This is a genomic window from Oceanibaculum nanhaiense (genome assembly GCF_002148795.1).
Lineage (GTDB): Bacteria > Pseudomonadota > Alphaproteobacteria > Oceanibaculales > Oceanibaculaceae > Oceanibaculum > Oceanibaculum nanhaiense.
On the sequence record NZ_MPOB01000004.1, the window covers coordinates 168,896 to 224,882 of the forward strand.

Annotated in this window: 55 protein-coding genes, 1 tRNA gene and 1 pseudogene (2 of these 57 cut by a window edge); 35 read left to right on the top strand and 22 right to left on the bottom strand. The window is 65.2% G+C overall.

The genetic code is table 11. The features are described 5' to 3' along the window. The 3 genes from BKM74_RS08290 to BKM74_RS08300 form a co-directional block, all read right to left on the bottom strand. On the bottom strand, positions 1-1,731 hold the 5' portion of the coding sequence (locus BKM74_RS08290) for a PP2C family protein-serine/threonine phosphatase (protein WP_086465237.1). The gene continues 237 nt to the left of window position 1, outside the view; the window shows 1,731 of its 1,968 coding nt (coding positions 1-1,731); it begins with the start codon at positions 1,729-1,731; its stop codon lies beyond the left edge, outside the window. Between the two features lie 49 nt (positions 1,732-1,780). Beyond that, positions 1,781-2,116, bottom strand: a complete 336-nt coding sequence (locus BKM74_RS08295) for an STAS domain-containing protein (protein WP_086465238.1) — start codon at positions 2,114-2,116, stop codon at positions 1,781-1,783. A gap of 278 nt (positions 2,117-2,394) precedes the next feature. Next, a complete protein-coding gene (locus BKM74_RS08300) occupies positions 2,395-3,483 on the bottom strand; it encodes a hypothetical protein (protein ID WP_140056046.1) in 1,089 nt (362 codons plus the stop codon). 399 nt (positions 3,484-3,882) lie between these two features. On the opposite strand from BKM74_RS08300, the gene BKM74_RS08305 reads away from it, so the two are divergent. Both BKM74_RS08305 and ggt read left to right on the top strand, forming a co-directional pair. Further along, complete coding sequence (locus tag BKM74_RS08305; protein ID WP_086465240.1) at positions 3,883-5,502, top strand: Na/Pi cotransporter family protein; 1,620 nt, start codon at positions 3,883-3,885, stop codon at positions 5,500-5,502. 127 nt (positions 5,503-5,629) lie between these two features. Continuing rightward, on the top strand, positions 5,630-7,333 hold the full coding sequence (ggt, locus tag BKM74_RS08310; RefSeq protein WP_086465241.1) for a gamma-glutamyltransferase: 1,704 nt from the start codon (positions 5,630-5,632) through the stop codon (positions 7,331-7,333). 6 nt (positions 7,334-7,339) lie between these two features. Here ggt and BKM74_RS08315 read toward each other — a convergent pair whose 3' ends face one another. Then, positions 7,340-8,296, bottom strand: a complete 957-nt coding sequence (locus BKM74_RS08315; RefSeq protein WP_245825872.1) for an HNH endonuclease — start codon at positions 8,294-8,296, stop codon at positions 7,340-7,342. Positions 8,297-8,504: 208 nt separating this feature from the next. Here BKM74_RS08315 and puuE point away from each other — a divergent pair, with 208 nt between their 5' ends. Further along, positions 8,505-9,464, top strand: a complete 960-nt coding sequence (puuE, locus tag BKM74_RS08320; RefSeq protein WP_086465243.1) for an allantoinase PuuE — start codon at positions 8,505-8,507, stop codon at positions 9,462-9,464. On the opposite strand, the gene BKM74_RS08325 is transcribed toward puuE, so the two are convergent. From BKM74_RS08325 to BKM74_RS08335, 3 genes are all read right to left on the bottom strand, one after another. Further along, complete coding sequence (locus BKM74_RS08325) at positions 9,461-9,922, bottom strand: ureidoglycolate lyase (protein WP_086465244.1); 462 nt, start codon at positions 9,920-9,922, stop codon at positions 9,461-9,463. The two genes, puuE and BKM74_RS08325, sit on opposite strands and share 4 nt — an antisense overlap. A gap of 73 nt (positions 9,923-9,995) precedes the next feature. Beyond that, positions 9,996-11,072 carry an ACR3 family arsenite efflux transporter gene (gene arsB, locus BKM74_RS08330; protein WP_086465245.1) on the bottom strand — a complete coding sequence of 359 codons (1,077 nt, stop codon included), beginning with the start codon at positions 11,070-11,072 and terminating at the stop codon, positions 9,996-9,998. Between the two features lie 242 nt (positions 11,073-11,314). Then, positions 11,315-11,404 (bottom strand) — tRNA-Ser (locus tag BKM74_RS08335). A gap of 343 nt (positions 11,405-11,747) precedes the next feature. Here BKM74_RS08335 and rplU point away from each other — a divergent pair. The 13 genes from rplU (at position 11,748) to BKM74_RS08400 (ending at position 24,054) form a co-directional block, all read left to right on the top strand. After that, positions 11,748-12,068, top strand: coding sequence for a 50S ribosomal protein L21 (gene rplU / locus BKM74_RS08340; RefSeq protein WP_086465246.1), 321 nt, complete (start codon positions 11,748-11,750; stop codon positions 12,066-12,068). Between the two features lie 15 nt (positions 12,069-12,083). Then, positions 12,084-12,353: a 50S ribosomal protein L27 gene (gene rpmA / locus BKM74_RS08345; protein WP_086465247.1), complete on the top strand. Its 270-nt coding sequence runs from the start codon at positions 12,084-12,086 to the stop codon at positions 12,351-12,353. Between the two features lie 85 nt (positions 12,354-12,438). Beyond that, positions 12,439-13,497 (top strand): GTPase ObgE, encoded by a 1,059-nt coding sequence (gene obgE, locus BKM74_RS08350; RefSeq protein ID WP_086465248.1) that lies wholly within the window; start codon positions 12,439-12,441, stop codon positions 13,495-13,497. After that, positions 13,494-14,654 carry a glutamate 5-kinase gene (gene proB, locus BKM74_RS08355; RefSeq protein WP_407668675.1) on the top strand — a complete coding sequence of 387 codons (1,161 nt, stop codon included), beginning with the start codon at positions 13,494-13,496 and terminating at the stop codon, positions 14,652-14,654. The genes obgE and proB overlap by 4 nt, the downstream gene beginning before the upstream one ends. A 64-nt stretch (positions 14,655-14,718) precedes the next feature. Further along, the gene (locus BKM74_RS08360) at positions 14,719-16,008 is read left to right on the top strand and encodes a glutamate-5-semialdehyde dehydrogenase (RefSeq protein WP_407668676.1); all 1,290 of its coding nucleotides are present in this window, start codon (positions 14,719-14,721) and stop codon (positions 16,006-16,008) included. After that, positions 16,008-16,712, top strand: a complete 705-nt coding sequence (locus BKM74_RS08365) for a nicotinate-nucleotide adenylyltransferase (RefSeq protein WP_086465249.1) — start codon at positions 16,008-16,010, stop codon at positions 16,710-16,712. The genes BKM74_RS08360 and BKM74_RS08365 overlap by 1 nt, the downstream gene beginning before the upstream one ends. Before the next feature lie 11 nt (positions 16,713-16,723). Continuing rightward, positions 16,724-17,140, top strand: coding sequence for a ribosome silencing factor (gene rsfS, locus BKM74_RS08370; protein WP_086465506.1), 417 nt, complete (start codon positions 16,724-16,726; stop codon positions 17,138-17,140). Positions 17,141-17,148: 8 nt separating this feature from the next. Then, positions 17,149-17,607 (top strand): 23S rRNA (pseudouridine(1915)-N(3))-methyltransferase RlmH, encoded by a 459-nt coding sequence (gene rlmH, locus BKM74_RS08375; RefSeq protein ID WP_086465250.1) that lies wholly within the window; start codon positions 17,149-17,151, stop codon positions 17,605-17,607. A 103-nt stretch (positions 17,608-17,710) separates the two neighbouring features. Further along, positions 17,711-19,336, top strand: a complete 1,626-nt coding sequence (gene gpmI, locus BKM74_RS08380; protein ID WP_086465251.1) for a 2,3-bisphosphoglycerate-independent phosphoglycerate mutase — start codon at positions 17,711-17,713, stop codon at positions 19,334-19,336. A gap of 82 nt (positions 19,337-19,418) precedes the next feature. Continuing rightward, on the top strand, positions 19,419-20,771 hold the full coding sequence (locus BKM74_RS08385; protein ID WP_140056047.1) for a murein hydrolase activator EnvC family protein: 1,353 nt from the start codon (positions 19,419-19,421) through the stop codon (positions 20,769-20,771). Continuing rightward, on the top strand, positions 20,768-22,108 hold the full coding sequence (locus BKM74_RS08390) for a S41 family peptidase (RefSeq protein WP_086465253.1): 1,341 nt from the start codon (positions 20,768-20,770) through the stop codon (positions 22,106-22,108). Before BKM74_RS08385 ends, BKM74_RS08390 begins: the two co-directional genes overlap by 4 nt. A gap of 232 nt (positions 22,109-22,340) precedes the next feature. Next, complete coding sequence (locus BKM74_RS19080) at positions 22,341-23,522, top strand: divergent polysaccharide deacetylase family protein (RefSeq protein WP_140056048.1); 1,182 nt, start codon at positions 22,341-22,343, stop codon at positions 23,520-23,522. A gap of 46 nt (positions 23,523-23,568) precedes the next feature. Beyond that, positions 23,569-24,054 carry an RNA pyrophosphohydrolase gene (locus BKM74_RS08400; RefSeq protein WP_086465255.1) on the top strand — a complete coding sequence of 162 codons (486 nt, stop codon included), beginning with the start codon at positions 23,569-23,571 and terminating at the stop codon, positions 24,052-24,054. Between the two features lie 27 nt (positions 24,055-24,081). On the opposite strand, the gene BKM74_RS08405 is transcribed toward BKM74_RS08400, so the two are convergent. The 3 genes and pseudogenes from BKM74_RS08405 to BKM74_RS18960 form a co-directional block, all read right to left on the bottom strand. After that, positions 24,082-25,062, bottom strand: a complete 981-nt coding sequence (locus tag BKM74_RS08405) for an SMP-30/gluconolactonase/LRE family protein (RefSeq protein ID WP_086465507.1) — start codon at positions 25,060-25,062, stop codon at positions 24,082-24,084. Between the two features lie 90 nt (positions 25,063-25,152). Beyond that, entirely contained in the window at positions 25,153-25,740 is a 588-nt protein-coding gene (locus tag BKM74_RS18955; protein ID WP_407668683.1) for a helix-turn-helix domain-containing protein, read from the bottom strand. Further along, positions 25,637-26,044 (bottom strand): annotated as a pseudogene (locus BKM74_RS18960) (AraC family ligand binding domain-containing protein); the annotation flags it as partial. The gene BKM74_RS18955 and the pseudogene BKM74_RS18960, both read right to left, overlap by 104 nt. A 111-nt stretch (positions 26,045-26,155) precedes the next feature. Between BKM74_RS18960 and BKM74_RS08415 the strand changes: the two are divergent. Together BKM74_RS08415 and BKM74_RS08420 are read left to right on the top strand one after the other, a co-directional pair. Continuing rightward, positions 26,156-26,716 carry a LysE family translocator gene (locus tag BKM74_RS08415; protein ID WP_245825889.1) on the top strand — a complete coding sequence of 187 codons (561 nt, stop codon included), beginning with the start codon at positions 26,156-26,158 and terminating at the stop codon, positions 26,714-26,716. A gap of 62 nt (positions 26,717-26,778) precedes the next feature. Beyond that, complete coding sequence (locus BKM74_RS08420) at positions 26,779-27,366, top strand: hypothetical protein (RefSeq protein ID WP_086465257.1); 588 nt, start codon at positions 26,779-26,781, stop codon at positions 27,364-27,366. 12 nt (positions 27,367-27,378) lie between these two features. On the opposite strand, the gene BKM74_RS08425 is transcribed toward BKM74_RS08420, so the two are convergent. After that, positions 27,379-28,011, bottom strand: coding sequence for a TetR family transcriptional regulator (locus BKM74_RS08425; protein ID WP_086465258.1), 633 nt, complete (start codon positions 28,009-28,011; stop codon positions 27,379-27,381). Positions 28,012-28,219: 208 nt separating this feature from the next. Between BKM74_RS08425 and BKM74_RS08430 the strand changes: the two genes are divergently transcribed. The 4 genes from BKM74_RS08430 (at position 28,220) to BKM74_RS08445 (ending at position 35,082) form a co-directional block, all read left to right on the top strand. Continuing rightward, positions 28,220-29,386 (top strand): efflux RND transporter periplasmic adaptor subunit, encoded by a 1,167-nt coding sequence (locus BKM74_RS08430; protein WP_086465259.1) that lies wholly within the window; start codon positions 28,220-28,222, stop codon positions 29,384-29,386. Between the two features lie 24 nt (positions 29,387-29,410). After that, positions 29,411-32,569 carry an efflux RND transporter permease subunit gene (locus BKM74_RS08435; RefSeq protein WP_086465260.1) on the top strand — a complete coding sequence of 1,053 codons (3,159 nt, stop codon included), beginning with the start codon at positions 29,411-29,413 and terminating at the stop codon, positions 32,567-32,569. After that, positions 32,562-33,974: an efflux transporter outer membrane subunit gene (locus BKM74_RS08440; RefSeq protein ID WP_086465261.1), complete on the top strand. Its 1,413-nt coding sequence runs from the start codon at positions 32,562-32,564 to the stop codon at positions 33,972-33,974. The genes BKM74_RS08435 and BKM74_RS08440 overlap by 8 nt, the downstream gene beginning before the upstream one ends. A 208-nt stretch (positions 33,975-34,182) precedes the next feature. After that, positions 34,183-35,082 (top strand): NAD(P)-dependent oxidoreductase, encoded by a 900-nt coding sequence (locus BKM74_RS08445; protein WP_086465262.1) that lies wholly within the window; start codon positions 34,183-34,185, stop codon positions 35,080-35,082. Here the strand turns inward: BKM74_RS08445 and BKM74_RS08450 are convergent, their stop codons facing one another. Continuing rightward, positions 35,083-35,847 (bottom strand): SDR family NAD(P)-dependent oxidoreductase, encoded by a 765-nt coding sequence (locus BKM74_RS08450; protein WP_086465263.1) that lies wholly within the window; start codon positions 35,845-35,847, stop codon positions 35,083-35,085. It abuts the gene before it with no gap. A gap of 139 nt (positions 35,848-35,986) precedes the next feature. Here BKM74_RS08450 and BKM74_RS08455 point away from each other — a divergent pair, with 139 nt between their 5' ends. From BKM74_RS08455 to BKM74_RS08485, 7 genes are all read left to right on the top strand, one after another. Continuing rightward, entirely contained in the window at positions 35,987-36,487 is a 501-nt protein-coding gene (locus tag BKM74_RS08455; RefSeq protein ID WP_086465264.1) for a host attachment protein, read from the top strand. 253 nt (positions 36,488-36,740) lie between these two features. Continuing rightward, complete coding sequence (locus BKM74_RS08460; protein WP_086465265.1) at positions 36,741-37,817, top strand: phosphotransferase family protein; 1,077 nt, start codon at positions 36,741-36,743, stop codon at positions 37,815-37,817. 11 nt (positions 37,818-37,828) lie between these two features. Then, on the top strand, positions 37,829-39,010 hold the full coding sequence (locus tag BKM74_RS08465) for an acyl-CoA dehydrogenase family protein (RefSeq protein ID WP_086465266.1): 1,182 nt from the start codon (positions 37,829-37,831) through the stop codon (positions 39,008-39,010). Then, positions 39,007-39,777, top strand: coding sequence for an SDR family NAD(P)-dependent oxidoreductase (locus BKM74_RS08470; RefSeq protein ID WP_086465267.1), 771 nt, complete (start codon positions 39,007-39,009; stop codon positions 39,775-39,777). The genes BKM74_RS08465 and BKM74_RS08470 overlap by 4 nt, the downstream gene beginning before the upstream one ends. 4 nt (positions 39,778-39,781) lie before the next feature. Then, positions 39,782-40,528, top strand: coding sequence for a FadR/GntR family transcriptional regulator (locus BKM74_RS08475; protein WP_086465268.1), 747 nt, complete (start codon positions 39,782-39,784; stop codon positions 40,526-40,528). Beyond that, positions 40,525-41,241 (top strand): nitroreductase, encoded by a 717-nt coding sequence (locus BKM74_RS08480; RefSeq protein ID WP_086465269.1) that lies wholly within the window; start codon positions 40,525-40,527, stop codon positions 41,239-41,241. Before BKM74_RS08475 ends, BKM74_RS08480 begins: the two co-directional genes overlap by 4 nt. A 103-nt stretch (positions 41,242-41,344) precedes the next feature. Next, a complete protein-coding gene (locus tag BKM74_RS08485; RefSeq protein WP_086465270.1) occupies positions 41,345-42,457 on the top strand; it encodes an NADH:flavin oxidoreductase/NADH oxidase in 1,113 nt (370 codons plus the stop codon). Positions 42,458-42,624: 167 nt separating this feature from the next. On the opposite strand, the gene BKM74_RS08490 is transcribed toward BKM74_RS08485, so the two are convergent. After that, positions 42,625-43,728, bottom strand: coding sequence for a M14 family metallopeptidase (locus tag BKM74_RS08490; RefSeq protein WP_086465271.1), 1,104 nt, complete (start codon positions 43,726-43,728; stop codon positions 42,625-42,627). Positions 43,729-43,917: 189 nt separating this feature from the next. Here BKM74_RS08490 and BKM74_RS08495 point away from each other — a divergent pair, with 189 nt between their 5' ends. Together BKM74_RS08495 and phnN are read left to right on the top strand one after the other, a co-directional pair. Next, entirely contained in the window at positions 43,918-45,174 is a 1,257-nt protein-coding gene (locus BKM74_RS08495; RefSeq protein WP_245825874.1) for an MFS transporter, read from the top strand. Beyond that, positions 45,167-45,718: a phosphonate metabolism protein/1,5-bisphosphokinase (PRPP-forming) PhnN gene (gene phnN / locus BKM74_RS08500; protein ID WP_086465273.1), complete on the top strand. Its 552-nt coding sequence runs from the start codon at positions 45,167-45,169 to the stop codon at positions 45,716-45,718. Before BKM74_RS08495 ends, phnN begins: the two co-directional genes overlap by 8 nt. Positions 45,719-45,727: 9 nt before the next feature. On the opposite strand, the gene BKM74_RS08505 is transcribed toward phnN, so the two are convergent. Genes BKM74_RS08505 through phnG form a run of 8 tightly spaced genes read right to left on the bottom strand, consistent with a single transcriptional unit; the run spans position 45,728 to position 52,030 of the window. Further along, positions 45,728-46,297: a phosphonate degradation HD-domain oxygenase gene (locus BKM74_RS08505; RefSeq protein ID WP_217895456.1), complete on the bottom strand. Its 570-nt coding sequence runs from the start codon at positions 46,295-46,297 to the stop codon at positions 45,728-45,730. A gap of 23 nt (positions 46,298-46,320) precedes the next feature. Continuing rightward, positions 46,321-47,466, bottom strand: a complete 1,146-nt coding sequence (locus BKM74_RS08510) for an alpha-D-ribose 1-methylphosphonate 5-triphosphate diphosphatase (protein WP_086465275.1) — start codon at positions 47,464-47,466, stop codon at positions 46,321-46,323. Next, entirely contained in the window at positions 47,466-48,179 is a 714-nt protein-coding gene (phnL, locus tag BKM74_RS08515) for a phosphonate C-P lyase system protein PhnL (RefSeq protein WP_086465276.1), read from the bottom strand. Before phnL ends, BKM74_RS08510 begins: the two co-directional genes overlap by 1 nt. Before the next feature lie 3 nt (positions 48,180-48,182). Next, on the bottom strand, positions 48,183-48,953 hold the full coding sequence (gene phnK, locus BKM74_RS08520) for a phosphonate C-P lyase system protein PhnK (RefSeq protein ID WP_086465277.1): 771 nt from the start codon (positions 48,951-48,953) through the stop codon (positions 48,183-48,185). Beyond that, positions 48,950-49,819 (bottom strand): alpha-D-ribose 1-methylphosphonate 5-phosphate C-P-lyase PhnJ, encoded by an 870-nt coding sequence (locus BKM74_RS08525; protein WP_086465278.1) that lies wholly within the window; start codon positions 49,817-49,819, stop codon positions 48,950-48,952. Before BKM74_RS08525 ends, phnK begins: the two co-directional genes overlap by 4 nt. Before the next feature lies 1 nt (position 49,820). After that, positions 49,821-50,930, bottom strand: a complete 1,110-nt coding sequence (locus BKM74_RS08530) for a carbon-phosphorus lyase complex subunit PhnI (protein ID WP_086465279.1) — start codon at positions 50,928-50,930, stop codon at positions 49,821-49,823. A 3-nt stretch (positions 50,931-50,933) separates the two neighbouring features. After that, a complete protein-coding gene (gene phnH, locus BKM74_RS08535; protein ID WP_086465280.1) occupies positions 50,934-51,533 on the bottom strand; it encodes a phosphonate C-P lyase system protein PhnH in 600 nt (199 codons plus the stop codon). 2 nt (positions 51,534-51,535) lie between these two features. After that, a complete protein-coding gene (phnG, locus tag BKM74_RS08540) occupies positions 51,536-52,030 on the bottom strand; it encodes a phosphonate C-P lyase system protein PhnG (RefSeq protein ID WP_281251452.1) in 495 nt (164 codons plus the stop codon). Between the two features lie 143 nt (positions 52,031-52,173). On the opposite strand from phnG, the gene phnF reads away from it, so the two are divergent. Continuing rightward, entirely contained in the window at positions 52,174-52,911 is a 738-nt protein-coding gene (gene phnF / locus BKM74_RS08545; RefSeq protein WP_086465282.1) for a phosphonate metabolism transcriptional regulator PhnF, read from the top strand. Between the two features lie 3 nt (positions 52,912-52,914). Here phnF and mscL read toward each other — a convergent pair whose 3' ends face one another. Beyond that, complete coding sequence (gene mscL / locus BKM74_RS08550; RefSeq protein ID WP_086465283.1) at positions 52,915-53,358, bottom strand: large conductance mechanosensitive channel protein MscL; 444 nt, start codon at positions 53,356-53,358, stop codon at positions 52,915-52,917. Between the two features lie 233 nt (positions 53,359-53,591). Between mscL and phnC the strand changes: the two genes are divergently transcribed. The 3 genes from phnC to phnE all read left to right on the top strand — a co-directional run. Then, positions 53,592-54,437 (top strand): phosphonate ABC transporter ATP-binding protein, encoded by an 846-nt coding sequence (gene phnC / locus BKM74_RS08555; RefSeq protein WP_086465508.1) that lies wholly within the window; start codon positions 53,592-53,594, stop codon positions 54,435-54,437. 79 nt (positions 54,438-54,516) lie between these two features. Further along, positions 54,517-55,500 carry a phosphonate ABC transporter substrate-binding protein gene (gene phnD / locus BKM74_RS08560; protein ID WP_086465284.1) on the top strand — a complete coding sequence of 328 codons (984 nt, stop codon included), beginning with the start codon at positions 54,517-54,519 and terminating at the stop codon, positions 55,498-55,500. Positions 55,501-55,624: 124 nt separating this feature from the next. Then, positions 55,625-55,987, top strand: partial view of a phosphonate ABC transporter, permease protein PhnE gene (gene phnE / locus BKM74_RS08565; RefSeq protein ID WP_099045573.1) — the 5' portion only. 441 nt of this gene lie beyond the right edge of the window; the window shows 363 of its 804 coding nt (coding positions 1-363); its start codon is at positions 55,625-55,627; its stop codon lies off the right edge, out of view.

Here is a 55,987-nt window from a genome sequence, read left to right on the forward strand (position 1 = left end):
GCCGGGGCGCAGGGTCACGCTCTTTTCCGCGTAGGGCAGCTCGTCCAGGATACCCAGCGCCATGCCGCCGGTGGTTTCCAGCGCCGTCACCATGCCGTCGGCGCCGATCAGATAGGGCGGGTTGTGCCCGCCATTGGCAAAGCGGAATTCGCCGGTGCGGGCATCCAGAATGCCGTAGAACACGGTGACGAACAGTTCCAGCGGGTTTTCCTGGCACACCAGATCGTTGGCGCGGGCGAGGCAGTCGCCCGGTCCGTCCGCTTCCCGCGCGACGCTCTGGATGACGGTGCGCGACACCGCCATGAAGAAGGCCGCCGGCACGCCCTTGCCGGACACGTCGGCCATGACCACGGCGATCCGGTCCTCGTCCAGCATGAAATAATCGTAGAAATCGCCGCCGACATGGCGTGCCGCCTGCATCATCGCATAGCCGGTGAAGCGCGGATCCTGCGGGAAGGCCGCCGGCAGGATGGCGGTCTGCATCGCCTGGGCGAGGGTGAGTTCCTGATTGATCTGCGCGTTCGCGGCCTCCAGCTGCTCGTTCTTCTGTTCCAGCTGAAGGGTGCGTTCCTTCACCAGCGCGTCCAGCTCATCCTGGCGGGCGAAGACCTGCTTGGCCATCGCCTCGAACACGCGGGCGAGGTTGCCGAACTCGTCACGCCGGGCCGCCACGGCCTGCAGCTGGCCGCGGACATAGCGCTGCTGCTCCACCGCCTGGGCCGCCTCGCCGATACTGTAGAGCGGGCGGGTCAGCCGGTGCGAGAACCAGGTTGCCGTCAGCAGGCTGGCGGCCAGCACCAGCCCGGCGACGATAGCGGTATAGATCAGGCTGGACTGCATCAGCTTCTGCAACCCGTCAGTCGGCAGGCGCAGCAGAGTGGCGCCGATCGGGCCGCCATCGGGCCCGGGAATCGGGGTCACGACAACCATGTCGCGCCCGGCCAGCCAGCTTGCCGTGCTGCCGGTGCGGATGCTGTCGTCCAGCGCCTCCTGCTCCCGGCTGTCCGGCGGCTGGTTCACCTCCTCGCCGAAGACCGTGCCCTGGGCGAGCGGCTGGAACTGGTAGTCGAACACCCAGATCGCGTTCACGCGGCCGCTGTCCAGCAGGCTGCGCACCACCTGCACGAGGCCGATCCGGTCCACGATCCCGCCAATGAAGTCAAAATCATAGCCGACAAGCGCCGCCCCCGGCGTGCTGACGCCGCGCACGCCGGCATATTTGAAGCGCCTTCCATCGAGATCGCGGTCGATTCCGGGACCGACGACGGAGAATTTCTCGCCGGAGAGCAGATGCCAGAAGCGTGACAGGACCGGGCTGCGCTCCGGATCGGGGAAGATCTGCAGGCTGACATCCGGCAGGCTGCCATAGGTCGTAGTACCGCTGCCGTCGAAGCCCCAGATTTCCGAGATTTCGCTCCGCGCCGTGATCTCCATCAGCCGGGCATTGACCTCCTCGACAGAGATACCGGCCTGCTCCGCGATGTCGAACAGATGCGCGGTCAGCAGCGCCTCGGAGACCATCTGCCGGCCGATCACCTGCTCGATTTCCGCCGGCACCGTGTTGGCGACGGAGGCCGCCTGCGCCAGCACGCGGGCGATGCGCGTGCCGTCGGATTCCGCCTGCAGCAGGATCGCGTTGCGCGCCTGCCAGCCGAGCGAGACCGCCAGTCCAAGGATGGCGGCGCTCAGCAACCCGACGATCAGCAGGAGAAGACGGAACTTCAACGACATGCGAATGGGATATGCGGTGCGAGAAAAGGGCGGGCCGGGGGAATCCCGGCTACTTGCTGCCGGCCAAGGCGGCGCCGCTGTCCGGATATATCGTGAAGATCGCCAGAAAACCGCTGATTTCGAAGACTTTGGCGATATTGTCGTTGAGCGCGCACAGGCAGAGCCGGCCCTTGCCGGCCTTCACCCGCTTTGCCGCCATCAGCATGACGCGCAGGCCGGCACTGGAGATGAATTCCAGGGCCTCAAAATCGATCACTACGTCGTTCCGGCCGTTTTCGATTTTTCCGATGATGTGCCGTTCGAACTCCGGCGCTGTCGTGCTGTCCAGCCTGCCGGATATTGCCACGACCAGCGTGTTGCCGTGATCGCTTTCCTTGATTTCCATAACCCTCTACCGATTGATTGCAGTTGGGTGCTTCCGCTTGGGCGCCCGCCTGTTCAGGCGCTTTCCCGGAGATTTGAACTCAAAGCTAGCATATCCGGCTTAACCGTAGGAACCGCCATTGCTGCCGTCGGGGACCGGGATCATCGTGAAAAATCCGATAGCATCGTTGTGGCTTTCACCTTCCAGACCATGCCCATCAACCGTTCTGCGGGCGGCTCTAGAGGCGACAAGGACGTGCCCTTCATGGACTAGGGACGTTTCTATGCGCGGCGGCCGGTTTACGACGGGATGATCTGGACGAGCGGCTTTTCGAAATCAGCGGTGATCGCTTCGAGCAGGGCCAGCTTTTCGGTGACAGGCGGTTCGGCGCCGTCACGGCAACGGCTCCGTGCTTTTGTCTGCAGGCCATAGACCCGCTGCATGCCCTGCTCATAGATACCGCTGGCCTTTGCCTGCCCACCCTGACGGGCAAGCCCGCGCAGCAACCGCAATGTCATGCCGGCATGCGTCGAGAATATCCGGAACGTGTCCGCGCTGACCTTCGGGGTATCGATTCCACGCTCCAGGGCGCGCAGATAGTAGGACAGCAGCGCGCCAAGGTCGGCCAGATTGGCGATGGCGATCTGTTCGCCGAGCGACAGGATGAAGGGGTGCGCGGCCCCCTTGTTTTTCTCTTCCTTCGTGGATTCCAGGACGCGCAGCACCGCGACGATCAGATCCTCGACATACAGCAGCACGGCCGAGACATCGAAATGCCGCACCATGTCGCTATCCGAGAGGAAGCCTTGGATGGTGCGGCTGACCGAGCGCACGATACTGCGGGCGAGGCGTGCCGAAGCGGCCTGCAACTCCGCCATCTTCTGGCCCTGGCCTAAGCCTTCCAGCAGCCAGGTAGTGGCGTCGAGCTGCAGGATCAGCGCGCCGGCCTGCGGCATTTCCGCATAGTCCGCCTTGTCCAGCCGCTGGATGAAGGCGGCGGTCTGCTGCTGCATGTCGGTGAAGAGCTGGTCGGCGAGGCGCTGGCGGAAGCGCTGTATCTCGAAACCGGATTCCGAGCGCGCCTCCCAGGCGGCGAGGGCATTCAGCAGCTCGACCAGATCGAGCAGGTTTGCCGGCCCGCCAGTGACGTCGCGCCGCGGCAATCTCTGTTCGATGGCCGGAAGGATCTTCGTCGTCAGCAGCTTGTGAAAATCCTGCGCATTGCCGTCGACGCCGACGATTCCGGACACCTTGTCCAGCGCGCGGATCGTGTTGCAGATATGGGCATGTTCCTGCAATTCGGCGATCAGGTCGGGCAGGTTGGAGTCCGCGCTATCTTGCAGAAACAGGGACAGCGTATCGGCCAGACTGTCGTGCAAGACCGTCAATCTTTGCGTCCTTGCCGAAAGCTTCGCCATATGGTCGTCACCTGCTTCATGCTCTTCACGATTACGCTCTGGATGCAGGAATCATGAAATGATCCTCTGCCGACGAGGTCACCGCGACTGCCGCTGCAGTCCAGGTGACGTTATTATCATCGTGCCAGATTATTATCGTGCCAGTCGAGGGTAGCAGTTCGAGGGTAGCAGTCCCGCCGGAATCTGACGATAGACGTATCGGCGAGGCGCCGTCATCGCCGGCCCCGGCCAGCGAATTTCCTTTATCCCTACACTCTGAGCGTCAGCTTGCCGGATTGTCATAAGACGGGCTGGACTCAGGTGCTGGAACGAAACTACCTTCGCTATCAGCCATATAATGGCGATTAGGGCAAACGGGCGGGGAGCTGAATGCAGGCAGCCTGGACCATTGCGACGATTCTGGGCGGCCTGGGGCTGTTCTTTGCCGGCAGCGAGATGCTGACCGGCAATCTGCGCAGCCTTGCAAACCGCCGCATCCAGATGGAAATTGCGCGGGTCGCTTCCTCGATTCCAGCCGGCCTGATGTGGGGCGCCATCCTGGGCGCGATTACCCAGAGCACGCAGATCGTCACCTTCATCCTGGTCGGGCTGTTGATGGCGCGGATGATCGATGCGCGCCGCGCCCTGCCGATGATCGTGGGCGCCAATGTCGGCTCCTCCCTCATCATCTTTGTGGTCACGCTGGATATCGAGATCGTGGTGCTGCTGGCGCTGGGCGGCAGCGGTATCCTGATGACCATGCATCGTTTCCAGAACTGGCAGGTGGCGCTGCGCGCGATCTTCGGCCTGTGCCTGCTCTATTACGGCCTTGTGCTCCTGAAAATGGGAGCGGCGCCAATCGCCGAGGAACCCTTCTTCAAGGAACTTATGGCAGGGGCTGGCGGATCTCCGATGGCGGCGCTTGCCATCGGTGCGGTTCTGACGGTGATCAGCCAGTCCTCCGTCAGTGTCTCGCTGCTGGCCATCGCCTTCGCCGCGAGCGGTCTGTTGAGCTTCGAGCAGACCGTGATGGTGGCTTATGGCACCAATCTGGGCAGTTCCATCGCCACCTGGCTGCTGTCCGGTCAGATCAGGGGGACCGCGCGCCAGGTCGCCATGTATCAGTTTGCCTTCAACATCGTCGGCTGCATCGTGCTGATTCCGTTATTCTATACGGAAGTTGCCTTCGGCTTTCCGCCGTTCATGGCGGCTGTGCAGTCATTGTCCGACGATGTCGGCCAGCAGATCGCCTTCGCCTATCTGTTCTTCAACATGATTGCCGGACTTGTATTGCTGCCGCTGATCGGCCCGTCGGAAAGGCTTCTGGCCCGCCTCTATCCGCCGACCGAGCAGGAGGATGAATCGCGCCTCGCCTTTCTCAGCGAACATGCCGCCGCCAATCCCGAGATTGGCGTCATCATGGCGGAGAAGGAGCAGCTGCGCCTGCTGGGCCGCCTGCCACGCTATGTGGAGCTGGCACGGGCCGGAGGATCGGCGGCGCAGGGCCTTGCCCTGAAGACATTGCGCGAAGGGTTCCGCTCGGTGCACAAGCAGGCCGCGCTTTATATCGACGATATGTCGGATTACCGGCTGACGGCGGAGAATCAGGAACGCGTGTACCGTATCCTCGACCGGCACAGCCGGCTGGATTCGCTGGAGGCGGCATTCGCGGAATTCGCCCTGGCCGCCCCGCTGATGCAGGCAAGTGACGCGCTGGAAAACACCCGTGTCGCCCTGATCGAGGGGCTGGATGCCGTGCTGTTGTCCTTCATCGAGGCGATGGCCAGCGGCGATCCCGAGGATATGGCGCTTGTCGAGAGCATCACCGGCGACCGCGGCGCCCTGATGGAAGGGGTGCGCCGGCAGTTCCTAAGCGACGAGACACTGACCCTGGGCCGGGAGGAGAAGCTGGGGCTGCTGCAGCTGACCGGCCTGTTCGAGCGGCTGATCTGGATGCTGCGCGAAATGGCGCAGAAGGCACCGCTCGACACGCTGCGGGAAGAATCCTGAGGCTTCGGTATGGCTGGCCCGCTATCCGCGCAGTCCCGAAGGGCGGGTTTAGGCTGGTCCTGACATGCCTGGGCGTTAGGATGGGGTTCCATCCTCTGGCGATCCACCGGCGAACAGGCAGGACGATATGACCGATTCAGGCTGGCGCGCCCGCGCCGGAACCCGCTTCGAGTGCGAGAAGACGCCGGTGACCGCCGCGCGCGGCATGGCGGTGACGAACCACCCGCTGGCCTCCGCCGCTGCCGCCGAGATGTTCGCGCTGGGCGGCAACGCCATCGATGCCGCGATCTCCGCCCTGTTCACCCTCACCGTGGTCGAGCCGATGATGGTCGGCATCTTCGGCGGCGGCACGGCGGTGCTGCATCTGGCGGATGGGCGCGAGACGGTGATCGACGGCCTCGCCACCGCGCCGATGGCGGCGAAGCCTGACAGCTTCAAGCCGATCTCCGACAGCTGGCCGGACTATATGGAGGCGGAAGGGCGGCGCAACCGCGTCGGTCCGGCCTCGGTCGCCGTGCCGGGCAATCTGAAGGCCTGGTGCGAGACGCTGGAGCGCTTCGGCAGCCTGCCGCTCGACACGGTGATGGAACCGGCGATCCGCCATGCCGCGCGCGGCTTCCGCGTCACCAATTACCTGGCCTCCTGCATCGATGAAATCTCTGACGATCTGAAGCTCGATCCGGCAATCGCCGCCATCTTCCTGCCCGGCGGCAAGCCGCTGGCGGAGGGCGCACTGCTGGTGCAGCGGGATTACGCTCAAACCCTGCGGGAAATTGCGGAGAAGGGGCCGGATCACCTTTATGGCGGCGCGCTCGGCAAGCGGATCGCCGATTATCTGCAGCAGGCTGGCTCCTACGTTGCGCTGGCGGACCTTGCCAATTACCGCACGGTGGAACGCCAGCCGGTGCGCGGTATCTATCGCGGGGTGGAGATCGTCGGCCCGCCGCCACCCTGTTCCGGCGGCGTGCATATCGTGCAGATGCTGAATTTGCTGGAGAAATTCGACATCGCCGGCATGGGCTTCGGCACCACGGAGACGCTGCATCTGATGGCCGAGGCGCTGAAGATCGCGGCGGCCGACCGGCGCGCCACCACCGCCGACCCGGCCTTTGTTGATGTGCCGGTGGAACGGTTGATCTCCAAGGAATATGCCGACGAACGACGGCCGGAAATCAGCACGGACCGGGCCAGCGCCTTCGAGGCGAAGATCCTGAATGTCGAATCGGCGAACACCACGCATCTGACCGTGGCCGATGCGGCGGGCAACATCGTCACCTCGACCCAGACCATCAACAGCCTGTTCGGCGCGCGCATCATGATTCCGGGCACCGGCATCATCCCGACCAACTACATGTATCTGTTCGATCCGCATCCGGGCAACGCGCTGTCGCTGCAGCCGGGCAAGCGCATCACCAGCGGCATCTCCGCGACCATCGGCAAGCGCGACGGCAAGCCGATCTTTGCAGTGGGCCTGCCGGGTGCGCACCGCATCCCGTCGGCTGTGTTCCAGTTCATCCTGAACCGGGTCGATCACGGCATGAGCCTGCAGGAGGCGGTGGAGGCGCCGCGCCTGTTCACGCAAGGCCAGGAGGTCGAGATCGAGAATGCGGTGCCGGCGGATGTCCGCGCCCGCTTCGAAGCGCTGGGGCACACGGTGACCGTGTCCGACCATGTCGCGGGTGGCATGGGCGCCATCGCCTTTAACGCGGATGGCACGATGGAAGGGGCGTCCTGCTGGCGCGCCGATGGCGTGCCGATGGGCGTTGGTGGCGGCCTCGCCCGGCGCGGCACCTCCTTCTGGCCCGACCCGAGACGCGGCCGGAAATATTAGGGGGCATCAGTGTTTGAAACAGTTCTCACGATGCCACGAAAGAAAACTAGTATGCGGGCGGTCGGCAGCGCACAATGGCATGATGGCTTTGCTAGTTCCATCGATGAGTCTCTCTATGCTTCGCGGGTCATTTACCTGTCTTGAGATGAGGATGTCCAAATCATCCGAAAGGCTGATGAGGCCACGGTCAAACATCCAATGGGCCGTGCCCGAAAGGGCAATACCGTTATTCACGATATCGGGGCCGCCATATTGGACTGGTCGAATATGAGCGGCATTGGCTTCCGCCCGTCCACCCCCATTGATGAACTTCAATCCGGTGATCGCGCAGCGCTCTCCATAGGCACGAAGTACAACTCGACGGAATATCCTGTCACGCACCATGCGATTGGTTAGTTGTTGAAGGCGCGTTCGCGTTGTTTCGAATTCATAAGGTCGCTGGTCTTCAGCAAGCCCAGGTATGGTTGTGTCTGTCTCAAGGCGCGGCAACAAGGGAGCACTATCGGTCAAACCGTTTTCAATGATACGCATGAAATCTGCTGTTGAAATTGGTCTTACGGCCGCTTGGGCACGACCTGATAGACGCCCTTCATCATTGAGCAGTCCGCGTTCAATGGGACCGCTATCATCGTTGAATGGCACAGGCTCAGCGAAGTCGAGATAACTTCCAGGCTCAATCAAGGCATAAAACATGCCGGGCGCCATTGGATCTGGAATGATTTTATGGACACGGGCTATCCCAAAGTAACCGCGCGTTTCACGCAATTTTTTGGGCTCTAAATAAACGATCCAGTCGCCAACGGAGCCGCTTGCCCGTTGCAGATATTGCTTTGGAAACTGGTACTGTATTGCGGGACTGTCATTATAGATCGAGTCCGGTCGCAGCATGAATACACAGTGGCTCATACGATAGACTATTCTGTAAGAAGCTTTTGCATTCAGAAGCTTAGCAGCCATCATCATGGCATGTCGTTGCTAAAATGTGATTGTGTTGATTTTGTCGAATCAGCCACTGGCTTGCTGTTTTTGCGTCTCTTGGTCCCGCTGAGTTTATCGGAAGCTTTTGAACCGTGGTGGAGATGACGAAGTGCGTTTTGGCTTCCTAACTAGTTCGTCTGGACAAGCCGGCCCTTATGACGTGTGATTCAGCCTCACGGTCAGGAAGGGTGCCATGCAGGATCAAGACGCCGACAGGAAACTGATTGCCGATGCGCTGGGGGCTGCGCCCTATCCGCGCGACCTGAAGGGCTATGGCCCGACCCCGCCTGACCCGCGCTGGCCCAATGGGGCGAAGATCGCCCTCAGCTTCGTGGTGAATTTCGAGGAAGGCGGCGAGCGCAGCATCCTGCACGGCGATCCCATCTCCGAAGTCTTCCTGCATGAAGTGCCGGGCGGCACCCCGCGCGAGGGGCTGCGCGACGAACAGGTCGAATCGGTCTATGATTACGGCATGCGCGCCGGGCTGTGGCGGCTCATGCGGCTCTTCGCTGAGCGCAATATCCCCTTTACATCCTGGGCTGTCGGCATGGCCGTGGCACGCTATCCCGAGGCGGTGCGCGCAATGCATGAGGCCGGGCACGAGATCGCCAGCCATGGCTGGCGCTGGATCGACTATAGCGGCATGCCCATTGAGACCGAGCGCCAGCACATGCGCCTCGTTATCGCGGCGATCCGGCAGGCGACCGGCGAGCGGCCGCTGGGCTGGTATACCGGCCGGCTGTCGTCCAATACCCGCCAGCTGGTCGCCGAGGAAGGCGGCTTCCTCTACAGTTCCGACGCCTATGATGACGACCTGCCGCATTGGTCGATTGAGGCCGGCAAGCCGCAGCTGATCATTCCCTACACCATCGACAATAACGACATGAAGTTCGGCCAGATCCACGGCTTCGCCACCGGGACGGATTTCTTCGACTATCTGAAGGACGCCTTCGACGTGCTCTACCGCGAAGGGGCCGAGGGCGCGCCGAAGATGATGAGCATCGGCCTGCATCTGCGTCTCGTCGGCCGGCCTGGCCGGGCGGCGGCGCTGGCGCGCTTCATGGATTATGTGCAGAAGCATGACGGCGTCTGGCTCACCCGCCGCATCGATATCGCCCGCCACTGGATGGCGACGCATCCGTATAAAGGTTAACCCGCCACCATCACCGGCTGCGCCAGGGTGTGGAACTCGTCATTGCGGCCATCCTCGGCGCACCACATGATGATGGCGAAGCGGCCGGGTCGGTCGAGTGCGACCATGCCGTGATGCCAGGTTGCCGGCGCATAGACCAGCGCCTGCCCGGCGGAGCCGATGAAGGCCTGCGCCCGGCTCATATCCGGTCCGCCCTCAGTTGGCGCGACAATCACCAGAAACCGCGCCACATCCAGCGCCAGGAAGGCCTGCGACGATACCGGGTGGCGTTCCATCAGCTTTGCCTCGAAGGGCAGGGTGCTGGCGGCGGTGTGGGTCAGCGAGAAATCGAGCGCGGCGCTGTCGCGGCGGTTTTCGATCAGCTGCCCGAGAAAGGCCCGGCCCGGTTTCTCTGGTGCGGCGATGACCCGCCCGAAAGGTGCGAAAGTCTCGGCGGTCAGGGGCTGGGCGATCAGCATGACGGCACCGTTCGGGCGGCACGGATGCCGGGGGTGGCGGAATGATCCAGCGCTATCAATACAGCGAGAAGCATCATTTCTGTTCCGTCGTTCGGGGCGCGCGGATCGAGGTTTCCTCGGCCGGAAACCAGTGCGTCGTGCGGTTGGCGAACCAGACCAGAGACAGCATCACCGGCACTTCGACCAGCACGCCGACCACCGTGACCAGTGCTGCGATGGAATTCAGCCCGAACAGCCCGATGGCCACGGCAACGGCCAGCTCGAAGAAGTTGGACGTGCCGATCATCGCACAGGGGGCAGCCACATTGTGCGGCACACGCCAGGCCTTTGCCGCCCAATAGGCGACCGCGAAGATGCCATAGGACTGGATAAGCAGCGGGATCGCGATCATCACGATCACCAGCGGCTGGCTCAGGATCACCTCGCCCTGGAAGCCGAACAGCAGAACCACAGTGGCGAGCAGGCCCAGAACCGAAAGCGGTTTCACCCTGGCTGTGAACGCGCCCACCGCCGCCTCGGCCTGCGCGGGGCCTGCAGCGCCGCGCGTCATGAGCATCCGTGTGGCGACACCTGCCGCCAGCGGGATCACGACATACAGGCCAACCGACAGGACCAGCGTTGTCCAGGGCACGGTGATGTCGGTGACGCCCAGCAGCAGGGCGACGATCGGCGCATAGGCAAAGACCATGATCGCGTCGTTGAGCGACACCTGCGCCAGCGTGTAGTTCGGGTCGCCTTTGGTCAGTTGCGACCAGACAAACACCATTGCCGTGCAGGGGGCGGCCCCCAGCAGGATCAGGCCCGCGATATACTGGCCGCTCGTTTCCGGCGCGATGAAGGGGGCGAATATCCACTCGAAGAAGAGCACGCCAAGGGCGGCCATGGTGAAGGGCTTGATCAGCCAATTCACGGCAAGTGTGATGATCATGCCCTTGGGGCGTTCATGGATGCGCATGAGGCTGGAGAAATCCACCGCCACCATCATCGGATAGACCATGAACCAGATCAGGATCGCGACGACGAAGTTGACCGATCCGTATTCGAGGCTTGCCAGGAACCCGACGAGCCCCGGTGCGATCTGACCGAGCGCCAGCCCGCCGACAATCGCAAGCGCGACCCAGATCGAAAGATACCGTTCAAATGCAGACATGGGCGAAATCTCTGTTCCGGGTTCAGGCAATCGCCGGTCGTGCCGGGCAACCAGCGCCGCGAAGCCGCCCCGCACCGGGCGGCAGGCTCGCAGTGACCATATGCCTCTCGTCCTGCAACGCCCGCGCGGCCGCTGCAAGCCATAAACGCCGTTTGTGAGGAAATCACCAGGATGGAACGCAGGATGGGGTGTGATTCCCATCCGGCAAAATAAATCGTGAAATTAATGCTTTAAAAGAAAACTGGCGGAGGGGGAGGGATTCGAACCCTCGGTACGCTTGCACGCACAACGGTTTTCGAGACCGTCCCATTCAACCACTCTGGCACCCCTCCGAAGGATCGCCGTGGGACGAGCGGGTGATGTCTAACCATCCGGTGCGCGGATTGCAAGACACATCTGCCTTTTTTCGCCGCCCGCGTTGGGCTAGGATGCGGCTCTTGGCCCAGTGCCGTGAACGGCGCCGCAAAACCGTGCACATACCAGCGATTCCGCCGTTGACATACGAAAGCCCATAGGTATAGTGCGCGCCTCTCCTGACGACCGCAATCGCCGGGAGGTGCTTTCATACGCGCGCACTGCCGGCCCGGCTGGGATTGGCGGACGCTGCTGCGGAAGCGGGTAAAAACAGCTTCGCGTGTCATCAGTTTCGTATTCGGATATCAGGCGGTTAGTCCCATGTTCGCAGTCATCAAGACCGGCGGTAAGCAGTATAAAGTGGCCAAGAACGACGTGATCGTCGTTGAAAAGCTGCTCGGTGAGGCCGGCGCCAAGGTTGCGCTCGACGAGGTGCTGCTGGTCGGCGGCGAGGGCGACGCCAAGGTCGGCGCCCCGATGGTCGCCGGTGCCAGCGTGGCCGCCGAGATCATCGAGCAGACCCGCGGCGACAAGGTCATCATCTTCAAGAAGAAGCGGCGCAAGAATCATCGCCGCAAGAACGGTCATCGCCAGGACCTGACGGTGCTGCGCATCACCGACATCAATGCCGGCGCGAAGTAAGAGGAGCAGCAATCCATGGCACATAAGAAAGCAGGCGGTTCTTCGCGCAACGGGCGCGACTCCGCGGGCCGCCGTCTCGGCGTGAAGAAGTTCGGCGGCGAGCGCGTCATTCCGGGCCACATCCTGGTCCGTCAGCGCGGCACCAAGTTCCATCCCGGCGCCAATGTCGGCATCGGCAAGGACCACACGCTGTTCGCGCTGGTCGAGGGCGAGGTGAAGTTCGCGCAGAAGGCCAAGGGCCGCACCTACATCTCGATCCTCCCGCCGGTGGCTGCTGCAGAGTAAGCCCACCCCCGACGGGACTAAGAATTTTGCTAAGAAGGGGAATGGGCGACCATTCCCCTTTTTGCCGTTTAAAGGCGCCAGGACGATGAAGTTTCTCGACGAAGCCAAGATCTATCTGAAAAGCGGCAATGGCGGGCCGGGCAGCGTCAGCTTCCGGCGCGAGAAATTCATCGAGTTCGGCGGCCCCGACGGCGGCAATGGCGGGCGCGGCGGCGATCTGATTCTGGAGGCGGTGGAGGGGCTGAACACCCTGATCGATTATCGCTACCAGCAGCATTTCAAGGCCAAGAACGGCATGCACGGCATGGGCCGCAACCGCACCGGCTCGGACGGCAATGACATCATCCTGAAGCTGCCGGTCGGCACCCAGGTGCTGGATGAGGACCGTGAGACGGTGATCGCCGACCTGACCGAGGTCGGGCAGCGCATCGTGCTGCTGAAGGGCGGCGATGGCGGCATGGGCAACGCCCATTACAAGACCTCCACCAACCAGGCGCCGCGCAAGTTCACTCCCGGCTATCCGGGGCAGGAGATGTGGGTCTGGCTGCGCCTGAAGCTGATCGCCGATGTCGGGCTGCTGGGCCTGCCCAATGCCGGCAAATCGACCTTCCTGGCGGCAGTCTCGGCGGCGCGACCGAAGATCGCCGATTATCCCTTCACCACCCTGTGGCCGCAGCTCGGCGTGGTCGAGCGCGATGGCGAGGCGTTCGTGGTGGCCGATATTCCGGGGCTGATCGAGGGCGCGCATGAAGGCGCCGGGCTGGGCACGCGGTTTTTGGGGCATGTCGAGCGCACCGGCGTGCTGCTGCATCTGATCGACGGCACCCAGGAAGACCCGGTGAAGGCCTATCGCACGATCCGCAAGGAGCTGAAGCTCTACGCGCAGGAACTGGCGGAAAAGCGTGAGATCGTGGCGCTGAACAAGATCGACGCGATTCCGGCGGACGAGCTGAAGGAAAAGCTGAAGAAGCTGAAGCGCGCCGCCAAGGCCGATGTGATGGCGATCTCGGCTGTCACCGGCGAGGGCGTGACCGAAGTGCTGCGCGCACTGCGGGGCATCGTCAAGGACTACCGCGCCGCCGAGAAGCGCGCCGAAGCCGTGGAAAGCGGCATCGCCGTGGAAGCCGAGGACTGGCGGCCGTGAACGGCCTAGCCGCCAACGATACCGCAGAGAACGAAGCCGCGGCGGTGCCCGCGCTTGCGACCGCGCGGCGGCTGGTGGTGAAGATCGGTTCCGCCCTGCTGGTGGATGAGAAGACCGGGCGTATCCGGCAGGACTGGCTGGCGGCGCTGGCCGAGGATGTGGCGGCACTGCGCGGGCGCGGGGTTGAGGTGGTGCTGGTTTCTTCCGGGGCCATCTCGGTTGGCCGCCGCCATCTGGGCCTCACCGGCCGGGCCCTCGCGCTGGAGGAGAAGCAGGCCGCCGCCGCCACCGGACAGATCAAGCTGGCGCATGCCTATCAGGAGGCGCTCGCCCGGCACGACATCACCGTGGCGCAGGTGCTGGTGACGCTGGAGGATACCGAGGCGCGCCGCCGCCACCTGAATGCGCGCGCCACCATCGACGCGCTGCTGCGCCTGGGCGCGGTGCCGGTCATCAACGAGAACGACACGGTGGCGACGGCGGAAATCCGTTTCGGCGACAATGACCGGCTGGCCGCCCGCGTGGCGCAGATGATCTCCGCCGACACGCTGGTCCTGCTGTCCGATATCGACGGGCTCTACACCGCAGATCCCCGCCGGACACCGGACGCCGCGCATATCCCGGTGGTGACCGAGGTGACGCCGGAGATCGAGGCGATGGGCGGTGCCGCCGCCACCGGCTATTCCTCGGGCGGCATGGTCACCAAGCTGGCCGCCGGCAAGATCGCCATCGGCGCCGGCTGCCGCATGGCCATCGCCCATGGTGCGGAGATGCACCCGCTGCACCGGCTGGAGGAGGGCGCGCGCTGCACCTGGTTCCTGCCGTCGGCGGGGCCGCGTACGGCGCGCAAGCGCTGGATCGGCGGTCATCTGAACACCACCGGCAGCGTCACGGTCGATGCCGGCGCCGCCCGTGCGCTGGCGCAGGGCAAGAGCCTGCTGCCGGCGGGGATCGTCGCGGTCGAGGGGGATTTTCAGCGCGGCGATCCGATTGCGGTGTGCGATCCTGAAGGGCGGGTGATCGGGCGCGGCCTGTCGGCCTATAATGCCGGGGATGCGCGCCGGATCATGGGCCATAAAAGCCGTGAAATAGAGGCTGTTCTTGGCTATCGTGGGCGGGACGAGATCATCCATCGCGATGATCTGGTGCTCGCCTGAAGGCCCGGTCACAGGGTTATGAAGAGGCCAAAGACACGGCCCCGTGCGGCAAGTGGAGGATAAGGTGAGTGCGCTGAAAGAGACGCCTGCGGCGATCGACACGACCGCGCGCACCATGGAGTGGATCGGCAGTGCCGCCAAGGAGGCTGCGGCCGCGCTGGCGCAGGCCGATGGCGCGACCAAGAACCGTGCGCTGCGCGCCGCCGCGCAGTCGGTCCGGGAAAACAGTGCCGCCATCCTGGAAGCCAACGAACGCGACATGCAAGCCGCCGAGGCCAAGGGGCTGATGCGCGCCATGCTCGACCGGCTGGCGCTGACGCCGGAACGCATCGAGGCGATTGCCAGCGGGCTGGAGGAGGTGGCGGATCTGCCCGACCCCGTCGGGCGCGTGCTGGCCGAGTGGGAGCGTCCGAACGGCCTCCGGATTTCCCGGCAGTCGGTGCCGCTGGGCGTCATCGGCATCATTTACGAATCGCGGCCGAATGTGACGGCGGATGCCGGCGGGCTGTGCCTGAAGGCCGGCAATGCGGCGATCCTGCGCGGCGGCTCCGAAAGCTTCCATTCCTCGACCGCCATCGTCGCCTGCCTGCAGGCCGGGCTGAAGGCGGCGGGCCTGCCGGAGACGGCGGTGCAGGCCATGCCCGGCACGGAGCGCGAACTGGTCGGCGCCATGCTGCGCGCCAATGCCTATATCGATGTCATCGTGCCGCGCGGCGGCCGCTCGCTGATCGAGCGGGTGATGAATGAGAGCCGGGTGCCGGTGATGGCGCATCTGGACGGCATCTGCCATGTCTATGTCGATGGTGCCGCCGATGCGAAGAAGGCACGCCGCATCGTCCTGAACGCCAAGATGCGCCGGCCCGGCGTGTGTGGCGCCATGGAGACGCTGCTGATCGACGCACAGGCGATGGTGGGCATGCTGCCCTCGATACTGGACGACCTCATCACCGAAGGCTGCGAAGTGCGCGGCGATCCGGCGGTCTGCGGGCTTGACCCGCGCGTCCTGCCGGCGACCGAGGACGACTGGTCCATCGAATATCTGGATGCCATCCTCTCGGTGAAGGTGGTGAGCGGCGTCGAGGCGGCGATCCGTCACATCAACCTGTATGGCTCGCACCATACCGACAGCATCGTGACCGAGGATGCGGCGACGGCGGAACGGTTCCTGGCCTCGGTGGACAGCGCCATCGTGCTGCACAATGCCTCCACCCAGTTTGCCGATGGCGGCGAGTTCGGCATGGGGGCGGAGATCGGAATTTCCACGGGAAAGCTGCATGCGCGGGGGCCGGTGGGGGCGGAACAGCTCACCAGCTACAAATATATCGTGCGCGGCGACGGCCAGATCCGGCCTTGATGCCGGCCCTGATCCCTTGCGGAAATATTCCCGTGCAGAAAATCTGGCATAAAAGCGGCCGCGCGGCGCGCATCGGTCTGCCGGGCCCGATCGACCGGCGACGGCAGACGGTCGGCCTGATGGGCGGCTCGTTCAATCCGGCGCATGAAGGGCACCGCCATCTGGCGTTGCTGGCGCTGCATCGGCTGGACCTCGACGAGGTGTGGTGGCTGGTCGCCCCGCAGAATCCGTTGAAGCCGAACAATGGCATGGCGCCTTTTGTCGAACGGCTGGCCAGCGCCAGAAGGGTTGCCCGCCACCCCAGGCTGCAACCGAGCGATATCGAGGTCAGGCTTGGCACGCGCTATACGGCGGATACATTGCAGGCGCTGCAGCGGCGGTTTCCAACCCGCCGTTTCGTCTGGATCATGGGGGCGGACTGTCTGGCGGAATTTACGCGCTGGAAGGATTGGCAGCATATCTTTCGCATGATGCCGGTTGCGGTGTTCGACCGGCCTTCCTATTCTTTAAGGGCGTTGTGGAGCTTGGCGGCGCGGCGGTTCGCAAGGGTCCGGCTGAAATCCGGATCGGCGCGGGGGCTGGCCCATAGGCAGCCACCGGCGTGGGTGTTCCTGCACACCCGATTGCATCCCGCCTCAGCGACACAAATCAGGACCGGTACTCTGCCGGAAAGCCATTGGGGCAAGAGTCGGGCGGGTAATTGACTGCGAGGATGATGCAAGAAGTAAAAGCGACGCGAAAGTCTTCCAAGAAGAAGCTTTCCGATAACGGGGCGGCGCAGCTGCTCGCTCTCGTTGAAAAATCCCTGGACGACGACAAGGCGGAAAACGTCATTGTCATCGACCTTGCCGGGAAATCCAGTTTTGCCGACTACATGGTGATCGCTTCCGGCCGCTCCTCGCGGCAGGTCAGCGCGATTGCCGAGCATCTGCGCGAGCGGCTGAAGGCCGCCGGCGTGGCGCAGGTCGGTGCCGAAGGGCTGGGCCAGGGCGACTGGGTGCTGGTCGATGGCGGCGATATCGTCATCCATCTGTTCCGCCCGGAAGTCCGTGCCTTCTACAATCTGGAGAAGATGTGGGGGCTGGAGGTGCCGGCCGCGGCGGAGGTCAATACCGTAGCGGTCACGGCCTGAGCGACTAGGTGCGCGTCACCATCGCCGCCATCGGCAAGGCGAAGCCGGGTATCCTGCGCGATCTTTATCGGCAGTATGTGGAACGCTCGCGCTGGCCCGTCGTTCTGAAGGAGATGGAGGTGAAGGCGAAGCTGCCGGCGCCGGAGATGATGACGCGCGAGGCGGCCCTGCTGCTGGAAGCGGTGCCGGCGGGCGCCCGGCTGGTGGCGCTCGACGAACGCGGGCGCGATCTTGCCAGCGCCGATTTCGCAGCGCTGCTGGGCGGTTGGCGCGATGCCGGGACCAGTGACATCGGCTTTGTCATCGGCGGCGCGGACGGGCTGGACGAGAGTGTCCGGCGGCGCGCCGACCTGCTGCTGGCCTTCGGGCGGGCGACCTGGCCGCACATGATGGTGCGCGGCATGCTGGCCGAACAGCTCTACCGGGCGCAGCAGATTTTGGCGGGCCATCCTTATCACCGGGAATAGGGCACCGGATCAGGAGAAAACGCCGGAAAAGCCTTGTTTTTGTGACAGATTGCCCCAGAGATTGCCCCTGTGCGGGGGCGCTGCAGAGGCCTATATTGACGCCATGAACGATATGATTTCTTCCGCCGATTCCCGCCGCTTGCCGAAACCGCGCGGCCCCGTGGTCCTGTGCATCCTCGATGGCTGGGGCTATCGCGAGGAGCGCGAGAATAACGGCATCCTGCTGGCCGAAACGCCGGTCTGGGACCGGCTGATGGCAAGCTGCCCGCGCGCGCTGCTGAATGCGTCGGAACTGCATGTCGGCCTGCCGGCCGGGCAGATGGGCAATTCCGAGGTCGGGCACATGAATCTGGGTGCCGGCCGCAAGGTGATGCAGGAACTACCACGCATCGACCAGGCCATCCTGGACGGCTCGCTGGGGCAAAACCCGGAACTGGCAAAATTCGCGGCTTCGCTGAAGCAGAGCGGCGGCGCCTGCCATTTGCTGGGTCTCGTCTCGCCGGGCGGTGTGCATTCGCACCAGGACCATATGGTGGCGCTGGCGAAGCTGCTGGCGGCTCAGGGCGTGACGGTGAAAATCCACGCCTTCCTCGATGGCCGCGACACGCCGCCGAAGAGCGCACTCGGCTATATGAAGAAATTCCTCGCCGATCTGGGCGATGCGGCGACCATTGCCACCGTGTCGGGCCGTTTCTTCGCCATGGACCGCGACAAGCGCTGGGACCGGGTGGAGCAGGCCTATGACGTGGCCGTCGATGGCAAGGGCGCGGCTGCGAAGAGCGCCCTGGCGGCCATTGAGGCGGCCTATGAAAGGGACGAAACCGACGAGTTCGTGGCCCCCTCGGCCATTGCCGGCTATGCCGGCATGCAGGATGGCGACGGTGTGCTGATGGCGAATTTCCGCGCCGACCGCGCGCGCGAATTGCTGACCGCGCTGCTGGACCCGGCCTTCGACGGTTTTGCGCGCGGGCGCACCATCCGCTTCGGCGCGGTCCTCGGCATGGTCGAATATTCCACAGCACTGGCGAAGTTCATGCCCTCGCTGTTTACCTCGGCGGCGCTGGAGAATGTGCTGGGCGCGGTCCTGGCCAAGGCCGGCATGCGCCAGCTCCGCATCGCCGAGACCGAGAAATACGCCCATGTCACCTTCTTCCTGAATGGCGGCGTGGAGCAGGAATTTCCGGGCGAGACCCGCATTCTGGTGCCGTCTCCGAAGGTGAAGACCTACGACATGCAGCCGGAAATGTCGGCGCCGGAACTGACCGATAAGCTGGTGGCGGCCATCGGCTCGGGCGATTTCGACCTGATCGTGGTGAATTACGCCAATGGCGACATGGTCGGCCATACCGGCAATCTGCAGGCGGCGATCCAGGCGGCGCAAACCATCGATGCCAGCCTCGGTCGGCTGGAAGCGGCAGTGCAGCAGGCCGGCGGCGTCATGCTGGTGACCGCCGACCACGGCAATATCGAGATGATGCAGGACCCGGACACGCATGAGGCACACACGGCGCATACGCTGAACTTGGTGCCGGCGATCCTGGTGAACGGCCCGAAGGAGGCTGTAGGCCTGAAGGACGGCATCCTGGCGGATGTCGCGCCGACGCTGCTGCAGCTGCTGGGGCTGCCGCAGCCCGGGGAGATGACCGGCCGCTCTCTGCTGGCCCTGAAGGCCCCGTCCGGCACGGCACCGGACGGGACGACCAAGGCGGAGGCCCGTGCGACGGCATAACGCCCTGTACGGCAGTTACCCTGGCCGCTGCCTGGCAGTGGCGGCGCTTTGCTTTTTTCTGATCGGTCCTCTGGTCGGTTCTTTGGCCGCCCCGGCCTTTTCCCAGCAGCCGCCCCAGCAGGCGCCGATTCCGCAGCCGGCGCCCGATGGCAAGCTGAAGGCCATCGAGCAGGCGCTGGAGCGCGATGCCCGCCGCAAGGTGGAGCTGGAGCGCGAGGCGCAGAAGCTGCGCACCGAATCGGAGGCGCTGCGGGCCGATGCGATCAAGGTGGCGAAATCGCTGCAGGAGCAGGAGGCGATCCTGTCGCGCGTCGAGGATTCCTTGAGCGACCTGACCCGGGAGGCGAATCGCAAGCGCGCCGCCGTGCAGGGGCGCGAGGCCGAAGTGGCGGCGCTGCTGGCCGGGTTGCAGCGCCTGTCGCGCCGCCCGCCGGAAGCGATGATCGCCTCGCCCTCGGCACCGCTGGACACGGTGCGCGGCGGTATGCTGTTGCGCGCCGCGCTGCCGCAGGTTCAGCAATCGGCGCTGGCGCTGCGCGCGGAGCTGGAGGAAATCGAGGCCTTGCAGGCGGAAATCGCGGCGGAGCGCAAGCGCCTGGCCGCAGCGCGGCAATCGCTGCTGTCCGAGCGTAAGAAGCTGGAATCGCTGGCAGCTGACCGTAAGCGCCTGGCCGGCCGCACGGAGGCCGAGAGCGACCGGCTGGAACGCACCGTCAGCCGGCTGTCGAACTCGGCCAATGATCTGCGCGACCTGCTGCGCCAGATCGAGGCGGAGCGGGAGGCGCAGCGCAGGGCGGAGGAGGAGCGCCGCCTTGCCGAAGCGAAACGGGCCGAGGCGGCGGCACGGCGCGCGGCCACCATGCCGGTGCCGCTGGTCAAGCCGTCCGTCACCAGCCCGAATAGTACCGGTACTGGTACGCGTACTGGTGCCGGCGCAGGACAGGAGCGCGTCGTCGCGGCCCTGCCGCCTTCACAATTGGGGGCACAGCCGCCGCGCGTGATGCTGGAGCCGCCATCGGGCGCGCCGCGCACCCTGAAGCAGGGCATGCTGACAGCGCCCGTGCAGGGCCGGCTGACACATGGCTATGGCGAACGCAATGAGCCAGGCGGCGCGGCGCGCGGTATCGTGCTGGCCGGACGGCCCGAGGCAGTGGTTGTGGCACCCTTCGACGGACAAGTGGTTTATGCTGGAAAATTCCGGGGTTACGGGCAAATCTTGATAATCGATCACGGCAATGGATATCATAGCCTGTTGGCGGGACTGGGACGGATAGACAGCGTCGTTGGCCAGTATCTCCTGGCCGGGGAACCGGTGGGAGGTCTGGGCAGGGATGGCGATGACGCGCAGGAGCTCTATCTTGAACTCCGCAGGAACGGCGAGCCGATAAATCCGCTGCCCTGGTTGGCAGCAAGCACTGATAGGATCAGAGGATGAAGTATCTTTCCCGTATCGCGCTCGCCACGGCGGTTGTCGCGGTTGTGCTCTATGCCGCCGGGGTCATCACCCCCATGGCACAGACTGGCCAGCGTTCGGAGACATATCGCCAGCTCAACCTGTTTGGCGAGGTGTTCGAGCGCGTGCGTGCGGACTATGTCGAAGAGGTGACCGACGAGAAGCTGGTCGAATCGGCGATCAACGGGATGTTGACCGCGCTCGATCCGCATTCCGGCTATCTGACGGCAAAATCCTATCAGGACATGCAGGTGCAGACCCGCGGCGAGTTCGGCGGGCTGGGCATCGAGGTGACGATGGAGCAGGGGCTCGTGAAGGTGGTCTCGCCGATCGACGAGACGCCGGCCTTCCGCGCCGGCCTGCAGCCGGGCGACCTCATCACCCATCTGGATGGCGAGCAGGTCATGGGCCTGACGCTGGCGGAAGCGGTCGAGCGCATGCGCGGCCGTGTCGGCAGCGAGATCAAGCTGACGATCCGCCGCGCCGCGCAGGAGCCGTTCGAGGTCACGCTCAAGCGTGATGTCATCCGCATCAGGTCGGTGCGGTCGCGCGTGATCGACAATACCGGCTATATCCGGATCACCACCTTCAATGAGCAGACCCAGTCCGGGCTGGAAAAGGCGGTTGCCGATCTGCAGGCGGAAAAGGGTAAGGACCTGATCGGCATCGTTCTCGATCTGCGCAACAATCCGGGCGGCCTGCTGGATCAGGCGATCTCGGTCAGTGATGCCTTCCTGAATCAGGGGGAAATCGTCTCGACCCGGGGGCGCCGGACCGAGGACAGCCAGCGCTTCAACGCCAAGAATGGCGATATCGCGGACGGGCTGCCGATCGTGGCGCTGATCAATGGCGGCTCGGCATCGGCCTCGGAAATCGTTGCCGGCGCGCTGCAGGATCACAAGCGCGCCCTGGTGCTGGGCACGAAATCCTTTGGCAAGGGGTCGGTGCAGACCATCATTCCGCTGCCCGGCCATGGCGCCATGCGGCTGACCACGGCGCGTTACTACACCCCGTCCGGTCGCTCCATTCAGGCTGTGGGCATCGAACCCGATCTGGAAGTGCCGGCTGCCCGCATCGATCTGATCGACGAGGGCAAGCGGCGCAGCGAGGCCGATCTGCGTGGCGCGCTGAACAATGACACGGTGAAGCCGCAACAGGCGCCGGCGAACCAGAATGCACCGGCTGGGGAACAGGCCCCCCAGGCGACTCCGCAGGCGGCCCGGCCGCCGGCGCTGGGCGACGACAATGACTATCAGCTCATCCGGGCGGTCGATCTGTTGCGGGGGCTTCATATGTTCAACAAGCGCGCGGTGAACTGAGCTGAAACTCCCAAGCCTCAAACTGCCGTTTCTGGGACGCCGCCGCTCGGGCAAGAGCGGCGGTGCTGCCTTTGATGACGACCCGCCGCCCTTCGAGGACCAGCTGGACGAAGACGAGGCTGACGCTGACGAGCCGCGCGAGCCGCTGGCTGGCCGCCCTAAACCGGCGGCAGAGGAAAAGCGTGGCTTCGGCGCGGCCCTGACCGGCCGGCTCGGCCAGCTTCTGGTTCTGTTGCTGCTGGTCGGCGGCGTCGGGGCGCTGGGGGCGTGGCTGGCGGCCAAGGGGCCGGAAACCGCCGCGCAGCGCGTGCTGCGCACGCCACGCGCCACCTTGTCCTTCATCCCGCCGGAACAGCGGCAGCCGCGGCCGCAGCCACCGGCTGCCGCAGCACCCGCCGAGGCACCGGAACAGCCGTCGGTACAGCCACCGGTACAGCCGCCCCAGACGGCGGAAGCGCCAGCACTCGTACCCGGACCCGCACCGGCGGCCCCGGCTGCCACCCCTCCGGCCTCCACTCCGCCGGCTGCAACCCAGCAGGCAACGCCCGCCCCGGCAGCACCCGCACCGGCAGAACCTGCCCCGGTCGCGCCGCCGCCGGAGCGCCGTCAGGTGGTGCTGGCACATAATCCGGCGCTGATCGAGAACAGCCCGCATGGCCTGTTGCCGAAGGCCGGCGAGGGTGGGCTGGTGGCCTGGCGGGCGTACGCCCATCCCTTCGATCCGGCGGAACAGCGCCCGCGCATCGCCATCGTCATCAACGGGCTTGGCCTGTCGGGGGCTGCGACAGAGGCCGCTATCCAGGATCTGCCTTCGCAGGTCACGCTGGCCTTCACGCCCTATGCGGCACGGCTGCAGGAATGGATTCCGACGGCGCGTGCGGCCGGGCATGAGGTGATGCTGGCGCTGCCGATGGAGCCGATCAGCTTTCCGCAGAGCGATCCGGGGCCGCAAACCCTGCTGACCAGCCTGAGCCCGGTCGAGAATCTCGACCGGATGGAATGGGCGCTGGGCCGCTTCACCGGCTATGTCGGCGTGGTCGATCTGGAAGGCTCGCGCTTCACCACCTCGGAGCAATCGCTGCTGCCGATCCTGCAGGCGGTGAAGGAACGCGGGCTGATGTATCTCGACAGCAAGCGCGCCTCGACCAGCCTGGCGTCGCAGGTGGCGGCGAACATCGATCTGCCCTACAGCGTGAATAGCAGATTCCTGGACAGCGAGGCCAGCCGGGCCGCCATCGACCGGGCGCTGGCCGATCTCGAGCGGCTGGCGCTCAGCACTGGCTCCGCTGTCGGCATCGGCCATCCCTATCCGGTAACGCTGGAGCGGTTGCGCGCCTGGCTGCCGACGCTGTCCGACAAGGGGCTAGTGCTGGCGCCCGTCACCGCCACGGTGGAGCGCCGCGCCAGAGGGTGAAAGGCTGGGGGTAAGGTTCTTCTCTAAAAAGCGAAAGAAGACGCGCGTGAGCGACCATCTCTACCGCCCCGGTGTGGGCATCATGCTGATCAACCATGACGGCCGCATCTTCGTGGCCCGGCGCATCGATATGCCGAGCGAGGCCTGGCAAATGCCGCAGGGCGGCATCGACGAGGGCGAGGACCCGGCCACCGCGCTGTTCCGCGAAATGCGCGAGGAGATCGGCACCGACAAGGCGGAAGTGCTGGCCGAGAGCGATGACTGGTACCGCTATGACCTGCCGGAGGGGTTGCGCGACAGGCTGTGGGGCGGACGCTATGTCGGGCAGCGGCAGAAATGGTACGCGCTGCGCTATCTCGGCAGCGATGCCGACATCAACATCGCAACCGAGCATCCGGAATTCATGGACTGGAAATGGGCGCCTTCGGCGACCGTGCCGTCGCTGATCGTGCCGTTCAAGCGGGCGCTGTACCAACAGGTGCTCGACGAGATGCTGGCGAAGATTCCGCCCTCCCTGCGCATAGCGGGTTAGGGCCGGCTAGAACTTACCCTCATCTTTTCACCCTCCGGGCACGCCCTGCGTGTTCACATAGAGCGCGTAGAGTGACTGGCTGGCCGCCATGAACAGCCGGTTGCGCTTCAATCCGCCGAAGCAGACATTGGCGCAGCGTTCCGGCAGGGCGATGCGGCCGATTGGGGTGCCGTCGGGCGCGAACACCATGACGCCGTCCAGTTCCGCCGTGCCCATGCCCCAGCCGGCCCAGATATTGCCGTCCACGTCGCAGCGCATGCCGTCCGGTGTGCCGCCCGGCCCGGCATCGACGAAGACGCGCTTGTTGCGGATAGCTGTCCCGTCCGCCGTCACATCATAGGCCAGGATCTTGCGGTAGGGCTGGCCACGCGATTCGACGATGTAGAGGATTTTCTCGTCCGGTGAGAAGCACAGCCCGTTCGGCCCGAGCACATCGTCGGCGACGATGCTGGCCTGGCCGGTCTGGCCGTCGATGCGATAGACCGCCTGCGGGACTTCCGGTTCCGCCTTGTTGCCCTCGTAATTACCATGGATGCCGAAGGGCGGATCGGTGAACCAGATCGAACCGTCGGACTTCACCACCACATCGTTAGGCGAGTTCAGCTTCTTGCCCTGCCAGCTGTCCATCAGCACGGTGAGGCTGCCGTCATATTCCGTGCGGGTGACGCGCCGCCCGCCATGCTCGCAGGTGACGAGCCTTCCCTGCCGGTCGCGGGTATGGCCGTTGGCGAAGTCGGTGGGGCGACGGTAGGTCGAGACCTGGCCGGTCTCCTCCTCCCATTTCAGGATGCGGTTGTTGGGGATATCACTCCACAGCAGGTAGTGCCCGTCGCCGAACCAGACCGGCCCTTCCGACCAGCGGCAGCCGGTATGGAGCCGTTCCACCGCCGCGCTGAAGATGCGGTATTTCTCGAAGCGCGGATCGAGCGTGTGGATGGCGGGATCTGGATAGCGCGGATGATCGCGCCAGCCGGCGGAAAGCGGCGTCTCGCCCCTATGGTCGCTCATGAAATCCTCCTGCATGCGGGCCCTTTGCGGGCTTTCTTTGATATTCCACCAGCCTAGGGTGTTGCGATGCGGGAGTCATCCTCCTGATAGTCATGCGGTGGACCGGTCCAGTGCCGTCCGCCACCGGGCCGGCGTCATGCCATAGGCGCGCTTGAACTGGCGCGAGAGATGGCTCTGGTCGGCGAATCCGGCCTCCAGCGCCACTTCGGCCAGCGGTGTGCCAGCCGTTATCAGCCGCCGCGCCCGGTCGAGCTGGCGCATGGTGCGGAAGCGGCTGGGGCTGGTGCCGAAGGCGGCGCGGAACTGCCGGGCGAGCGTCCAGCGGTCGAGGCCGGACAGGCGCTCCAGCGCGGCGGCGGAATGGCGGCCGGCGGGGGTCGGCGGCGATCCGTTCGCGCACCCGCAGCAGCGCCGGCAGGTCGAGCAGGCCGGTACCGGTGCGATCTGCACCCGATGCTGCCCCAGATGCCACTCGCAGCAGGCGGGCCAGTCCCGTGCCGATATCCACGCGGCGCAGCTCATCCACCGCATCTTCCATGTCCAGCGCGTCGGCCAGCAGCGCCGCGCCGATGCCGGGCGTGCGCAGCACGGGGTCGGCGACGAAGGGCAGGGGGCTTCCGTCCAGCGCCTGCTGTACCAGCGCCGGGTCGATATAGATGATGCGGTAGCGGAAGCCATCCTCGGTGCCCGGCTCGCCATCATGCAGCTCGTCCGGGTGCAGGATCAGGCACTGGCCGGGCAGGCAGTGCCGCTGTTCGCCGCGATAGCGGAAGCTCTGCACGCCCGCCAGGGTGACACCGATGCCGTAGCTGTCATGGCGGTGCGGCGAGAAGGCCTTTTCCGCGAACCGCGCCTCGATGCGCTCGACCCCGTCGCCGCCGGCGCCGACGGTGATTTCGCCGTGCTTGCGGGCAGCACCGGGCGGCGGCGCGCACAAGCCTTCAAGAAAGCGTCTGTCGGATGGCGGCATGCTGGGCTGCATCAGAACAGTCTAGCAGGATGCACGATGCTGACGCAGTCGGTTTCCCTTTTCACCCACGGTCCTGAGCTTTGGCCTTCATTGCTGGCGCTGCTGCTCTCCGCGCTGGCGGTGATGGGCACGCCTGGCCCCTCCACCCTCAGCGTGACGGCGGTGGGGGCGGCCTTCGGGTTGCGCCGGTCCTTGCCCTATGTGCTGGGTATCAATCTGGGCACGATCTCGGTGCTGCTGGCGGTGGCCGCCGGCATCGTCACCATGCTGATGTCGGTGCCGCAGCTGGCGCCGTTCCTGCTGGCTGCGTCGCTCGCCTATATCCTCTATCTCGCCTATCGGATTGCCACCGCGCCACCGCTCGACCGGCCGGCGGAGGGAGAGGCGGCGGGCAGGGCGCCATCCTTCCTCGGCGGTTATTTGCTGGGGATTGCCAACCCGAAGGCCTATCTGGCGATCAGTGCCGTGTTCGCCGGATCGTCTCTGCCGGTCGGCGATCCGCTGCTGGAGGCGCTGGTGAAGCTGGCAATACTCAGCCTTCTGATCGTCGCCATCCATACGGTCTGGCTGCTGGCCGGGGTGTCGCTGTCACGCCTGTTGCGCGATCCTCTGGCCTCGCGGCTGCTGAACATCGCCTTTGCCGTCATCCTGCTGGTTACAATCTTCTGGGGGGCGTTCGGCTAAGGAAGCGGTGCGTCCTTAGCCGGTCTTCTGTAGGGTGGCGGACAACTGAGGGAGACCACGCCATGAAGAACCCGCTCGCCAGTCTGCACCCGACCCTGATGCTGGGGCTGGCCCTGACCGTGTTGATTGTGCTCCTTGGCGCGCCAGCGTTCGACCAGGCGTTCTGGGCGGGGGTCTTCCGCTGGGCGCATGTGCTGGCCGGGCTGCTGTGGGTCGGGCTGCTGTATTATTTCAACCTGGTGCAGATTCCGGCATTGGCGGCGATGCCGGAGGAGAGCCGGCCTGCCATCGCCCGGTTCGTGGCGCCGAAGGCGCTGTTCTGGTTCCGCTGGTCGGCGGTGGCGACCGTACTGCTGGGCCTGGTGACGGCGATGCTGTCGGGCTATCTGTCGGCCTTGTGGACATTGGGGCTGGATGGCTCCGGCCCGCGCCACACCATGATTGGCATCGGCATGTGGATGGCACTGGTCATGGCCGCCAATGTCTGGGTGGTGATCTGGCCCTGCCAGAAGAAGGCGCTGGGGATCGTGCCGGCGGAACCGGCGCAGAAGCAACGCGCGGCTCGCACGGCGCTGCTGGCCGGTCGGTTCAACCTGCTGCTGTCCTTCGCCATGCTCTATGCCATGGTGATGGCGAAATCGGTTGGATAGGGAGAGGGACGCCTAGGCTGCCTTCGCTGGCCGGGCGATCAATGCCTCGAAGAAGCCGTCCACGCAGGGCGGGCCGTACTCCGCCAGATCGTGGGGGATGCTGCCGTTCACCCAGTCGCTGATCAGCCCGTGCATCAGGCCGTGCAGCCCCAGCCCCGCGGTCAGCGGGGTCCAGCGCGGCGCCAGCGTACCCAGCTTCTGCGCCGTCTCGAACACGCGGATCAGCAGCGCGATCATATGTTCCTTGTTGCGCAGCTGGCGCATGCCGGGCTCGCCCATCTCTTCCACATATTCGCAGCGGTGCAGCATGATGCAGCAGACACGCCGGCGCTGTTCGTCCCGTGCGATGGTGACCAGTGCGCCCTTGCAGGAATCGCGCAGCGCCTCCAGCGGGTCGTCGGATCCGTTCTCCGCCAGCTCCTCCAGCACATCTTCCTGCGGCAGGCGGGTGCGTTGCTGCATCGCCTCGAACAGGTCGATCTTGTTGCGGAAATGCCAATAGACCGCGCCGCGCGTTACGCCGGCCGCGCGGGCGATCTGCTCCAGCGAGGTGTGGGCCACGCCGTGCTCGTAGAACAGGTTTTCCGCCGCGTCCAGAATCTGGTCGCGGGTCTGTTCCGCCTCTTCCTTCGTCCTCCGCACCATCGTGTTTTTTTCTTTCTTACGCCTTTACATACATCCAAGAATGTATATATTGCCCGCCGTAGCAAATGCAATCATTTCCGCATAAACTTCGCGCGCAGCTTGTGTGGCGGCGGGTTGCGAAGCCAGAAATCATATTGTTAATCGAAGCAGGTGAACCATGCAGGGGACGCTAGGACGCTCCTTTCGTCTTTTCACGATTGCGGCCGGCATGGTTGCTCTCGGTCTTTCCGTTACGGCCTGCGAGGAGCAGAAGTCGGCGAATGGCGGTGCGCCCGCCGCGCCGCCGCCACCCGAGGTGCTGCTGACGACCATTGAGACGAAGGATATTCCCGTCTCCTACGAATATGCCGGCCGGGTCGCCGGATCGCGCGAGATCGAGGTGCGCGCCCGCGTCTCCGGCATCCTGATGGAGCGCACCTACACCGAGGGCGAGTTGGTGAAGCAGGGCGACCTGCTGTTCCTCATCGACCCCGCCCCCTATGAGGCGGCGCTGGCGCAGGCGGAAGCGATGCTCCAGCAGCAGCAGGCGACCCTCGCCCAGGCGGAGCGCGAATGGAAGCGCATCGCGTCGCTGTTCGAACGCAATGCGGTCAGCGCGCGCGAGCGCGATTCCGCCTTGTCCACGCTGGAACTGGCGAAGGCAACTGTCGCCGGCGCCAGGGCGGAAGTGCGTACAGCCAGGATCAATCTGGACTATACCCGCGTCGAAGCGCCGATCAGCGGCGTCACCAGCCAGGAAGCTGTGTCCGAAGGCAGCCTGGTCGGTACCGGACAGGATTCCAGCCTGTTGACGCGGATCAGCCAGCTCGACCCGGTCTATGTGAATTTCGCTGTGCCGGATGCCGAGTCGCTGCAGATTCGCAACATGCAGGAAAGCGGGGCTCTCACCCTGCCGGACGATGGGCGGCTGATGGTCGATCTGAAGCTGTCGGATGGCAGTCTGATGACCGATGCCGGCTATGTCGATTTCACCGACAGCACCATCGATCAGAACACCGGCACGATCCGCAACCGTGCCGTCGTGTCGAACCCTAACCGCGATCTCATGCCGGGGCAGTTCGTGCGCGTCATGGTGAAGGGCATGGTGCTGCGCAACGCCGTGACGGTGCCGCAGGCGGCCGTGCTGCAGGGGCCGCAGGGCATGATGGTCTATGTCGTGGATGGCGAGAATGTCGCCAAGCCGCGGCCAATCCAGATCGGTAGGGCCATTGAGGACCGCTGGCTGGTCCGCGACGGCCTGAAGAGCGGCGACAAGGTGATCATCGAGGGTGTCATCAAGGTGCGCCCGAACCAGCCGGTGCGCCCTGTAGAGCAGAAGCCGGGCGAGCAGAAGCCGGATGGGCAGAAGCAGCAGGCCCAGGCCGGCAACCGCTAGCCGGCAAGTGTTAGGACGAATTTCATGATCTCGCGCTTCTTCATCAACAGGCCGGTCTTCGCGACGGTCCTGTCCATCGTGATCGTGCTGGCCGGCCTGGCTGCCATGCGCTCCCTGCCGATTGCGCAATATCCCGACATCGTGCCGCCCGACGTGGTGGTGTCGGCGAGCTATCCCGGCGCCAACGCTCAGGTGATCGCGGATACGGTGGCCGCGCCGCTGGAGCAGAACATCAACGGCGTGCCGGGGATGATCTATATGCGTTCCTCGGCGTCCAACAGCGGGTCGCTCACGCTGACCGTCACCTTCGAGATCGGTACCGATCCCGACCAGGCGACCATCGATGTGAACAACCGGGTGCAGGCGGTGCTGTCCAGGCTGCCGGAAGAGGTGCGGCGTCTGGGCGTGAACGTGACCAAGCGCTCCAGCTCCATCCTGCAGGTCATCACCATGTCCTCGCCGGGCGGGCGCTACGATCCGGTCTATGTGTCGAATTACGCGCTGTTGAACGTCATCGACGAGCTGCGCCGCATCAACGGCGTCGGCGACGCGCAGATTTTCGGCGCCAAGGATTATTCGATGCGCGTCTGGCTGAGCCCGGACAAGCTGGCGCAGTATGATATGACGCCCAGCGACGTGGCGGCCGCCATTCGCGAGCAGAATTCGCAGTTCGCAGCCGGCCAGTTCGGCCAGGCGCCGATGGTTGATCCGCAGCCCTACACCTATTCCGTCGTCGCGCCGGGCCGGCTGGTCGAACCGGAGGAGTATGGCAACATCATCCTGCGCTCGGACGAGAACGGCGCCAGTCTCCGGCTGAAGGATGTCGCGCGTATCGAACTCGGCGCGCAGGAATATTCCTTCAACGCCAGCCGCGATGGCGAACCGGCGATTGCCATCGGCATCTTCCTGCAGCCCGGCGCCAATGCGCTGGATGTGACCGCGTCGGTGCGCGCCAAGATGGCGGAGCTGCAACAGCGCTTTCCCGACGGCATCGAATACGGCATTCCCTTCGACACCACGAAATTCGTTGAAGTATCGATCGAGGAGGTGATCAAGACCTTCCTGGAAGCCATCGTGCTGGTGATCCTGGTCGTGTATCTGTTCCTGCAGAATGTGCGGGCGACAATCATCCCGCTGCTGGCCGTGCCGATCTCGCTGATCGGCGCCTTCATCGGCATGTATCTGCTGGGGTTCTCGATCAACCTGCTGACGCTGTTCGGCATGGTGCTGGCCATCGGCATCGTGGTCGATGACGCCATCGTCGTGCTGGAGAATGTCGAGCGCAACATGACGCAGCACAAGCTCAGCCCGCACGACGCGGCGCTGAAGGCGATGGAGGAGGTGAGCGGTCCGGTCATCGCCATCGTCCTGGTCCTGAGCGCGGTGTTCATTCCGGTCGGCTTTCTGGGCGGCCTTGCCGGCGAGATGTACAAGCAGTTCGCCATCACCATCGCCGTTTCGGTGCTGATCTCCGGCATCGTGGCGCTGACCCTGTCGCCTGCGCTGTGCGCGGTTTTCCTGAAGCCAACGCATTCCGAGCCGCTGGCGCCCTTCCGCTGGTTCAACCGCGTCTTCGAGAAACTGACCGACGGCTATGCGGCGGGCGTGCGGTTTTTCCTGAAGCGCAGCTTCATGGCGGTGCTGGTGTTCGCTGCCGTCCTCGGCGTCACCTACCATTTGTTTGAGAAAGTGCCGGGCTCGTTGGTGCCGGCCGAAGATCAGGGCTATGTGATGGTCGTCGCCATCCTGCCGCCCGCCGCCTCGCTGGACCGCGCCACAAAGGTTATGGACCGGGTGAGCAGCGACGTGCTGAACCATCCGGCGGTACAGAATGTGGTCAGCTTTGCGGGCTTCGATATTCTGTCCGGCGGCATCCTGAAGACCAGCGCTGGCGTGGCCTTCGTGCCGCTGAAGGACTGGTCGGAGCGGACCGAGCCGCAGAATGACGCACGCAATCTGGTCGGCACCTTCATCGGTATGGGCAGCCAGATCCGTGACGCCGTCGTGCTGGCCTTCAACCCGCCGCCGATCACCGGCATCTCGATGACCGGCGGATTCGAGATGTATCTGCAGGATCGCACCGGGGCCGGCAGCGTGAAGCTCGCCGAGGCCGCGAACAAGCTGGTGCAGGCCGCCAGCCAGCGTCCTGAACTGCAGGGCGTGAGCACGACTTTCTCCACTTCCGTACCGCAGTACAAGGTGACGGTCGATCGCGAGAAGGCGGAGGCGCTCGGCGTGCCGCTGCCGGACATCTTCGATGCGATGCAGAGCACGATGGGCACGCTCTATGTCAACGATTTCACGCTGTATGGGCGCAGCTATCGCGTGAATCTTTCTTCCGAGGCGCGGTTCCGGGAGAAGCCGGACGATCTGCGCCACATCTTCGTGCGGTCCGGCGATGGCAGCATGATCCCGCTGGATGCGCTGCTGAAGATCAAGCGGGAGATCGGTCCCGACCTGATCGAACGCTTCAACATCTTCGCGGCCGCCAAGATCCTGGGCGGGCCGGCGCCGGGGTATAGCTCCGGTCAGTCGCTCGACGTGATGGAGGAACTGGCGACCGAGCTGTTCGGCACCGACTATGCCATTGCCTGGACCGGTTCGGCTTATCAGGAACGGACCACGGCGGGCACGGCCGGCATTGCCTTTGTGTTCGGCCTGGTGATGGTGTTCCTGATCCTGGCGGCGCAGTACGAGCGTTGGTCGCTGCCGATTGCGGTGCTGCTGGCGGTTCCCTTCGGCGTGTTCGGTGCGATCCTGGCGATCTGGCTGCGCGGTCTGGAGAACGACGTGTATTTCCAGATCGGCCTGATCACCCTGATCGGGCTGGCGGCGAAGAACGCCATCCTGATCGTCGAGTTCGCCGTGCTGAAGCGCAAGGAGGGCCTGTCCATCGAGGCGGCGGCACTGGAAGGCGCGCGGCTGCGTTTCCGGCCGATCGTCATGACCTCGCTGGCCTTCATTCTGGGCTGCGTGCCGCTGGCGATCAGCACCGGCGCGGGGTCGGCCAGCCGTCATTCCATCGGCACCGGCGTGATCGGCGGCATGTTGGCCGCGACCTTCCTCGCGATCTTCCTGATCCCCACCTTCTACAAGATAGTTTCGCAGCTGACCGAGCGTCGGCGCAAGGATACGCCCAAACATGAAAAGCCCAGCAGCCAGGAGAAGCCCGCCGATGCGTAACTCCCTTCTTGCCGCCGGTCTTGCCGCGCTGCTGGCGGGCTGCTCCGTGGGGCCCGATTATCTTCGCCCTGATATCGACATGCCGCAGCAATGGGGCGGCACGGTCGTCGTCGCTTCCCAGGTCGATCCCTATTGGTGGCGCAGCTATGGCGATCAGGCGCTCTCCGATCTGGTGGAGGAGGCGCTGGCCGCCAATTCCGACATCGCTCTGGCGGCGGCGCGTGTTGCAGAGGCCCGGGCACTGGCCGGCTTCGCCCGTGCCAACCGGCTGCCGACGCTGAGCGCCGAGGCCGGTGCCCAGCGCGAGCGTTCCAGCGACGACTTCACCACCGCGGCGACGCCGAACCCGGTGAACAGCCTGCGTGTTGCCGGTGTGCTCAGCTACGAGCTCGATCTCTGGGGCCGGCTCGCCCGCGCGGACGAGGCGGCGCGGGCCGATCTGCTCGCCAGCCAGGCGGCGCAGGATACGGTGCGGCTGGCGGTCGCCGCCGATGTCGCTTCGGGTTATTTCAACCTGCGGGCGCTGGACCATCAGGTCGAGATCGCCGAGCGCACGCTGCAGGCGCGGCAGGATTCCTATGAGCTGCAGAAGGCGCAGTATGACAATGGCGTGGTGACCGAGCTGGCGCTGCGTCAGGCCGAATCGGAACTTGCGGCGACCCGCGCCCAGCTTCCGGCGCTGCGCCAGCAAATGGGCCTTCAGCGCAACGCGCTGTCGGTATTGCTGGGCCGCACGCCGCGCGCCCTGATGCGCGAGCCGATTGCCCGTGGCCAGTCGGTGGAGATCCTGCCGGTGCCGCCGGTGGTGCCGGATTTCATGCCGTCCTCGATCCTTGACCGGCGCCCAGACATCCAGCAGGCCGAACAGCAGCTCGTCGCGGCCAATGCCCAGATCGGTGTCGCCAAGGCAGCATTCTATCCGAATATCGCGCTGACCGGCACGCTGGGCCAGCAGAGCCGTGAACTGGGCGATTTGTTCACCTCCGGCAACGGTATCTGGGGGCTGGCGTCGAACCTGACCTCGCCGATCTTCGATTTCGGCCGCAACCAGGCCAATCTGGATGCCAGCGAGGCGCGCCGCCAGCAGGCGCTGGTGAGCTATGGCCAGACCGTGCGCGGCGCCTTCCGCGAGGTGCTGGACGCTTTCGAGAAGCAGCAGGGCAGCACCGAAAGGCTCACCGCCATCGACGGGCAGGTCGAGGCGCTGCGCCGCACCGTCGAACTGGCCAGGGACCGCTATGATGGCGGCTACACCTCCTATATCGAGGTGCTGGACGCCCAGCGCACGCTGTTCCAGGCGGAACTCGACCAGTCGGAGGCCCTGCGGGACCGGCTGCAAGCCTCTGTCGAGCTGTACAAGGCGCTGGGTGGCGGCTGGAGTGCAGACGCCTCCGCTGCCCGGTAGAGGCTCCCCGATAGAAGGTCTGCCCCGTAGAGCAGCCATGCGGGCGTGAGGCTCGCACTTCCGCCGCACTGTCGCTACCGTACCGGAAATCTAGAGTGCGATCGCTTTAAATGCCTTCATCCGAGTGATGCATTTAAAGCGTGAATCGCCCTCTATCTTATTGATTAGAGACGGATCGTTCGATCCGGCTCTAGGGGGAGGGAAGCGTATGAGTGCGGACAAGGCGGGTACGGTCGGTTTCATCGGGCTTGGCGTGATGGGCGAGCCGATCTGCCGCAACATGCTGGGCAAGAGCGGCCGGGATTTCCTGGTTTTCGACCTGAACGACGCGCCGCTGCAAAGGCTGGCCGCCGATGGCGCGCGGCTGGCGCCCGGTATTGCTACGGTTGCCGCCGCCGCCGACCTGCTGTTCCTGTCGCTGCCCGGTGGCAAAGAGGTGGAGGCAATCTGCCGCGCGTCCGACGGGCTGCTGGCGCAGGCCCGGCCCGGCCAGGTCATCGTCGATATGTCCACAGCGCCGGTCGGGCTGACTCGCACGCTGGCAGAGGAGTTCGCGGCCAAGGGCGCAATCTTCTGCGACGCCCCGGTCGCGCGCACGCGGCAGGCGGCCATAGACGGTACGCTCAGCATCATGGTCGGTGCGGACGCGGCGACTTATGAGACGATCCGCCCGCTGCTGGAACATGCCGCCAGCGAGGTCACGCTGTGCGGGCCGGTCGGCTGCGGCCAGATCGTGAAGATCATGAACAATATGGTGCTGTTCCAGACCGTGGTGGCGCTGGCTGAGGCGCTGTCCATCGGCGGCAAGGCCGGCATCGACGAGAAGGTGCTGCTGGAGACGATGAGCAAGGGCTCGTCGGACAGTTTCGCGCTGCGCAATCACGGCATGAAGGCGATGCTGCCGCGCAATTTCCCGGATGAGGCGTTCCCCACCGACTACGCGCTGAAGGATGTCAGCTACGCGCTGGAGCTCGCGCGCGATGTCGGCATCGTGGCGGACGGCGCGCAGCTGGCCAGCGACATGCTGAAGCGCTCCAGCGAAGCGGGTAACGGCAAGGCCTATTTCCCGGCGCTGATCCGGCTGCTCGACGCCCAGGGTAAAGGATAACTAAAGCGTCAGCCCGCCATCGACATGGATTGCCTGGCCGGTGATGTAGCTGCCGTCCGGCCCGGCCAGCAGGCTGATCATCGCCGCGACGTCGTCGGGCCGCCCCAGCCGGCCCAGCGGGATGCGCGCGATGGCCTGTTTCCAGCGGCTGTCGTCCAGCGAGGAATGGCCGGAGACGGCATCCTTCTGCACATAGCCCGGCACTACCGCGTTCACCGTGATGCCCTGTGGGGCGAACTGCGCGGCGAGCGAGCGGGTCAGCGCCTCCAGCCCGCCCTTGGCGGCGGCGGAGGCCGTGAAGGCGTCGCCATCCAGCCGGAACACATGGGCGACGAAGGAGCTGACGGTGACGATCCGCCCCGCCGGCGACTGCGCCAGTAGCGGATGCGCTGCCTTGGCGAGGAGGAAGCTGCCGCGCAGGATGACATCGAGCGAGCGGTCGAGGCCGTCCTCGTCCAGCTCCTGCAATGTGCGGCGGTCGGCGAAGCCGGCATTGGCGATCAGCCCGTCCAGCCGGCCGAAATGCTTCTGGCAGTCCGCAACCAGCATCGCCGCCGTTTCCGGTGTCGCCATGTCGCCCAGCGCCACATGGCAGACGGCACCCTTCGCCGCACACTCCTCGGCCACGGCCACCGCCTTGTCGCGTTTCGATCCGGTATGCACCAGCAGGCCGATGCCCGGTCCCGCCAGCCGCCGGCAGACCGCAGCCCCGATGCCGCTGCCGGCCCCGGTCACCAGATAGACGCGCTGGATATCGCCCGACATGATGAACCTCTCTCGTTTCGCCGCGCGTGACTTTAGCAAAGGACCGCGGCGAATTGACCAGCGATCTGCACCTGCTGCCTTTGCATCGCCATATATAAGTGGTGCTGATTGAGCTTCGTGACTCAAAGGGAGAAAAGGCATGAGCAAGACCATGTGGTTCGTCATCGCCGATGGCGCGCAGGCGCGGATTTTCGCCAATGAAGTGGAAAAGAGCGGCCTGAAGCTGGTCACCCAGCTGAAGAACGACAAGGCCCGACTGCCCGGTGCCAAGCTGGGGCGTGACAAGCCGACCCGTGTGCAGGAAAGCGCGAATTCGGGCCGATCCGCCGCCGAACCTCATGTCGATCCCAAGGACAAGGAAAAGCTGCGTTTCGCGCATCAGCTTGGCGGCCATGTCGAGGAGGCGGCGAAGAAGGACAAGTTCGCCAGCTTCGTTCTTGTGGCACCGGCCCGTGCCGCACGGGAGATCCGGGCGGCACTGGGCAAGACGGCGCGCGACCGTTTGATCGGCGTCGTGAACAAGGACCTTTCCTGGGTCGGCGATGCCGATATGGGAGAGCATGTGCAGGGTTTCGGCCGGCGGTTGCGGCAGCCGCGCGTGTTCGCGCATCTGTTTCCGGGCCAGCCGGTGCCGGAATAGACGGCTCTTAGACCCCAAGTTTCACCATACTCCAACTGCCACCCCCGCACTTGTTGCGGGGGTCCAGGGTTCAGCCAACACTGGCGATGCCGACGCGAGCCGAGGCCTGGATTCCCGCAACAAGTGCGGGAATGACGGATCGGAAAACCGTACACCGGAAACAAACGGTGAGGCATGAGCACCCGTCAGGATGTCTTGACGCCTTGTTATCCTCTGCTAACTTTGTCCGACAATCGGACAATGAGGCTCGTCTATGCGGAACGGCCCCGCGCTAAAGGATGTGGAGGAGGCGCTTGCCCTGCCGCTCGACCGGCTGGCAGCGCATCTTGGCGCGCACGGGCTGAATCTTGACCGCGGCGTGCCGGTGCGCCAGTTCGCCCACGGTTTCGGCAATGTGAATTACCTGCTGTCGGTCGATGGCGCGAAGACGGTGCTGCGCCGTCCGCCGCTGGGGCCGATTCCGCCCGGCGGCAATGACATGAAGCGCGAGCACACGGTCCTGTCGGTGCTGTGGCAGGCCTATCCCTACGCGCCGAAAGGCATCCATTTCTGCGGCGATGAGAGCGTCATTGGCGCGCCCTTCCAGCTGATCGAGTATCGCGAGGGGCTGGTGATCGGCGCGGAGATGCCGCCGGAGCTGGCCGGGAAGCGTGAGATCGGCGCCAAGCTGGGGGGCGAGCTGGTGCGGCTGATGGCGGAATTTCACGCGGTCGATTCCGAGGCGATTGGCCTCGGCCAGTTCGGCAAGCCGGAGGGATTCCTGGAACGCACGCTGGCCGGCTGGGTGAAGCGCTGCCGCCTCGCCATGGAAGGGCCGGCGCCGCACCAGCCGACCAAGGCGTTCGCGGAGCTGGTGGCCTGGCTGGAAGGCCAGAAGGTGCCGTCCTCCGCCGTCACCCTGCTGCATAACGACTTCAAGCTCGACAATGTGATCCTGAACCCGCAGACGCTCGATCCCATCGCCGTGCTGGACTGGGACATGGCGACGCGCGGCGATCCGCTGTTCGACCTCGCCATCATGCTGGCCTACTGGACGGAAGCAGGCGACCCGCCGGCAATGCACGAACTGAAGCAGATGCCGACCGCCGGTCCCGGCTTCCCGAAGCGCCACGAGCTGGTCACCGGCTATGGTGCGATCAGCGGGCGCGACGTCTCCGACATGCTCTATTACCGGGTGCTCGGCATGCTGCGGCTGGCCGGCATCTTCCTGCAGCTGAACCGGCGCTGGCGCGAGGGTGGCACGAAAGACAGGCGTTTCGCCGATTTCGGCACGCTGGCTGACGGGCTGATCGAATTCGGCTGGGATATCGCACGCGGAAAAGCGTTCTAAGGGGGAGGACAATGATCGATTTCGCGCTGACGGATCGGCAGAAGGAACTGAAGGAGCGGGTGACCGCCTTCATCGACGGCACGGTGATCCCTTTCGAGACGGACAAGCGCCGCACCAGCCACGGCCCGACCGACGATTTGCGGGTGGAGCTGAACGCGCTCGCCAAAGAGGCCGGCCTGTTCGCGCCGCATGTCTCGGCGGAGTACGGCGGCATGGGCCTCGGCCATGTCGATTGTGCCATCGTGTTCGAGGCTGCGGGGCGTTCTCCCCTCGGCCCCGTGGCGCTGCATTGCGCCGCGCCGGACGAGGGCAACATGCACCTGCTGGAGAAGGTGGCGACGCCGGCGCAGAAGGAGAAATACCTGCACCCGCTGGCTAGCGGCGACTGCCGCTCCTGCTTCGCCATGACCGAACCGATGGGCGCCGGCGCCGATCCCAGCGAGATGAAGACCGAGGCACGGCCTGACGGCAAGGGCGGCTACAGTATCCATGGCCGGAAATGGCTGATCACCGGCGCCGATGGCGCGGGCTTCACCATCATCATGGCCAATGTGGTCGATCCGGGTAACAAGGAAGGCCCGACCATGTTCCTGTCGCCGCTGCCGGCGGAGGGCGTGATCCTGGAACGGCTGATGGACACGATGGATTCCAGCTTCACCGGCGGCCATGGCGAGATCGTCTATGACGGGCTGCATGTTGGGCCGGAATCGGTGCTGGGCGAGGTCGGCGAGGGTTTCCGCTATGCCCAGGTGCGGCTGGCCCCGGCGCGGCTGACCCATTGCATGCGCTGGCTGGGCGGGGCGACGCGGGCGCAGGAGATTGCCATCGCCTATGCCCGCGAGCGCCGCGCCTTCGGCAAGCCGATCGGCGAGCATGAGGGGGTGGGTTTCATGCTGGCCGACAACGAGATCGAGATCCAGCAGGCCCGGCTGATGATCTGGCACACCGCCTGGCTGCTGGACCAGGGCGAACATGCCCGCCACGAATCCAGCATGTCCAAGGTTGCTGTGTCGGAGGCGCTGTTCCGCATCGCCGACCGCTGCGTGCAGGTGCTGGGTGGCAGGGGCATGAGCCGCGACACGGTGGTGGAGCAGCTGTTCCGCGAGATCAGGGGCTTCCGTATCTATGACGGCCCGTCCGAAGTGCATCGCTGGGCCATCGCGAAACGCTTGATGAGGGCGAACCGGAAATGAGCAAGGACAGCCTGTTCGATCTGACCGGCAAGACCGCCATCGTCACCGGCGGCGGGCGCGGCATCGGCCGCGCCATTGCCGAGGCGCTGGCCCAGCATGGCGCCATCGTGGCGCTGGCCAGCCGCAACGAAGAAAATCTCAAGGCCACCGCCGAGGCCATCGCCAAGGCGGGCGGCACGGCAAGCTGGCATGGCTGCGACGTAACGGTCGAGGCGGAGGTCGCGGCACTGCGCGATGCGGTGCTGGCCGAACATGGCCATATCGACATTCTGGTGAACAATGCCGGCATCGACCCGCATTACGCGCCGATGGAGCGCACCGATCCGGCGGAATGGCAGCATATCGTCGATGTGAATCTGACCGGGGTGTTTCTCGGCTGCCGCATCATCGGGGCGGCGATGCTGGCGCACGCGCGCGGCTCGATCATCAACATCAGCTCGATTGCCGGCCATGTCGGCCTGAAGCGCCAGGTGCCCTATTGCGCGACCAAGGGCGGCGTCGAACAGTTGACCAAGGCGCTGGCGCTGGACTGGGCGGAGCAGGGGGTGCGGGTGAACGCCATCGCCTATGGCTTCATCACCACCGACCTGACCAATGCCGTCCTCACGCACAAGCATATCGGCCCGAAGCTGCTGGCGCGCACGCCGATGGGCCGGTTCGGCACGGTGGCGGAGGTGGGGGGCGCCGCCGTGTTCCTGGCCTCCGACGCGGCCAGCTATGTCACCGGATCGACCGTGCTGGTCGATGGCGGCTGGACGGCGGGCTGAGGCGATGAGCTTTGCCCGGCTCGATCGCGCGCCCGGCTACCGCCTGCTGGCCGACGCCGTCGAGCGTGAAATCCTGGAAGGCCGGCTGAAGCCCGGCGACAAGCTGCCGACCGAGACCGAGTTCGCCACACAGTTCGCGGTGAACCGCTCCACCGTGCGCGAGGGCATTCGCCTGCTGGAGGAAAGCGGGCTGGTGCGGCGCGAGGAGGGCCGGCGGCTGTTCGTCGCCCGGCCGGAGACCTCGGCGCTGGCGCAGCGCATGAGCAACGCCATGGTGATGCACGCGGTCACTTTCCGCGAGTTGTGGGAGACCATGATGGCGCTGGAGCCGATGGCGGCGGAGCTGGCGGCGGCCAACGCGACACCGGCGCAGATCGCCGCGCTGGCGGCCAACCTGAACGAGACGCGGGCGGTGCTGGCGGACCGGCAAAATGTCACCCGGCTGGATATCGATTTTCACGCGCTGGTCGCGGAAGCCTCGGGCAACCGCGCGCTGCTGCTGTCGCGCGACGCGCTGGGGCGGCTGTTCTACCCCGCCTTCGAGGCTGTCATCAGCGGCCTGCCGGCCGCACCGGAGCGGCTGCTGACGGCGCACACCGCCATCTTCGAGGCGATCCGCGCCGGCGATGCCGCCGAGGCGCGGCGCTGGATGGAACGCCACATCATGGATTTCAAGCGCGGCTTCGAGCGGATGGGGTTGGACCTTGCCGCCCCCATCTCGCTGCCAACCGGACAGGAGAAGACAAAGTGACCGATCCCCGATTTTCCTACCCGCCTGAAGCCGATCTGCCGCCCAGCGTGGACGAGGCCATCACCAGCCGTCGGTCGGTGCGCGCGTTCCTGCCGACGCCGGTGCCGCGTGAGCTGGTCGAGCATATCCTGGAGGTCGCGGCGCGCGCGCCCAGCGGCACCAATACCCAGCCCTGGAAGGTGCAGGCGGTAACGGGCGAGGCGCTGGCGGCGCTGGTGCGCGACATGCTGGCCGCCCATGACGACCCGGAGAACACCACCGACCGGGAATATGAATATTACCCGACGCAATGGTACGAGCCTTACCTGTCGCGCCGCCGCAAGGTCGGCTGGGACATGTACGGGCTGCTCGGCATCGGCAAGGCCGACAAGGAGAGGATGCACCACCAGCATGGGCTGAACTACACGCTGTTCGGCGCGCCGGTCGGGCTGTTCTTCTCCATTGATCGCAAGCTGGAGAAGGGCAGTTGGCTGGATTACGGCATGTTCCTGGAGAACATCATGATCGCTGCACGCGGGCATGGGCTGCACAGCTGTCCGCAGGCGGCGCTGGCGACCTATCACCCGGTGGTGCGCCGCCACCTGTCGATCCCCGACGAGGAGATGATCCTGTGCGGTATCGCGCTGGGCTATGAGGACAAGTCGGCGCTGGTGAATACGCTGCGCACCGAGCGCGAGCCGGTCTCCGGCTTTGCCCGGTTTCACGGCTGGTGATGCCTTTAGCGAAAGAGTGACTTTCGCTGCCGCAGGTTTCGCCCTTTCCCGTCCGCCTCTATCCTGATTGCATATCCTTATCCCGACATTTGGAGTGTTCTGAATGGCAAGCGTGCTTTTCTCGCCCATCGAGTTGCGCGGCCTGACGCTGCCCAACCGCATCGCCGTCTCGCCGATGTGCCAGTACAGCGCCGCTGATGGCAGTGCCACCGACTGGCATCTGGCGCATCTGGGCCAGCTGTCGCTGTCCGGCGCCGGGCTGTTGATCAGCGAGGCCATCGCGGTGGAGCGGCGCGGCCGCATCACCCATGGCTGCCTTGGTCTCTATTCCGACGATAATGAGGATGCGCTGGCGCGTGTCATCGCCTTCTGCAACCGGCACGGCCAGACGCCGTTCGGCGTGCAGCTCGCCCATTCCGGCCGCAAGGGGTCGGTGCATCATCCCTGGAACGGCGGCAAGGCGCTGGGGCCGGACGAGGACCCGTGGGAGACGGTATCCTCCACCGCCGAGGGTTATGACGACTGGCCGGCACCGAAGATGGCCGACGCGGCGGAGCTGGCGCGGCTGAAGGACGCCTTCGTGCAGGCGACGCTGCGCTCCGCCCGGCTGGGCGTGGAGCTGATCGAGTTCCACAACGCGCATGGCTATCTCGGCAATGTCTTCCTGTCGCCGCTGGTGAACAACCGCGATGACCGCTATGGCGGCTCCTTCGAGAACCGCATCCGCTTTCCGCTGGAAACTTTCGAGGCGATGCGCCGGGCCTGGCCGGCGGACAAGCCGATGGGCGTGCGTATCCCCGGCAGCGACTGGGTGGAAGAGGGCGGCTGGAATGTCGAGGATGCGGTGAAGTACGCCGGCGCGCTGAAGGAGGCGGGGGCCGACTATGTCGTCGTCTCCAGCGGCGGCGTGGTGCCGCAGCAGCGCATCAAGGTCGGTCCGTCCTATCAGGTCGGTTTCGCCGCCGAGGTGAAGGCCCGGACCGGCATCGCCACCATGGCCGTCGGCATGATCACCGAGCCGAAACAGGCGGAGGAGATCATCGAGAGCGGCAAGGCGGACATGGTCGCCCTGGCACGCTCCTTCCTCTACAACCCGCGCTGGGCCTGGCACGCCGCCGAGGCGCTGGGCGCGGAGACGCCCTATTACCCGCCGCAGTATCTGCGTTCCAAGCCGGAGACCTGGCCGCATGTCTTTCCCGGCCGGGCGCGGAAGTAGGGAACTGTTGCCCGGAATCCAACCGGTAGGGCATGCCCCTGTCGGTTTGTTTTCTCTCTCGTCATGGTTGGACTTGATCCAACCATCCATTGACCGAGCAAACTGCACGGACCTCTGGACCCTCGGGTCAAGCCCGAGGGTGACGATGAAAAAATGTCTGACAGCCCCTACGAGGCCGCCAGCCCGTCCTGCGCCTGGCGCAGGATCTGGCGGCTGCGGTACAGCACCATCTCCTTCCAGTCCGGCGTGTCGGGATAGTACTGGCGACGGATCTGCGCCTTGATGCGCTTCGTCTCCGGATCGTTCCAGTCCACATTGGTGTAGGCGTGCAGCCAGTGATCCTCGCGCAGCGCGCGGCGGCCTTCCTCCGGCGTGTAGGTGCCGTATTCCAGCGCGACGAAGGTGACCTTCTCGCCCAGCAGGAATTCCCAGCCGAATTCGCTGAGGCCGGACTTGGCGGTGGAGGAGGAGGTGCCGAGCAAGGGCTCCGTCACCGACTGGCCGAACCAGGCCTTGCCGCGATTCACCGCCACACCGTCAACCGGATGGTTGCAGATCGGCTCGCCATAGCCGAACGGGCCGAGGCCGGTGTGATAATCGATGACGCAGACCAGATTGGCATTCTTCACGCCGAAATCGGCGACGATCTTCTCGGTCGTCTGGCGTGACCAGGTCGGGCCGAAGCCGCCGAAGAAGAAGCCGGTCGGGTGTTTGTACTGGCCGCCGCCGCGCGCCTCGGAGAATTTCCACAGCCCGTGCTTTTCCTTGTAGGCGGCGATCTTCGCCTCGGCCTGCTCGAACACCGGGCCGGACAGCTCAGCCGGCAGCAGCGCATCGGCCAGCTCGTCATAGCCGGCATTCTCCGGCAGCGGCTTGGAGAAATCGACATGGTTGCGGTTCAGATCCACGCCTTCCTCGGTGACGCGGCGCAGCCAGGCGAAGCCATGCGGGTTGATCGCGTGGATATGCAGCGCGGCCACGCCTTCCGGCAGGGTCAGCGGACCGCCGGAACACAGCCAGTCGATCTGACCGCCCGACCCGGTGAAGCCTTCCACGCCATGCGTGCCGGCAATGGTGACCAGCACCTTCTTCGCGTCCTTCGGGCCGAACCAGGCGGCGTCCGTCGTCAGCTCCTCGCCCAGCGGCCCGCGATTGGGGTTCACATAGGCCTTCGGTTCCACGCCATAGGCGCGGCAGTGATGGCGGAACTTCTCGCGCGCCTCGGCATAGTCGGCGGAGAAACAGTGACGGACGGCGGTCAGGATATCCATGGCGACCTTCTTGACAGGGCTATTGGAAAGGATCGCCTAGCCTGCGCGAGAGATGCCATGCGGGCAAGGGCTCGTCAGCGGGCCAGCGATGCGCCGGGTGCAAGGCCGCTGCCAGCCCGGGACGCTTGACCGGGGCAAGAGGCGCGGGCTAAGTGCGCACGGTTCCGTTGGGACGGGGGAAGCGTGACGGTGAACGAAACCAGCCTGGATCGGCCCAGCTTCCGCGCCTATGCCGCCTGGATGCTGGGGTCGGCCTTCTTCTGCTACGCCTTCATCCTGCGCGTCTCGCCCAGCGTCATGGTGACCGAACTGATGCGCGATTTCGCGGTCGGCGGCGCCATCCTCGGCCATCTTTCCGCATTTTATTTCTACGCCTATGCCAGCCTGCAGCTGCCGGTCGGCATCCTGCTCGACCGCATCGGCCCGCGCCGGCTGATGACCGGCGCCATCGCGACGGTGGCGCTGGGCAGCATCGTGTTCGGCCTGGCGCCGACGGTGGAGGTCGCCTATGCCGGGCGGCTGATGATCGGTATCGGCTGCGCCTTCTCCTGGGTCGGGGCGCTGACGCTGGCGACGCAATGGCTGCCGCCCTCGCGCTTCGCCATGCTGTCGGGCATCAGCCAGTTCGCCGGCACCGGTGGCGGAATCTTGGGGCAGGCGCCGCTGGCGGCGCTGGTCGGCGTGATCGGCTGGCGCGATGCCATGCTCGGCATCGGCTTCACCGGCCTTGCGCTGGCGCTGGCGCTGTGGCTGGTGGCGCGCGACAAGCCCTATGCCGGCAGCGGCAGCGGCACCATCATGGGTGGGCTGAAGCGGGTGATGGCAAACCGGCAGAGCTGGTACGCCGCACTGCTCGGCATGTTCATGACCGCGCCGATGCTGTCCTTCACCGGCCTGTGGGCCGTGCCCTATATGACGGCAGCCTATGATATTGACCGGGCGACTTCCGCCTCGACGCTGGCGACCAGCTTTCTGGGCTGGGGTGTCGGCGCCATCGCGCTGGGCTGGCTGTCCGACCGGATGGAGCGCCGCAAGCCGCTGCTGATCGTCGGCACGGCGCTCTCCATGCTGACCCTGACGGCGATCCTGTATCTGCCGGGCCTGTCATTGCTGCTGGTGACGGTGCTGCTGTTCCTGAACGGCTTTGCCTCGGCCTGCATGGTGCTGACCTTTGCATCCGCGCGGGAGCTGAATGCGCTGCGCTCCAGCGGTGCGGCCTACGGTCTGGTCAACACCTGCGTGGTCGGCAGCGGCGCGATCTTCCAGCCGCTGATCGGCTATCTGCTGGACCTGAACTGGGCCGGCCAGATGGTCGAGGGTGCCAGGCTCTATTCGGTCGAGGCGTTTCAGACCGCCTTCCTGATCCTTCCTGTCTGTTGCGGCATCAGCGTGCTGTGCGCCATGCTGCTGCGCGAAACCTATTGCCGGCAGCAGGTCGATGGCTGAGGGATATCTGGTGCTCGTGGTCGGCCCGTCCGGGGCCGGCAAGGACAGTCTGCTGGACGGCGCGCGTGCGGCGCTTTCCGGCGATCCGCGCTTCGTCTTCGCCCGGCGGGAGATCACCCGCCCGGCCGATTCCGGTGGCGAGGACCATATTGCCGTGTCCCGCCCCGATTTCGAGCAGCGCCGTGATGGCGGCCTCTATGCGCTGTCCTGGGACGCACACGATCTCGGCTACGGCATCCCGAAAAGCGTGGAGGGTGATCTGGCGGCGGGCCGCATTGTCATCGCGAATGTCTCGCGCGGCGTGCTGGAGGAGGCGCGCGGGAAATACGGCCGTGTCGCTATCGTCAGCATCAGTGTGTCGCCGGAGATTCTGGCGGCCCGGCTGCGCGCGCGCGGCCGGGAAACGGAAGCGCAGATCGAAGGCCGGCTTGCCCGTGCTGCTGCTTTCAAGGTGACCGGGCCGGATGTGATCGACATCCGCAATGACGGCGATCTCGCGGAGTCCGTTGCGGCTTTCGTGGCGGCGCTGCGGGGGCTGGTCTAGCCGGCCTTTCTACTCCAGCAGAGATGCCGCGACGTGCTGCCGGAAATGCTCGAGCGGTGGGGTGACGGCGTCGCGCAGCTTCGCCATGTCGTCCCAGCGCCGCAGCATGACCGCGTCGCGGGCATAGGGCAGGTCGATAAATTCCAGCTCCTCGGCGCGGTCGAACGGTCCGCCCTGCATTTCCAGACTGTGCTTGGAGCCGTCCGAGAGGCTGTCCCAATAGGCGATGTCGGTGGCGCAGAGATAGCGCTTGGCATCGACATGCAGCCGTACCGGCTGGGTCACGTCCGGGCCGAACCATTGTTTCAGATAGCGTTCGGCCTGCACTTCGTGACGGGCATCCTGGCCGCTGTCGCGCATCTGATGCGCCTGCGCATCGATCAGATGGCCGATATCGTGCAGCAGGGCAGCGGTGATGAGCGGTGCGGGTGATCCGGCCTGCTCGGCCAGCATCGCGCATTGCAGCGCGTGCTGCAGCTGCGACACGCACTCCCCGCCGTAATCGGCACCGCCCTTGCGCGCGAGAATCTCGAAGATCACATCGACCGGATCGGCCGGCGCCGTCATCTGCACACTCATTTTGCTCCCCATTTTTTTATCGGTTAGGCAATCCTCGTGCCCTCGCGCCAGACCTGGCGGACCAGCGGCAAGCCCTGATGCTGGACGACGCGCACCAGATCGGCACGCTTGCCGGCGGCGATCTCGCCGCGGTCGTCGAGCTTCAGCATGCGGGCCGGGTTGCGGCTGACCGTGGCGACCGCGTCCGGCAGGGTCAGCCCGTGCTGGCCATGCAGCTTGAAGGCGGCATGCAGCATGCTGATCGGCACATAGTCGGAGGACAGCGCGTCGAGCAGCCCTTCCTCGGCCAGCGTATGCGCCGCGATGTTGCCGGAATGCGAGCCGCCGCGCACCACGTTCGGCGCGCCCATGATGGTGGTCATGCCGCGGTCGCGCGCCGCACCGGCGGCCTCCATCGTGGTCGGGAACTCGCTGATGGTGATGCCCAGCTCCGCTGATTCCTCGACATGCGCCAGCGTCGCATCATCATGCGCGGCGATGGGAATGCCGCGCTCGCGGCAGGCGGCGGCCAGGGTGCGGCGGTGCGTGTCGGCGTATTTCTCCTGATTGGCCTTGGTCGAGACGATCATCGCCTGCAGCTCGGAATCGGAGACATTGTGCTTCTTCTGGTAGTACAGCGCGTATTGCGCCAGATCGACGAACTGGCGCTGGCCGGGCGTGTGGTCCATCAGCGAAACCAGCCGGACCAGCGGGTGGTCCTGCACTTTCTCGAACAGTTCCAGCACGATGGCATCGGCCACTTCGCAGCGCAGATGCAGCAGGTGGTCGGCGCGGGTCAGGCCGGCGGCAAGCGCTTCATCGACCGCCTCGACGCTGATATCCAGCAGCTCCAGGCGGGCGGACTGGCCGATGGTGTTGCCAAGCACCACGGCGTCGAACACGGTGGTGATACCGGCCGCGGCGATCTGCGCGTCATGCGCCAGCAGCGCCGGCACGGCGGGCCAGCGCACGCCGGGGCGCGGGGCCAGATGCTTTTCCAGATTGTCGGTGTGCAGTTCGATCAGGCCGGGCAGCAGGTAATCGCCCTCCAGGTCGATGGCGCCGGCGGCCTGGCTGCTTCCCTCCGCGATTTCCACGATAAGCCCGTCGCGCACCAGCAGCGTGCCGCTTTCCAGCACGGAATCGGCAAGCACGATGCGGGCATTGGTCAGGATCGTCTCGGCACTCATCAGGCAGCCACTTTGTCGCTGGAGGTTATGGTCAGGGTGCGGGTGGCGAGCGCTTCGCGTACCGCCGCATCGTGGAAGATACCGACAATCGCGGCGCCGCGCGCGCACGCTTCTGTTACAAGTTCGACGACGGTCTGGCGGTTGTCGGCATCCAGCGAGGCGGTCGGCTCGTCCAGCAGCAATGCGGGATACTCCACCACCATGACTCGGGCGATGTTCACGCGCTGCTGCTCGCCGCCGGAGAAGGTGCCGGGCGGCAGATGCCACATCCGCTCCGGGATGCGCAACCGGGCGAGGATGGTGCCGGCACGCTCGCGCGCCGCTTCTTCCGCCACACCGAGGGTCAGCAGCGGCTCCATCACCAGTTCCAGCGTCGGCACGCGCGGGATGACACGCAGGAACTGGCTGACATAGCCCAGGCTGCGGCGCCGGATGTCCAGAATGGTGCGCGGTTCGGCGTGGGTGATGTCCACAAGCGCGCCATCATGGCGGATCAGCACCTGGCCCCGCTGCGGCAGGTAATTGGCGTAGAGGCAGCGCATCAGGCTGGACTTGCCGGCCCCCGACGGGCCGTCCAGCACCAGGCAGTCGCCGGCCTCGACAGAGAAGCTGACATCCGACAGGACCGGGATGTGCGTCGCCCCCTGCATGTGCAGGGTGAAGCTCTTGCCCAGATCTTCGACCGCGATGATGGTCTTTTCATTATGGGTCATGGATCACACCGGCAGGATCGAGGAGACGAGAAGCTGGGTGTAGGGGTGCTGCGGGTCGTCCAGCACCTGGTCGGTGAGGCCGTGCTCCACCACCTGGCCGCGCCGCATGACCATCAGCCGGTGCGCCAGCAGCCGCACCACGCCGAGATCATGGGTGACGATGATGCAGGCAATGCCCAGCCGGTTGACCAGCGTGCGGATCAGGTCGAGCAGACGGGCCTGCACCGAAACGTCGAGGCCGCTGGTCGGCTCGTCCATGAAGACGAGACGCGGCTGCGTCACCAGATTGCGGGCGATCTGAAGCCGCTGCTGCATGCCGCCGGAGAAGGTGGTCGGCAGATCGTCGATACGCCCGGTCTCGATCTCGACGCGGGTCAGCCAGTCCTCCGCCTCGGTGCGGATATTGCCGTAATGGCGGGCGCCTACCGCCATCAGCCGCTCGCCGATATTGGCCCCGGCCGAGACCTCCATGCGCAGCCCGTCGCGGGCGCTCTGATGCACGATGCCCCAGTCGGTGCGTGTCAGCATGCGGCGCTCCGGTTCGGACAGGCCCCAGATGTCGGTGAGGCCCTGGCTGCGCATGTCATAGGCGACGCTGCCGGAGGTCGGGGCAAGCTGCGCCGACAGGCAGCGCAGCAGCGTGGTCTTGCCGGAGCCCGATTCGCCGACGATGCCCAGTACCTCGCCGGGGAACAGCTCGAAGCCGACATCGCGGCAGCCGATATGGGCGCCGTAATTCTTGGTCAGTCCGCTGACCTGCAGAAGCGGGGTCATGCCGCTTGCTCCTCATCCGCACCGCGATGGCCGGCGGCCACGCGCTCGCCGCAATAATCCGTGTCAGAGCAGACGAAGATGCGTCCGCCCTTGTCGTCGGTCACGATCTCGTCGAGATAGGATTCGGTGGCTCCGCAGATGGCGCAGGCGCGGTCCCATTTCTCGATCTGGAAGGGGTGATCCTCGAAATCCAGGCTCTCCACCTTGGTATAGGGCGGAATGGCGTAGATGCGCTTCTCGCGGCCGGCCCCGAACAGCTGCAGCGCCGGCGAATTGTCCAGCTTCGGATTGTCGAATTTCGGGATCGGGCTGGGGCTCATGACATAGCGGTCATTCACCCGCACCGGATAGTCGTAGGCGGTCGAGATCTGGCCGTAATGCGCGATGTCCTCGTACAGCTTCACATGCATGACGCCGTAATCGGCCAGCCCGTGCATCTTGCGGGTCTCGGTCTCGCGCGCCTCCAGCCAGCGCAGCGGTTCCGGGATCGGCACCTGATAGACCATGATCTGGCCCTCGGTCAGCGGCGCCTCCGGGATGCGGTGGCGGGTCTGGATCAGCGTCGCCGCGCGCGTCTTGTCGGTGGTGGCGACGCCGGTGGTCTGCTCGAAGAAGCTGCGGATGTTCACTGCGTTGGTGGTGTCGTCCGCACCCTGGTCGATGACCTTCAGAACATCGTCCGGTCCGATCACGGCGGCAGTTACCTGGATGCCGCCGGTGCCCCAGCCATAGGGCAGCGGCATTTCGCGGCTGCCGAACGGCACCTGGTAGCCGGGGATTGCCACCGCCTTAAGGACCGAGCGGCGGATCATCCGCTTGGTCTGCTCGTCGAGATAGGCGAAATTATAACCTTCGACCTTGCTCATCTCAGTCTGCCGCCTCCTCGATATCGCGGTCAGCCGCTTCCGCCTGGTTGGCGGCGGCCTCACGCATCTTGCGCACCAGCACCAGCTCGGCCTGGAAATCGACGTAGTGCGGCAGCTTCAGATGCTGGGTGAAGCCGGACGCCTCGACATTATCGGAATGGTACAGCACGAATTCCTGATCCTGCGCCGGGGCTTTCACCGACTCGCCCAGCTCCTCGGCGCGCAGCGAGCGGTCCACCAGCGACATCGCCATCGCCTTGCGCTCGCAATGGCCGAAGGTCAGGCCATAGCCACGGGTGAATTTCGGCGCCTCGGTGGCCGACCCCTGGAACTGGTTCACCATCTGGCATTCGGTGACGGTGATCTCGGCGATCTCGATGGGGAAGCCCAGCTCCTCCGGCACGAACTCGACGGCGACCTCGCCCATGCGGATCTCGCCGGCGAAGGGGTGGTTCTTGCCATAGCCGCGCTGTGTCGAATAACCAAGCGACAGCAGGAAGCCCTCGTCGCCGCGCGCCAGCGCCTGCAGCCGCACATCGCGGTCGGCCGGGAAGGTCAGCGGGTCGCGCGTCAGGTCGCCGACCTCTTGCGCGTCGTTTGCGTCCTCCGGTTCGATCAGCCCGTCATGGCCCAGAATGTCGGCGACGCGCGGCATCGAGCCGTCGAGCGGTTCCGTCGCCTGCTCGCTGGCCGGAACAGTGCCGTCTTCCGCCAGATCGAAATCCAGCAGGCGCAGCGTGTAGTCGAAGGTCGGCCCGAGCACCTGGCCACCCGGCAGATCCTTATAGGTGGCCGAGATGCGCCGCCGGATCGCCATGCGGGCGGTGTCGATCGCCTCTGCATAGCCAAGGCGGGGCAGGGTGGTGCGGTAGGCGCGCAGCAGGAAGATCGCCTCGATCACATCGCCGCGCGCTTGCTTCACGGCCAGTGCAGCCAGCTCCCGGTCATAGAGCGCGCCTTCCGCCATCACGCGGTCCACCGCCAGCGACAGCTGTTCGTCGATCTGCGCCAGCGTGATTTCCGGCACGGCGGGGTCGCCACGCCGTTCTTCTGCCAGCAGCGTCCGGGAATTGTCGATGGCGCGCTGTCCGCCCTTTACGGCGACATACATGGCTTAGCCCTCCACGCGCTTGATGGTGACGGTGCGCGGCAACCCGGCGAGCCGGTCGCCGGCCACCAGGAACAGGTCCAGTCCGCGCGGGAACAGCTTGGCGTTTTTCTGCCAGTCCGAATCGAAACCGGCATACAGGGAGTCTGTTTTCAAACTTTCCTCCTGCGCGATGCCGGGGCCGGCCAGCCGGTACGCCCTGCCTTCCGACAGGCTGTCCACCTGCCAGATCAGCGTCGCCGACCGGTCGGGATAGGCGTCCGTGCCGGTGTCGAATCCGACCATCGTGCCGGGCGCGCCGGCCAGCAGGGCGAAGCGCGCCTGCGCCCTGTCCGCCACCAACGGGCAGCCGCAATGGAAGCGCAGCCAGTCGCGCACGGCAGGCGTATCAGCCGTTTCATCCAGCCAGACCGGCGTCTCGTAATCGAACAGCGCCAGTGCCAGCGCGGCGGTGGCCGGCATCAGCGGGGCGGGCGCGCCGTCCGGCAGCAGGTCCGGCATCGTAATGACGCGGCCGGGGCGGGACAGCGCGTCCAACGCCGCGCGGAAAGCGCGCTGGCTGTCCAGCGTGGTGTCATTGAAGCCGGCGAGCAGCGTGTCGGTCATACTCATTCCCCGCGCACCATGGTGAAGAAATCGACCTTCGTGGCCGCCGCCTTGCGCGATGCCGTTTCGCGTGCCTCCCGCGCGGCCTGCTCCAGCGGCGCGATGATGGCGGCGTCCAGGGCGTCGCGCTGCGCGGCGTCCTGCATCAGCGCGTCGACCAATGCGGCGCGAGTCGCATGTTCCCTGTCGCGCCCGCCGACATAGCCATGGCCGACCCGGCCATCGGGCAGTCGGACGGCGCAGCGGGTCATCGTCATCTCGCCCAGATTGAAGCGCTGGCCGGTGCCGCCGGCACGGCCGCGCAGCATGACCATGCCGGTCTCCGGCTGGCGCAGATAGGTCCAGTCAGGCTTGGTCTCGATGCTGCCCCAGAGCGTTTCCAGCGCCAGCGGCGGCGCCTTGGCGAGGACGGACATCCAGCGCTGCCGTTCGGCCAGAATCGCTGCTTGGGTGGTCTCAGGCGATGTCGTGTGATCTGCCGCTTGTGGAGGTGTCACGCTATACCTCTGAATAATTTGTATAGACATCCGTATCAATTTTCACCACTATGCTCCCGCGCCCTGGTTTCGTAAAGGGGGCAAGTTGTGAATTTCCTGTGACGCGGCGTTTACGGAAACAGGCCGAAAGACAGGTGGCAGAGATGCAGAACGATTTATCGCGCCGGGACGGTGTCGCGCTGTGGCGGCAAATCGAACAGGCGATCACCCAGGATATCGCCGAGGGGCGTTTTCAGCCCGGCGACCGCCTGCCGACGGAAAAGCAGCTGGCCGAGCGCTTCCGGGTGAACCGGCATACGCTGCGCCGCGCGATGGAGGCGCTGGAAGCCCATGGGCTGGTGCGTGTCGAGCAGGGGCGCGGCTCCTTCGTACAGGAGCATGTGCTGGATTATGCGCTGAGCGCGCGCACCCGGTTTTCCGAGATCGTATCGGCGCAGAACCGGATTCCCGGCGGCACGCTGATCGACAGCAGTACCCTGCCGGCAAGCGAGGAGGTGGCGGAAGAGCTGGGGGTTGCGCTTGATACGCCCTGCATCATGCTGCGCCTGGTCGGGGCGGCCGATGGCAGGCCGATAACCTATGGCAACAATTATTTCCCGGCGGCCCGGTTTCCGAATGCGGCGGCGGTCTATGCGGAAAACGGCTCGGTCACCGAGATGCTGCGCGCCCATGGCGTCAGCGATTATCGCCGGAAGCTGACCCGCATCACCGCGCGCATGCCAAGCGAGGATGAGGCGGCGATGCTCGCGCAGCCGCGCAACCGGCCGGTGCTGGTGGCCGAGGCGGTCGATGCCGATCTGGACGGCGTGCCGGTGCGCTACGGCTATGTGCGGTTTGCGTCGGAACGGGTGCAGCTGGTCTTCGACGCGCCGGAGGGCTAGCGGCTATTCGCGCTGCTGCTTCAGCAGGTCGCGGATTTCCTCCAGCAGCACTTCCTGGCGCGGCGGCGGGGGCGGTGCTGCCGGCTTCGCCTCCTCCTTGGCGGACAGGCGGTTGATCTGGCGCACCACCATGAAGATCGCGAAGGCGATGATGACGAAGTTCACCACGGTGTTGATGAACTTGCCGTAGCCGAGGGTCGCCACGCCGGCTTCCTTCGCCTCGGCCAGGCTGGCGAAATCGCCTTCGCCCAGCGTGATGAAGTAGTTGGAGAAGTCCAGCCCGCCCAGCATCACGCCGAAGGGCGGCATGATGACATCGTTCACCAACGAGGAAACGATGCCGCCGAAGGCGGTGCCGAGCACGACGCCGACCGCCAGATCGATCACATTGCCGCGCATGGCGAAGGTCCTGAATTCCGTCAGGACGCTTTTCTTTCCGTCGCTCATTCCCGTTTCTCCTTGTCCCGGATCTTTGTGCTGGCTCTCCGGCGCTTGCCGATTCGGTGGCGCTGCACACAGCCTAATCCAAAGCTTGATGGTTTCCATAGACTTATCGGGCGGCGTGGAGAAAGCGCGCTTTGCGCCGGGGAAAGCATTGCAAATCGGTAAAGGAAGCGTCACCGAACCGTAACGGCGGGCTGATACACCAAATGCCGATCCGCACCACCGAAGAGGTTGGGATGTCGACGGCGATAACGGTTTCAGGCCTCAGCAAGACGTTCGGCGCGACCCGCGCCCTGAACGATGTGTCGTTGCTGGTGCAAAAGGGCGAGATGGTGGCGCTGATCGGTGCCTCGGGCTCCGGCAAATCCACGCTGCTGCGCCATATGGCTGGGCTGGTCGGTGGCGATCCGGTGCGCGGCAAGGGCGAGATCCGCATTCTCGGCGATACGGTGCAGTCCGGTGGCAATGTCGCCCGCGACGTGCGCCGGGTGCGGGCGCATATCGGTTTCATCTTCCAGCAGTTCAATCTGGTGAACCGGCTGTCGGTCATGACCAATGTGGTGATCGGCGTGCTGGGGCGTATTCCGGCCTGGCGCGGCACGCTCGGCCTGTTCACCAGGGAGGAAAAGCATCTGGCGATGCAGGCACTGTCCCGCGTCGGCATGGATCAGCATATGGCGCAGCGCGCCTCCACCCTGTCGGGCGGCCAGCAGCAGCGTGCCGCCATCGCCCGTGCGCTGGTGCAGCAGGCGAAGATCGTGCTGGCGGACGAGCCGATCGCCTCGCTGGACCCGGAATCGGCGCGCCGCGTCATGGAAATCCTGGCGACCGTCAACCGTGAGGACGGCATCACTGTCGTCGTCTCGCTGCATCAGGTGGATTACGCGCTGCGCTATTGCCCGCGCACCGTCGCGATGCGGGCCGGCGAGATCATCTATGACGGGCCGAGCGAGGCGCTGACGCCGGAATTCCTGCGCGAGCTGTATGGCGCCGAAAGTGAGGAGCTGATCCTCGGCGACTTCATCAAGAATCAGCGGCCGGAGCCGGTTACGGCGTCCCCGGAGCTGGTGGCCGCACACTGATCGCGGCCTGTTGCGTGACCTTCGGGGGAAGGGCGCGAAAGACCGGAATATCCCGGTGACGAAATCAGGAGGTAATAGAATGCTTCGCAAAATCCTCGCGGGCGCCGTAGTCGCGATGACCGCGCTGACCGCCGGTGCGCAGGCGGACGAGATGAAGGAGCTGAATTTCGGCATCATCTCGACCGAATCCTCGCAGAATCTTAAGACCGTCTGGCAGCCCTTCCTCTCCGACATGGAGAAGAAGCTGGGCATGAAGGTGAATGCCTATTTCGCGCCGGACTATGCCGGCATCATTGAGGGCATGCGCTTCAAGAAGGTCGATATCGCCTGGTACGGCAACAAGTCGGCCATGGAAGCCGTGGATCGCGCCAATGGCGAAATCTTCGTGCAGACCGTCGCCGCTGACGGCAGCGCCGGCTACTACTCGATGATCATCGCGCACAAGGATGTGCCGGTGAACAGCCTGGAAGACCTGGTGAAGGACGGCAAGGCTTACACCTTCGGCAATGGCGATCCCAACTCGACCTCCGGCTTCCTGGTGCCGAGCTACTATGTGTTCGCGCTGAACGGCATCGATGCCAAGCAGCATTTCAAGCGCATGGTCACCGCCAATCACGAGACCAACGCGCTGGCCGTCGCCAACAAGCAGGTCGATATCGCGACCAACAACACCGAGAGCATGGACCGGATCAAGCAGAACTTCCCCGAGAAGTATGCCCAGATCAAGGAAGTCTGGCGCTCCCCGCTGATCCCGTCGGATCCGATCGTCTGGCGCGCCGACCTGCCGGCTGAGATGAAGGGCAAGATCAAGGGCTTCTTCATGGATTACGGCGTGAAGGGCGCGAATGTCGAGGCGGAGAAGAAGGTGCTGGCTGGCCTGGCCTGGGCGCCGTTCCGCGAGAGCAGCAACGACCAGCTGATCCCGATCCGCCAGCTGGAGCTGTTCCGCTCCAAGACCCGCATTGAGAATGACGACAAGATGGCGGCGGCCGAGAAGCAGCAGAAGCTGGCCGAGATCAACGCCAAGCTCGATGAGCTGAACAAGAAGATGAAGACCAACTAAGGTCCGTAAAGACTGGGGGCCGGCGCCGGGAAACCGCGCCGGCCCTGGTTTTTAGAAGATGACGTATTTTCACCGCTCCTCACCCACAGCGCCCGCCCCTGCAGCCTCCACCAAGGAGATGGCCATGACGCCCCGGACCGCCGACGCCGCGCTCGAACTGCCACCCCGCGATCTGAAGAAGTCGCTTCTGAGCTATCTCGGATGGGGGCTGTTCCTGGCCGTGCTGGTCTGGTCCTGGGAGGGTGCCGAGATGCGCCCGCTCGACCTGATCCGCGATTCCGGCAACATGGCAACCTTCGCCAAGGATTTCTTCCCGCCGGATTTCCGCCAGTGGGAATATTATGTCGAGGAGATGCTGACCACGATCCAGATCGCGCTGTGGGGCACGGTGCTGTCGATCGTCACCGCTATTCCCTTCGCGCTGCTGGCCTCTGAGAATATCGCGCCCTGGTGGGTGAACCAGCCGGTACGCCGCCTGATGGACATG

Excerpts from the sequence above, each read along its gene's own strand:
- phnC (WP_086465508.1), top strand. The coding sequence starts at position 53,592 with ATGTCGACGGCGATAACGGTTTCAGGCCTCAGCAAGACGTTCGGCGCG.
- BKM74_RS08295 (WP_086465238.1), bottom strand. The coding sequence starts at position 2,116 with ATGGAAATCAAGGAAAGCGATCACGGCAACACGCTGGTCGTGGCAATA.
- BKM74_RS08460 (WP_086465265.1), top strand. The coding sequence starts at position 36,741 with ATGCGGAACGGCCCCGCGCTAAAGGATGTGGAGGAGGCGCTTGCCCTG.
- BKM74_RS08450 (WP_086465263.1), bottom strand. The coding sequence starts at position 35,847 with ATGTCGGGCGATATCCAGCGCGTCTATCTGGTGACCGGGGCCGGCAGC.
- rplU (WP_086465246.1), top strand. The coding sequence starts at position 11,748 with ATGTTCGCAGTCATCAAGACCGGCGGTAAGCAGTATAAAGTGGCCAAG.
- BKM74_RS08470 (WP_086465267.1), top strand. The coding sequence starts at position 39,007 with ATGAGCAAGGACAGCCTGTTCGATCTGACCGGCAAGACCGCCATCGTC.
- BKM74_RS08455 (WP_086465264.1), top strand. The coding sequence starts at position 35,987 with ATGAGCAAGACCATGTGGTTCGTCATCGCCGATGGCGCGCAGGCGCGG.
- BKM74_RS08420 (WP_086465257.1), top strand. The coding sequence starts at position 26,779 with ATGAAGAACCCGCTCGCCAGTCTGCACCCGACCCTGATGCTGGGGCTG.
- phnL (WP_086465276.1), bottom strand. The coding sequence starts at position 48,179 with ATGACCCATAATGAAAAGACCATCATCGCGGTCGAAGATCTGGGCAAG.
- BKM74_RS08475 (WP_086465268.1), top strand. The coding sequence starts at position 39,782 with ATGAGCTTTGCCCGGCTCGATCGCGCGCCCGGCTACCGCCTGCTGGCC.
- BKM74_RS08405 (WP_086465507.1), bottom strand. The coding sequence starts at position 25,062 with ATGAGCGACCATAGGGGCGAGACGCCGCTTTCCGCCGGCTGGCGCGAT.
- BKM74_RS08445 (WP_086465262.1), top strand. The coding sequence starts at position 34,183 with ATGAGTGCGGACAAGGCGGGTACGGTCGGTTTCATCGGGCTTGGCGTG.
- BKM74_RS08485 (WP_086465270.1), top strand. The coding sequence starts at position 41,345 with ATGGCAAGCGTGCTTTTCTCGCCCATCGAGTTGCGCGGCCTGACGCTG.
- gpmI (WP_086465251.1), top strand. The coding sequence starts at position 17,711 with ATGAACGATATGATTTCTTCCGCCGATTCCCGCCGCTTGCCGAAACCG.
- arsB (WP_086465245.1), bottom strand. The coding sequence starts at position 11,072 with ATGTCTGCATTTGAACGGTATCTTTCGATCTGGGTCGCGCTTGCGATT.
- BKM74_RS08530 (WP_086465279.1), bottom strand. The coding sequence starts at position 50,930 with ATGTATGTCGCCGTAAAGGGCGGACAGCGCGCCATCGACAATTCCCGG.
- BKM74_RS08440 (WP_086465261.1), top strand. The coding sequence starts at position 32,562 with ATGCGTAACTCCCTTCTTGCCGCCGGTCTTGCCGCGCTGCTGGCGGGC.
- phnK (WP_086465277.1), bottom strand. The coding sequence starts at position 48,953 with ATGACCCCGCTTCTGCAGGTCAGCGGACTGACCAAGAATTACGGCGCC.
- ggt (WP_086465241.1), top strand. The coding sequence starts at position 5,630 with ATGACCGATTCAGGCTGGCGCGCCCGCGCCGGAACCCGCTTCGAGTGC.
- BKM74_RS08305 (WP_086465240.1), top strand. The coding sequence starts at position 3,883 with ATGCAGGCAGCCTGGACCATTGCGACGATTCTGGGCGGCCTGGGGCTG.
- BKM74_RS08490 (WP_086465271.1), bottom strand. The coding sequence starts at position 43,728 with ATGGATATCCTGACCGCCGTCCGTCACTGTTTCTCCGCCGACTATGCC.
- rsfS (WP_086465506.1), top strand. The coding sequence starts at position 16,724 with ATGCAAGAAGTAAAAGCGACGCGAAAGTCTTCCAAGAAGAAGCTTTCC.
- BKM74_RS08525 (WP_086465278.1), bottom strand. The coding sequence starts at position 49,819 with ATGAGCAAGGTCGAAGGTTATAATTTCGCCTATCTCGACGAGCAGACC.
- rpmA (WP_086465247.1), top strand. The coding sequence starts at position 12,084 with ATGGCACATAAGAAAGCAGGCGGTTCTTCGCGCAACGGGCGCGACTCC.
- BKM74_RS08505 (WP_217895456.1), bottom strand. The coding sequence starts at position 46,297 with ATGAGTGTGCAGATGACGGCGCCGGCCGATCCGGTCGATGTGATCTTC.
- BKM74_RS08325 (WP_086465244.1), bottom strand. The coding sequence starts at position 9,922 with ATGCTGATCGCCCAGCCCCTGACCGCCGAGACTTTCGCACCTTTCGGG.
- BKM74_RS08365 (WP_086465249.1), top strand. The coding sequence starts at position 16,008 with ATGCCGGCCCTGATCCCTTGCGGAAATATTCCCGTGCAGAAAATCTGG.
- mscL (WP_086465283.1), bottom strand. The coding sequence starts at position 53,358 with ATGAGCGACGGAAAGAAAAGCGTCCTGACGGAATTCAGGACCTTCGCC.
- phnD (WP_086465284.1), top strand. The coding sequence starts at position 54,517 with ATGCTTCGCAAAATCCTCGCGGGCGCCGTAGTCGCGATGACCGCGCTG.
- BKM74_RS08435 (WP_086465260.1), top strand. The coding sequence starts at position 29,411 with ATGATCTCGCGCTTCTTCATCAACAGGCCGGTCTTCGCGACGGTCCTG.
- BKM74_RS08315 (WP_245825872.1), bottom strand. The coding sequence starts at position 8,296 with ATGATGATGGCTGCTAAGCTTCTGAATGCAAAAGCTTCTTACAGAATA.
- phnN (WP_086465273.1), top strand. The coding sequence starts at position 45,167 with ATGGCTGAGGGATATCTGGTGCTCGTGGTCGGCCCGTCCGGGGCCGGC.
- BKM74_RS08510 (WP_086465275.1), bottom strand. The coding sequence starts at position 47,466 with ATGAGTGCCGAGACGATCCTGACCAATGCCCGCATCGTGCTTGCCGAT.
- BKM74_RS08465 (WP_086465266.1), top strand. The coding sequence starts at position 37,829 with ATGATCGATTTCGCGCTGACGGATCGGCAGAAGGAACTGAAGGAGCGG.
- BKM74_RS08390 (WP_086465253.1), top strand. The coding sequence starts at position 20,768 with ATGAAGTATCTTTCCCGTATCGCGCTCGCCACGGCGGTTGTCGCGGTT.
- puuE (WP_086465243.1), top strand. The coding sequence starts at position 8,505 with ATGCAGGATCAAGACGCCGACAGGAAACTGATTGCCGATGCGCTGGGG.
- BKM74_RS08415 (WP_245825889.1), top strand. The coding sequence starts at position 26,156 with ATGGGCACGCCTGGCCCCTCCACCCTCAGCGTGACGGCGGTGGGGGCG.
- BKM74_RS18955 (WP_407668683.1), bottom strand. The coding sequence starts at position 25,740 with ATGGCTTCCGCTACCGCATCATCTATATCGACCCGGCGCTGGTACAGC.
- phnH (WP_086465280.1), bottom strand. The coding sequence starts at position 51,533 with ATGACCGACACGCTGCTCGCCGGCTTCAATGACACCACGCTGGACAGC.
- obgE (WP_086465248.1), top strand. The coding sequence starts at position 12,439 with ATGAAGTTTCTCGACGAAGCCAAGATCTATCTGAAAAGCGGCAATGGC.
- phnF (WP_086465282.1), top strand. The coding sequence starts at position 52,174 with ATGCAGAACGATTTATCGCGCCGGGACGGTGTCGCGCTGTGGCGGCAA.
- BKM74_RS08425 (WP_086465258.1), bottom strand. The coding sequence starts at position 28,011 with ATGGTGCGGAGGACGAAGGAAGAGGCGGAACAGACCCGCGACCAGATT.
- BKM74_RS08430 (WP_086465259.1), top strand. The coding sequence starts at position 28,220 with ATGGTTGCTCTCGGTCTTTCCGTTACGGCCTGCGAGGAGCAGAAGTCG.